This window comes from Glycomyces tarimensis, assembly GCF_054776215.1.
Genome location: NZ_BAAHCB010000016.1, coordinates 1 through 40,957 on the forward strand (window position 1 = coordinate 1; position 40,957 = coordinate 40,957).

A 40,957-nucleotide genomic window follows, 5' to 3' on the forward strand; every position below is an offset into this window, starting at 1 on the left:
TCCCGGTGTCGGCCGACAAGAGCCCGGAGAGGACGAACATGCCGTTCTCGGTCTCCACCAAGTCGAGCCGTTGCAACGACTGCTGCCCGAGCCCGTCCAACAGCTCCTCACCCGAGTCGAGCGCGGCCTGGAGCTCGTCGAGCTGGGCGTGGACATCCTTGACGGTGGCGTGGATGCAGTACTGCGCGATCAAATGCTCCGGCGTCGGGCAGAGCGTGTCGGCGTCGAAGGGGGAGGGGACCGGCTCTCGGTAGGGGGTGCGGGCGTAGACGCGGAGGGCCTTGGTGGCGTCCAGGCGGCGTACGGCTGCGGCGACCCGGTCGATGCGCGCGGCAGCGGAGGTGGCGGTCTCGGCGAGGACGGTGAACTTCCCGGCGGTGCGGGCGATGGCGGCGAGGTCGGCGGCGACGCGGAGGTGGAAGTCGAACGTGGTGACCAGCCACTCCCGGAGGGCCGAGAAGCCGTCGCAGTCGCGGTGGATGTTCCACGCTTTCGCCTCGATGACATCGGCGAGCACTTTGGCGTGGGCCTGGTTGATCATGGCCGCAGCTTCGTCAAGGTTGGTGTGGATCGCCTGCGCCCGCTCGGTCTTGCTGGGCTTCGTGCTCGCTTTGGCCATCTGACACCTCCCTCGGTCATTGAGGTCTCGTACGAACCTGCTGTTTCCGCCGGTTCGTGCTATACCTCTATTCTCCCAGGTCACAGACGCTCTGTCATCACCCATTAGGGTGGGAAAACCCTCACGTTTCCGCCGCCCGGAACCACGAGGAGCGTTGCCTCGCAAGAGAAACCGGACAACACACGGCCGCCCTCGCGGAGGTAAGCCGAACGAACTAGACCACGACGGCACACCCTCACCGACTCCTACCTGGTCGTCGCTGATGCCCTTGGTGCAGAGCAACCGCAATCAACTCTGTTCCCGCCAACCCCACAAATTCCGTTTCCGGGCTCCCCGGGCGCACCGAAACGGAGGTCTAGGGCCGTCCCCCGAGGCCAGTAGGTCAGCAGGTCAGCAGTTCATCAGACCGACGCCGTACCGAGGACGACCTAAGCGAAGGCCGTGCACGGCACGGAGTCAGGCAGATCGTCCTCGTCACCCTCGGCCTGGAACGTCGCGACCGCGTCCTCGCCCGGGTCGAGCGCGCCGTTCCAGTCGTCGTTGCGGTACCGGTCGCCGTCGGTATGGCGCATGCCCCAGCTGTTGTGGACGTCAACGCCGTCGATCGCGATCGTCACCTCCCACCCTGAGAGGACCTCCTCGCCGGTGTTCACCACGACCACCGAGACCTGGACATAGTCTCTCCATTCGTCCTCGAGCCGCAGCGTCGCCGAGCACGACGGCTCCGCCGGCTCGTCCTCCCGGGCCGACTCTTCGGGCGCCTTGCTGCTCGGCGCCGGCTCGTCGGACTCGACCTGCGCCGTCTCCGGCTGGGCCATCGAGGTCTCCATCGAGGGCTCGGCACTGCTCGCGGCGTCCTCCACCGAGCTCGCGGCCTCACTCGACGGCTCCCCGTCGTCGGAGAAGACCACTGTGGGCTCCTCGGCCCACGGCCAATTCGCCGACGACTCGTCGTCGGAGAACATCACCGGACTCAGCAGCCAGATCGCCACGAGCGCCACGACCACCGTCAGGACCGCGAGGATCCGGAACATGTGGCCGTGCAGCCGCCCCTGCGGCGCCTCCGGCTCATCCTGTCGCTCTTCCACGCCACCGCCTTCCGCTGTGGAGCCCCGCAAAGCGTACCGGCAAGCGCAACCCCGCAGGCTACGGCGGGATTAGGCCCGAGTCGCACGGGTATGCCCAGAACGTGAAAGCGACACTGAGACTGGGACAGATCGCCGGAATCCGGGTCGGGCTGCACTGGAGCGTCCTCGGCGTGGTGGTGCTGCTCGTCCTCATCGTGTCGAGCGGCATGGGCGCCGCCTACCCGGGCCACAGCGCGCTCGTCTACATCGGGGCAGGCGTCCTCGCCGCCGCCCTGTTCATGCTCTCCCTGCTGATCCACGAGATCGCGCACGCCATCGTCGCCCGCCGGCACGGCGTCCAGGTCGACGACATCACCCTGTGGCTGCTCGGCGGCGTCGCCCAACTGAAGGGCGATGCGCCCACGCCCGGCGCCGACTTCCGCATCGCCGTCATCGGGCCCCTCGCGAGCCTCCTCACCGCAGCCGCGTTCACCGCGCTCACCTGGCTCTCCGGGATCTTCGGCATCGGCGAACCGTGGACGCCGGTCCTCGGCTACCTCGCCGTCGTCAACGTCATCCTCGCCGTCTTCAACCTCATCCCCGCCGCCCCGCTCGACGGCGGCCGCGTCCTGCGCGCGGCCCTGTGGCACCTGCGCGGCGACCGCACCCAAGCCGCCGTCTGGTCCGCCCGCGTCGGCCGCGCCTTCGGCCTGTTCCTGCTCCTCATCGGCGTCTTCGGCTTCTTCTTCGGCTACGGCGCCGGCCTGTGGTGGGTCCTGCTCGGGCTGTTCATCGTCGTCATCGCCAGCGCCGAGGAACGCCAGGCGCAGCTCGGCGACGCCCTCGAAGGCCTGCGCGTCCGCGACGTCATGACCCAGGACCCCGACACCGCGCCCGGCGAGGCCAATGTCGAGGAGTTCCTCCACCAGACCGCGATGCTCCGCCGCCACTCGGCGTTCCCACTGCTCGACGAGGCCGGCCGGCTCCAGGGCCTCATCACCCTCAACCGCATGAAGGCCGTCGCACCCGAACAGCGCGCCACCACCCGGTTGCGCGACGTCGCCTGCCCGCCCGACGAGATCCCGCTCGCACGCCCCGATGAGCACCTGAACGATCTGCTGCGGCGCATGAGCGAGAGCCCCGACGGTCGCGCCCTGGTCTTCAGCGAGGGCTACCTCGTCGGCATCGTCTCGCCCAGCGACATCAGCCGCGCCGTATCGCTGCGCGGGCTCGGCGTGGACTTCACCGGCCGCGACGCGGAGGCGGGCCCTAGACTGGCCTGATGACCGAGGCTCCGATCGACGACCCGGACCAGGACGCGCCGCGGGTCTCCGGGCCCAAGCGCCACGCCGTCGGGATGCCGGCCGTGGTCAACTCGATCCGGTTCGTCGGCGCCCAGGCCGGCGTCAAACGCGGTCTGCCGCTCCTGCGCACCATCAACCAGACCGGCGGCTTCGACTGCCCCGGCTGCGCCTGGCCCGAGGCCGACCACCGCCACCCGGCCGAGTTCTGCGAGAACGGCGCCAAGGCCGTCGCCGAGGAGGCCACCCGGCTGCGGGTCGGCCCCGAGTTCTTCGCCGAGCACACCATGCCTTCGCTGGCCGACAAGTCCGGGTACTGGCTCGGGCAGCAGGGCCGCATCACCCACCCGATGTACCTGGCCGAAGGCGCCGAGCGCTACGTGCCGGTCGAGTGGGACGAGGCCTTCGCCCTCATCGCCGACGAGCTCGCTGCCTTGGACGACCCGAACGAGGCCGCGTTCTACACCTCCGGCCGCACCAGCAACGAGGCCGCGTTCCTGTACCAGCTGTTCGCCCGCAGATTCGGCACGAACAATCTGCCGGACTGCTCGAACATGTGCCACGAGTCTTCGGGCGCGGCGCTGAACGAGACCATCGGGATCGGCAAGGGCAGCGTGAGCCTCGAAGACGTCTGGGCGGCCGACCTCATCATCGTCGCGGGGCAGAACCCGGGCACGAACCACCCGCGGATGCTCACCGCCCTCGAGAAGGCCAAGCGGGCCGGGGCCCGGATCGTCACCGTCAATCCGCTGCCGGAGGCGGGGATGCGCCGGTTCAAGAACCCGCAGGCCGCGCGCGGCGTGGCCGGGCGCGGCACCGAGCTGACCGACCTGTTCCTCCAGATCCGCGTCGGCGGGGACCTGGCGCTGTTCAGCGTCCTCAACCGGATGCTGCTGCGAGCCGGCGCGATCGACCGGGACTTCGTCGAGGAGTACACGCACGGCTTCGACGCCCTCGCCGCGCACCATGCCGACGGCGACGACGATGAGGCGCTGACCGAAGCGGTGCGCCGCACCGGCCTGTCGCCCGTGGAGATCGAGCGGCTCCTGGCGATGGTGATCGCCTCGGAGCGGACCGTCGTGTGCTGGGCGATGGGCCTGACGCAGCACAAGCACGCCGTGCCGACGATCCGTGAGATCGTCAACCTCCTGCTGCTGCGCGGCATGATCGGCAAGCCGGGCGCCGGGGTGTGCCCGGTGCGCGGGCATTCGAACGTCCAAGGCGACAGGACGATGGGCATCTCAGAGCGGATGCCGGACCGCTTCCTCGACGAGCTGGGGAAGGAGTTCGGATTCGATCCGCCCCGAGACCCCGGACACGACACTGTGGACACGATCCGGGCGATGCGTGACGGCCGCGTCAAGGTCTTCTTCGCGATGGGCGGCAACTTCGTCTCCGCCACGCCCGACACCGAGGCCACCGAGGCGGCGATGCGCCGCTGCCGGCTGACCGTGCACGTCTCCACCAAGCTCAACCGCTCGCACGTCGTCACCGGCGCCCGCGCGCTCATCCTGCCCGCCCTGGGGCGCACCGACCGCGACGTCCAGGCGAGCGGCGAGCAGTTCGTGACCGTCGAGGACTCGATGGGCGTCGTCCACGCCTCCAGCGGCCAGGTGCCGCCCCTGAGCGAGCGGATGCGCTCGGAGGTCGCGATCGTGGCCGGCCTGGCGCGCCGGGTCTTTGGCGCCGACGACGACGTCCCGTGGAAGGACTTCACCGCGGACTACGACCTGGTCCGCGACCGCATCGAGCGCGTCGTGCCCGGCTTCGAGGACTACCGGCTCCGCGCCCGCGAACCGGGCGGCTTCGCGCTGCCCCACGCCCCGCGCGACCGGCGCGCGTTCCCCACCGCCACCGGCAAGGCCAACTTCACCGTCAACGAGGTCACCTCGCCCGAGGCCGGGCCGGGCCGCCTGCTGCTCCAGACCCTTCGCAGCCACGACCAGTTCAACACCACGATCTACGGCCTCGACGACCGCTACCGGGGCATCCACCACGGGCGGCGCGTCGTCCTGGTCAACCCCGAGGACGCCGCCGAGCTCGGCCTGGTCGACGGCGCCTACTGCGATCTCGTCAGCGAGTGGGAGGGCACCGACCGGCGCGCGCCGCACTTCAAGGTCGTCCACTACCCGACCGCGCGCGGTTCGGCGGCCGCCTACTATCCGGAGACGAACGTGCTCGTCCCGCTCGACTCGGTCGCCGAGACCAGCAACACCCCCACGTCGAAGTCCGTCGTGGTGCGTTTCGAACCCGACAGCGGACAATAGAACGATGGGACGTGTCACCACCAGGCAGAAGGTCGTCAGGCTCGCCGCCGGCGACCGCAGCGGCCGTGTCGAGACCCTCGTCGTCGAAGAACCGCTCGAGCTGCGCGTCGGCGGCGAGTCGCTGATGGTCACCATGCGCACCCCCGGCGACGACTTCGACCTCGCCGCGGGCTTCCTCGTCTCCGAAGGCGTGGTCACCAAGGCCCACGAGCTCGCCACGATGCGCTTCTGCGCCGGCACCGACGAGCACGGCGAGCAGACCTACAACCTCCTGGACCTCGCCCTCGCCCCCGGCGTCGCACCGCCGACCCCGGCCGCGCGGCGCGCCACGACGACCACCTCGGCGTGCGGGATCTGCGGCAAGACCTCCTTGGACAACGTGCGCACCAAGTCCGCCTGGGCCGTCGCCGACGACCCGGTCCGGATCAAGGCCGACACCCTCTTCGCGCTGCCCGAGCGGCTCCGCGCCGCCCAGCGCCTGTTCGACAAGACCGGCGGGCTCCACGCCGCCGGTCTGTTTACCGCCGACGGCGAACTCCTCGTCTCCCGCGAGGACGTCGGCCGCCACAACGCCGTCGACAAGGTCATCGGCTGGGCGCTGCGCGAGAACTTCCTCCCTCTCCGAAACACCGTCCTCATGGTCTCCGGCCGAGCCTCCTTCGAGCTCGTCCAGAAAGCGGTGATGGCCGGCATCCCGGTCCTCGCCGCAGTCTCGGCCCCGTCGTCCCTCGCCGTCGACCTCGCCAACGAATCCGGCCTGACGCTCGCCGGCTTCCTGCGAGGCGAGGCGGTGAACCTCTACGCCCGCGCCGACCGCGTCGTTTGACAACTACCAGTCGATGATGCTGAACGAACCTCTTCCCCTTCGGACATTCAGCTCGAAACGATTGCGCTGCAGCTGAAAGACGCCTTCGGCCTCCACCCGAAGGTGGCTGCGGTTCGCGCGCTGCGCCGCCGTGTACTGCCGCTCGTCGAGCAGGACCCATGTGGTGCCGTGTGAACGACCCGAAGGCCCCGACAGCAGCAGGAGTTCCCCTCGGATCTTCGCCAGCCAGGGCTCATCCCGGCCAGCGTGGATCAACTGGACGACCTCTCCTGTCAGCCGAGCGCGGGCACCGTCCTTGACGCGCCTGACCCTGCCCGCGAGCGCCTTGAGGAACGAGCCCGCGCCTTCGGTGAACTCGACCGGTCCGGCCGGGGCGTCGGCCTGGAGACCGTACGCCCAGTCGAAACCGATGTCGAAGGGGCTGGCGCCCTCGTCGAGCGACAGCTTCGCCATCTCGTCGCACAGTTCCGCCGAGACTCCGTGCTCGATCAGCTCGGTGGCCTGCACCTCGACGCCGTCGCTCCGAAAGGCCCGCTGCGCGGCCGCGGTGTGTTTCACGGACTTGTGCAGTTGGAGCAGGACCTGCCGCGCTAGTCCGCCGTCGGCTTCGGGCGGCAGGCCGTCGAGCGGCGCCTGGCGCGGGACGACCGGGAGCGGGACGTGCACGTTGAACACGTAGCTGCCCGCCGAAGGCTGCCCGAGCCGCATCTCCCGGACCAGGTGGACGACTTCGGTCGGAGCGTGCCCCTTGAACTCCGAGTTGGGGCCTTCGACCACCGCGCGTGCCGCGAAGCGGTAGATGTTGGCGATCGAATCCACCGACCGGACCGCGCTGGTCAGTCCGATGAAGCCGCTCGGCAGGTCTCCGGGGACCATCCTGAAGGACTGCGTGTCGGTCCGGAACCGACGCAGTGCCTCGGCCACGTCGTCGACGTCGCGCTGCTCGGCTTTCGCGATGGCCTCGACGGCGTCCTGGTAGCGGAGGTCGAAGTCGCCCATGACCTGTTGCGGCACCGAAGCGACCATCCCGTCTCGATGCAGCCACACGGTGCTGCCGCGCCAGGTCACCGGGCGTCGCTCCCAGCCGGTGCTCTCGAGGTACGCGCTCAGGCCCGCGATCTTGGGATTGTCGGTCATCGCGCGTCCTCCTGCGTCCGGAGGTCGGCGGTCAGGTCGATGTCGAGCAGCCCCCGGAACACGTGCTCGTCCAGCACTTGATTCCGTGGGATCGCCACCCGTGCCCGGCTGTCGGGCTTCCCCGTCGCCTGCGGCTTGCCGTTCATGAGCTGGTAGTACGCGCAGTGCCGCAGCATGACGCCTCGCGGATAGCACAGTTCGGTGAGCGGCTCGGCGACTTGAGGAATGGTGACCACCACCAGGTACTTCGGTGTGGCCGAGTATCGGACCAGCTGGTTGTAGCCCTTCACCGTGAGACCGTCGTAGACGAGCCGGTCGCCCGCTCCGTCATCTTTGCTGAAGGTCTTTACCTGGAGGTCCGCGCTGATATCCCGCTCGAACGGCACGGTCGATACCCCGGCGACGTGCAGGTCGATGCCGTGTCGGTCGGGTTTTCGCGCGGAGACGTCGAGCCTCGCGGCGAGCGCCAGGATGCCCACGTAGGTCTCGCCGAACTCGCCTTCGAACAGATGATCCGCACCGCGTCCGCGATTGCGGTGCACCGTCGGCACCATGGCTCAGTACTCCGTTCCCGAAACCGATGGGGCGGTCCCCGCGGCGATCGCGGTGACCTCCTCGGGTGTCATCGCGCTCGGCGGGTGGTGGCTCAGGCAGTTGGCGGTCCTGATCTTGCGGAACCGCTCGCCTTCGGCCGCCAGATAGAACTCGGCGGTCTTCAGTCGTGCGATGTCGAGCAGCGCGCCGCCGCGCTGCCGGGCCAGCTCCTTCGCGGCGTTGATCTGCGCCGCGGCGGTCAGTCGCCCGTAGAACTGCGTGGCGGTGTTGCCCACGATCTGGTTGTCGATGCCCTTCGGCGCCTGTGTCGCGAACACCATGCCGAGGCCGTACTTGCGAGCCTGGGCCGCCAAGGCGTTGGTTGACTGGCCGCAGGCGGTCCGCAGTCCTCTCGGGACGAAGTTCTGCGCCTCGTCCATGACCAGCACCGCTCCCAGCTCGGGCGACGGATGCCTGGTGATCCAGGTGAACAGCGCCATCTGGAGCTCGTTGATGAAGCCCGTCCGCTGCTGGGTGGTGGTGAGGCCGGCGAGATTGATGACGGAGACCCGGGCCCGCTTCCCGGGCGGGGGCTCAAGGAGCACCCCGGGATCGAGCTCGGTTCCGCCGTCGGACAGCAAGGGGTCGTTGATGATCGCCGCGCGAAGGTTCTCGGACATGACCGCGCCGAGCTCGTGGCCGCGAGCGAGCGTCGTCGCCTCGGGCGGCAGTTCGGAGAGCAGTTCGAGGAGGGCGGGAAGCCCTTTGCGATCCTCTGCGGCGTAGTAGATCAGCGCTTCGCGAAGCACTGCCCGCGACTGCACGTCCTTGGCGCTTTCGCCGCCGACCTTGGCTCTCGGGGCGAGCATTTCCACGGCGGCGTCGATGGTGTGCCTGAAATCGTCCGGGTCGCCGCGTACGGCGCCGAAGTCGGGCAGCGGTGCGAACTTCAGCGGTCGTCCCGCGGTGCGTCCGGGCGTCCAGACCGCCACGTCGGTCTCGGCGAAGTACCGCTCCGCGTCGGCCGCGTCCCGCGTGCTGAAGCCCTCGGGAGGGTGCGGCCACGGCGTCCCGAGCCGCGCCAGGTCGTTGTTCGAGTCGATGACGATGGACGACACGCCGTTGAGCGCGCAGGCCTCGATGAGCCTGCGGAGCATCACGGTCTTGCCCGACCCGGACCCGGCGAACACGGAAAGGTGCTGTCGCAGCTGCTTGAGCTCGACACCCACCGGCCTGCCGGTGGCGAAGTCCTGCCCGAAGACCATCGGCGGCACGTCGCCGGACGGGCCGTCTTCGAGGAGCGGCTCGACGGGGGTGTGATCGGCCGGGCCGGACCGGTCATCGGCGGTGAAGAGCGTGTCGGCCAGGCATGTCGAGCCGATCGGTCGGCGCTCCCGGAGCCAATGCTCGATCCCGCGCGGCCGTTCGGACATCAACTGCTCGATCGCGGCGAAGACGCGCAGGTCCTCCGGGCTCGGCTCGAGCACGACGCCGCCGCGGCGCTTGAACGTCTCGATGGAGTCCTTGGTCTTGGGACCGGTCTGCCATGCGCCGGTTCGCAGGAGGAAGGCGTGACTGCCGGCCAGACCGAGGCCGCAGTTGTCGGTGAACTTGTCGACGCGGGCCTTCACGGCCCGGTGATGGGTCTTGGCGATGGCTCGGAAACTCCACCGACGCTGCTCGGCGCCGCTCTCGTCCTCCGAGTACACACGCAGGTGGACGTCTGGTCGGTTCTCCGGCGGCGCGTTGAACTCCAGCTCGCGTCCTCCCGATTCGATCGCGCTGGCGCTGACGACCGCTTCCAGCAGCGAGGGCATCCGATAGTCCTCGTCGTCTTGAGCGAAGACCTCGCCGACGTCGATCTGGGCCAGCAGCCGCCGGTAGAGCGCCTCGACCTCCGAGGTGTCCTCTCCGAGCGCCAGCGGATCGACGGGTGCCGCGACGTCGTCGAAAGCCTCCAGCTCGGTGACGGCTCCGTTCGCGCGGCAGCGGTCGATATGGTCGCCGACGCGCTTGAGCAGTTCCCGGGGCGAATAGTCGATGGCCTGGTCGAAGCACGATCGCCCGATCGGCCAGGTCGGGTATCGCGGGGTGTGGCCGGCCGTCTCGAATCCGGGCGCGAAGTGTCGCTCGATCAGGGCCATGCCCGCTTCGGGGGTCGGGATGGTGCCGAGTCGGATCTCGTCGCGGAAACGGTCGGCCGCGGTGCCGATGATGTTCGCCTGAAAGTCGGTCCAGGTCTCCGGCAGGCATGCGATGAGTGTGAAGGTGCGGCGGGTGGCCTGGTACAGATCCATGAAGCCCTGCCCGAACTCTTCGAGCAGGCCCAGGTCGCCGTCCGGGCGCCCGGCTCGGCCGTTGTCACCGGTGACGCGCGAGTGCTCGCGAAAGAGCGCGTCGAACTGGTCGACGGCCAACAGGCTCGGGCCGGTGAGGGCGATCAGCCATGTCACGTCCTCGACGATGTGGCGGGGGGTGCGGGTCTCGGTGTGCATCTCCCATTCGGCCCGCTCCCCGGGCTCCATCTCGTCGGAGGACCGTAGATAGGCGTCGCCGACGGACTCCATCGTCATGTCGTCGGCGGCCAGCAGGAACAGACTGCGCAGTGTGGACCGCCGGGTCGGGGTCAGGCCGCGGTCGACGCGCCAGAGCGCGCCGATGAAGCGGTTGAGCGAGCCCCTGGTGGGCTTGCGCTGGTCCAGCAGTTGGTCGAGCGCCTGTTCGTCGACTTCGGCGAGGGAACCGAGGCGCTTGAGCAGCAGGATCAACTGGCTCTCGTCCTGGGTGTGCGGCTGCCTGAGTCCGTTGAGGAGCGTGTGGGAGAGGTTGTTCCAGAAGCCTCTGCCGTCGGTGAACTCCGCCAGGAAGTAGTATCCGCCCCGGTCTTGGACCGCGGGACGAGCCCACGTCACCAGGTGCGTCTTGCCGGTGCCCTTCCTGCCGGTGACGGCCAGGCCGAGTGCGCTCGCATGCGGATTGCGCTCCGCTTCGGCGATCCCGTCGAGGATCGCCCGCGCCGCCCGGCCGTTGATCGCCGGCACGTGCGGCAGCGTCGCGGTGCTCCACGCCGCGCCGGGTGAACTCGTCCAAGAGTCCGGGCGCAGGTAGTCGAGCACTTCGACCTCGTCGGCGCTCACCGGCCCGCTCCCATCGCGATCATGTGGTGGTCCGTCCCGCCCAGGTGCAGTGCCGCTTCGCGGTGATGATCGCGAAGTCCCTTTTGGTTCGTCTCGGGGGCCAGACTGATCTGCCGAAGCCGGTGCATCTCCACCAGCGTCCGGTCGAGGTCCTCCCGCGGTACGCCGGGCAGCGCCTCCCGCAGGCGGTAGAGCTGGACCCAGGCCCCCGGAGCGTCGGTGATCTGGTCATAGGCCGCTCTGGCGGCCGCCTCGATCTCCGCGCCTCCGGCGGGGACGTATTCGCCGCCGAACAGGTCCACCATCTCGACGTGGTGCTTGTCCATGTAGGCGGCGATCTCACTGAGCAGGCCGTACATGACGCGGGTTCCGCGGTCGGCGCGTTCGGGCGCCGATTCGCCGAACTGGGAGCGGACCGCGTTCCAGCCGGCGTCGGTGGCTTCATGGAGGTAGGGCTTGACGTCGGTGCGGCAGGTGATGAGCCCTTTTTCAATGAGGCTGTTGCGCACGTTGCTCTCGATGCGGAAACCGAACAGCTCGTACACGTCGCGGTTGGTCGATTCTCCGCCGATGCGCACGAGCGCGAAGAGCGTGTGGAGTTCGGCGGTGGAGAGCTCGCGTTGGTTCATTTGCGTCTTCCTCGGGGTGAGAGAGCGGGAGAAAGAGGGGATCGCTCGGAGAGTGGGACGGTGACCTCGCCACCAGTCACTACAGGAAGATACCGCACCGGCACGCTTCGTGTGAACCTCCAGGCCACCACCCGAAAGTTGATCATGGACGGTGCCTCGAAATCGGTCGAGAATCCGACATTCTCGAGGGAAGAAGACCGCGATGGCCCCCGGCTCGCACATTCCGGGAATCGCCGCCATGCCTTCGCCGAGGTGCGATCTGGCCAAAGGCGGGATGCGACCCGATGGACTTGTCCCGATTGGCCGCAATTGCCGCCGAAGCCGCCTCTCACAGCCCGGCCGAACACATTCCCGAGAAGCAATGGCGCTCCGACTGCCGGGCACCGCGACACCCATCGGCTACAGGGAGCATTGGTAACCTCGTATCCCGTCATCCAGGCGCACCGCACTGCTCACGTCCGCCCACCACGGAGGCCTCCATGCCCGCACTGCAAACCGCCGACCGCACGGGACTTCCCTCGGTCGGAGACCGGGTCGAGGTGCGGGACTCGCGGTGGATCGTCGCCGATGTCGACGCTTCGGGTGCGGACACCATCGTGGAGCTCAACAGCCTCGCCGACGACGCCTTCGGCGAATCGCTGCGGCTGGTGTGGGAACTGGAGCCCGGCCGACGCCTCCTGCCCGCCTCGGGCCTGCCCGAGGTCACGCAGGGCGGCTTCGACCGGCCCGAGCAGCTCGCGGCCTTCCTCGACGCCATGCGATGGTCGGCGCTCACCAGCGCCGACACCCGCTCGCTCCAGGCACCGTTCCGCTCCGGCGCCGACATCAAGCTCTACCAGCTCGAACCCGTGTGGCGCTCACTGTCGGCCCCGAGGGTCAACCAGCTCCTCGCCGACGACGTGGGCCTGGGCAAGACCGTCGAGGCCGGCCTGGTCGCGAGCGAACTCATCCTGCGCCACCGCGCCAAGCGCGTCATGATCGTCTGCCCCGCCGGGCTCACTACCAAATGGCGCGACGAGATGTTCAACCTCTTCGGGCTCCGCTTCACCATCGTCAACGCCCAGACCTACACCGACCTGCGCCGCGAGCGCGGCAACGGCGCCAACCCCTTCGAGGTCTACCGGCACACCATCGTCAGCCTGCCCTGGCTGCGCGGCCCCAAAGCCGAGCGGCTCCTGTTCGGCGAACTCCTGCGCGGCGCCGACGAGCGCTCGCGCCCCTACTTCGACCTGCTCATCCTCGACGAGGCCCACCACATCGCGCCCGCCGCGCCGAAGCAGCGCTACGCCGTCGACTCCCAGCAGACCAGGACCATGCGGGCGCTGGCCGGGCACTTCACCCACCGGCTGTTCCTGTCGGCCACACCGCACAACGGCTACCCCGAGTCGTTCACCGCCCTGCTGGAGATCCTCGATCCGGCCCGCTTCGCGCGGCGTCGAACCCTCGCCCGCCGCGCAGCAGGAGGTCGTCATCCGGCGCCTCAAGTCCTCGATCATCGGCCCGGACGGCAAGCCTGAGTTCCCCGCCCGCCAGGTCCGCGACCTGCGCTTGGAGTACAGCGACGACGAACTCGAGGTCCACAGGCGATTCAGCGAGTTCACCAACGCCCGTCGCCGCCGCAGGGCGGGGGCCGGCGCGGCCGGGCCGCCGCCGACCTGGTGACGCTGCTGCTCAAGAAGCGGCTCCTGTCGAGCCCGCAGGCCTTCGCCAACACCTACGCCACCTACGCCGGAGCCCCCCCGAGGCCCCCGCCTCCGAGAGCGACGCCGTCCCCGACTTCTACGACGACTTCCTCGACGAGACCGCCGTCCTCGACGACGAGCAGCTCTTCGAATTCGAGGAGGACAGCCGCCGCCGCTCCGCCGGACACGAGGAACGCCTCGACCCCACCGAGCACGCCCTGCTGGCCGAGATCCCAAATGGGCCACCGACCATCTCGCCGTCCCCGACACCAAGGCCGCGAGCCTCCTCGCCTTCCTCAACGCGACGTGCAAGGCCGACGGCAAGTGGCTGAACGACCGCGTCGTGGTCTTCACCGAGTACCGCGACACCCTCCACTGGCTCCACGACCTCCTCGGCTCCCAGGGCTTCGGCGGCGACCGCGTCGCGCTCCTCCACGGCGGCATGGACATCGAAGACCGCGAGCAGATCCGCCTGGCCTTCCAGGCCGACCCCGCCGACCACCGGCTGCGCGTCCTGCTCGCCACCGACGCCGCCGGCGAGGGCATCGACCTCCAGAACCACTGCCACCGCCTGGTCAACTACGACATCCCGTTCAACCCCAACAAGCTCGAACAGCGCGCCGGCCGCATTGACCGCTACGGCCAGCGCCACAGCCCCGAGGTCTACAACTTCGTGCCCGCCGAGACTGCCCGACGTCAAGGCCGCCGCCAACGTCTCCGAACAGGTAGAACGCCTCGGCGAGACCTACGAGAACAGCATCGCCGAGCTCCACCTGTACCCCGAACGGATCCGCCGCGTCGTCGACACCGCCCTCGACCTGGCCCACCAGATGCCGCTCAAAGCCCGCCCGACCGCGCAAGGCGACCTGCCGACCGAGTTCGACGTCCCGGTCATGACCGGCGAATGGGTGCGCGCTACCGACGGCCTGCTCACCCCGTTCGTGCCGCAAGGCGAAGCGCCGTACCAGCGCCCGGTCACCTTCGACCCGCTCGTGGCCCAAGGCCGCGACGACGTGGTCCTCGCCCACCTCTCGCACCCGCTGGTCGACATGTCCGCCCGCCTCCTGCGGGCCGCCGACTCCGACCGCGTCGACCTCCACCGCGTCACCGCCGTCGTCGGCCCCGACGACCTGGAGGACACCTTCGTCGCCGCCTACGCCAAGTACACGCTCACCGGCGGCGACTCGACCCAGCTCCACCAAGAGATCATGGCCGTCGGCGGCTGGCTCGACTCCCGCATCGGCCGCTTCCGGCGCCTGGAGAACCTCACCCGCACCGCCGAGATCCTCGACGACGCACTCGACCGAGGCAAGGAGGCCGGGCCGGGCGCGAGACTCCGACTCGCCGAGCACTGGACGTCCGGGAAGACGGACTCGCTGATGCTGATCCGATCGGCGTTGTACTGGGGGCCGTGGACATGCTGCCCCTGCTGATCGAAGTTCGAGCCCCCCGCCCGGTCGCGGCCGGAGCCTCCGTGGTCACGGTCGTGCTGGTCACCCATTGAGGAACATCCCGACGGCACTGGCGACGTTGTTCACGATCTTCGCGACCGAGTCGCTCACCGTCACCAGCCCGGCGAGGCGGCCGCGTGCGGCGCCGGCATCGCCGGCTTCCAGCGCTGCGCGGGCCGCGGTCAACTCCGCGGCCACCCGTCCACGGGTGTCGGCGGGTATCTCCAGCTCCCGCACCGCATCCAAGGCTCGGTCGAACTCCCTTGCCACCGTCCGGGCGTCGATCGGGCTGCGCTCCCCGTGGGTGACGTTGACGGTGTCGCCCATGTACTGGTTGCCGTACACCGTCTGCTTGTCCTGATTGAACGTGGCCATCCCACCATAATGCCCTAATTCGGCCGACCGCGGTGTGCCGCTTTCGCCTGAGGACCGGCCAAGCTCGGCGGCGTCTGCGACGTTCCACCTTGGATGAAACGGCAGTCGATTCGACGGACTCGAGTGAACGATGCAACCGGTCCCACCGCCTGCGCGTGTCGATTGTTGACGGGTTTGCAGCCCGCACCCCGAACAGCAATTGAACAAGGAGATTCATGACCCCCCGTAACCCCCGGCGCGGCACCGTCGCCCGCACGGCGGTCGCCCTCGCGACCGCCGCGTTCGGTGTCGGACTCATCGCGAGCCCCGTCCAGGCGGAAGAGGCGCCGTATCCGATCGGTGGAGCCGCGTTCCCCTCGGACACATACGAATTTCATGTCGGCTGGTCTGAGGAGACTCAGCGTCAGAAGGCGCACTTCTACATCGACCTCGGCGACTCCGACAACGAAGTCGAGAGCGAGGATCTCCACGTGGTCTTCGGTCTCGCCGACGACCTCGGCGGCCTGAGCTTCGAGACCGAGCAGCCCGGCTGCATCGCCGAGGCCGCGACCATCACTTGCGACATCCCTGACGCCGCGACCTGGGACGAACGGCTCACCGTGTCGTTCGACGTACTTGTGCCCCCGAGCGTCAGTGCCTACGCCGACACCGACTACACGCTCTCGGTCAAGCCCGGGGAGTACGACGCGACCGAGATCGTCGGCACCTGGCAGTTCGTGCCGATCGACGACGAGCCCGAGTCCAGCTACAGCACCACCGTCAACAGCTTCGAGGACGTCGAGCCCGGCGCGTCCGTCACGCCCGAGATCGCCTTCTACAACTCCGGCGAGACCACCTTCCAGGACGTGTATTTGAGCTTCGAGTCCGAGCAGCAGCACCTGATCACGGCCGCCGATTACAGGAACTGCGCCGTCACCGACTGGGGCCACTACCTCTGCCTCTTCGAGAATCTCGATCCCCAGCCCGGGGTCGTCCACGAGCTCTCGGCCGACACCCCGCTGACGGTCACCCTCGACGAGAACGCCCCCGGACCGCACACCTACCGCAATTGGTTCAACGTCGAGCCCGTCGACGCCTGGATGCAGCGCAACATCGACGAGCTCGACTTCCCCGACTCGGGTGAGGAATTGCGGTTCGAGCAGACCGACCGGGAGACGTTCGAGCACTCGCCCGGCATGGAGATCCGCTCGGCCGCCAACCCGTACGACGTTGCGATCGACGACCGCAACCTCGAGGCCGGGATCGGCAGCACGATGCTCGACGTCGAGATCCGCAACGACGGGCCGGCCGACGCGATCTCCCGTCCCCACCCGGGCAGCGGCGAGGGCAGCTTCCTCGTCACATTCCAGCTGCCTACGGGTGTCGAAATCGACGGCGCCGACGAATACGGCCACATCGATATGGGTGACAACATCTACTGCACCGATGCCGCCGTGAACGAGTGGCTCAGCGGGGCCGACCCGGCGATGTTCAAGGTCGATCGGATCGACGTCCAGTGCAGTGGTCTGGAAGGTCTTCCGGTCGGCGGAAGCTACACCATGGAGCTGCCGGTCGAGGTCACCGACGCGACCCCCGCGGCGGACGGACTCGTGGTGATCCAGGAGTCCACCGAGATCTGGACGACAGACGAGGAGGGCGGGTACTGGGACGTCTCCAAGGAGACCTATCCGGTGCTGGACGCCGACCTCGACAACAATGTCGCCGTCCTCGGCCTCAACTCGGACGACCTCGCAGGTGGCGGCGAGTCGCCGAAGCTGCCGACGACCGGCGTCTCCCTGACGCTGGTCTTCAGCACCGCCGCGGTCGTGCTCGCCGCGGGCGTGGTGCTATTCATACTGCTGCGCCGCCGCAAGGCCGCCGCCGAGTGGTAGACGGACGCGTCGAATGATGGGACCGGGGTTCGGCCTGCCGGCCGACCCCCGGTCTCGGTTCGAGCTCGGCACACCGCGGGATCGGACGCGCGCCACCACATCGCGGGCACGAGTCACGTCAGGGCGACGGCGACCGGACGACCGCGAGTTGGGACCGGTCCCTCGGCGGCAACGGTCCCTGCGTCGCTCATCGCACGACGAGACTCGAGTGGAGCTGATCGGCCAGTGCGGTCATCGGTTCGACGTAGGGCTCGGCATCGGGGGCGAGGTCCGTTCCGAACCCCTGCCGAGTCAAGGCGACCAGCGCGACGACGTTGCTCTCGGTGAACCGGCCCACCAACGCGATCGCATCCCCTTCGGGATCCCAGCTCAGACGATCGTCGCTGATCTGCGTGAAATGCTGCATCTGCGCGGACTCCCAAGCCGACCTCACCGGAATGTCGACGGGATCCGGCACCGAATCGAGATTGTCCTCGCCCGAATCGGTGGGGTAGGCCCAGAAGAAGCCGAAATCATTGTCCGGGTCCTGCTCCGAAGCGGTGCCGACCGGTTCTCTGAACATTTCAAGCGAGATGGTCATCAGAGTCTCGTCGGTGCCGTCGTTGAAGGTGACATTGCAATGCGTGCGTCCCGAGAGCGTGAACGTCTCGTCTTCGTCCGCGTAGTCGGGACCGGTGGACTCCACAGCGCCGACCAGCGCTTCGAGCGCCGTCAGATCGATGACCGCACAGGGATCGGTGGGCATCTCGTAGTACAGCGACTCCGATTCGGGCTCTGGCGAGGGTATCGGCTCCACATCGGGATCGTCAGCAGTGCAGGAGCTCGAGGCGAGCGCGAGCAGGAGCACCATCGACACGTTGGTCGCCGTGAGGCGGCGATTCATCGTCGCTCGCATCAATCCTTCTCTCCGGGGATGAGCATCTGCGGGTCCGAGCGATACCAGCCCTCCCACGTTCCGAAATCGAGGCCGAGTCTGCCTTCCGCGTCGTCGCGTGCTGCCCGCAAGGTCTCCGTCACGGAAGTCGCGGTGGCGAGCAGCTCGGATCTGAGAATCGAGCCGTGCTGTGGTGCGAGTGCCATCTCGTACTCGTATTCGAGCGACTCGAAGAAGCCGTTCACCCAGTTGCTCACCAAGGCGTCATCGCCCCCGACCATCTCGAAGGCGCCGTCGATGAAGCTGATCACCGAGCCGGAGTGCGGTATCTCGTTGAAAGCGGTCCGGGTCACGACCTTGATGCCAGGGTCCATTCCGGTCTTGAGGTACTCGATCTTGGCGTGCACCTTGTCGAGTGCCTCGCCGAGTTGGACTTGCGCGGTGAGTTTCGCGGCGCATTCCGCTGCGGCGCCGGCCATGAGGTTGGCAAGGATCTGACGGTGGACACCGGCGGCCGGGCGCAGGCGGTCCCCGTATTTCTCCATGCCGGCGTCGGCGTCGCTGCCCTGCCAGTCTTCGAACATCGCGCGAATTCGTTTGAACCCGGCCTGGTCGTGGGTGACGATCAGCGCGTCTATGGACTCGGCCGTGGTCGCCAGTTGACGCAGCAGGACGTCCGCACTGGCGAGTGAGCCGTCATCGAGGGATGCTTTGAAGGCGGTCCGGATTTCTGTGATCGCCGATTCGGCGTCAGTGCGCGCTTCGCCGTCGATCGCCTGCTGGTCCCCGTCGCCGGCGTCCTGTGGCACTCGGAACGGGAGAACGCTCGACGGCTTGTGGGGGTACTGGAGGTCCTGTGTGCTGGTGTTGCCGAGTATCGAGTTGTTGTTGGAGTTGGACCTTCGTTGCGCCTCATCCTCGGACAGGCTGATGATGAACGCGTAGTCGGGCCATGCCGCGAGCGCCTTCTCGCGCTGGTACATCTCCACGAATGCCGGGTGCAGATCGTCGATCTTCGACATGATGTCGCCGTAGGTGTTCGGCAATGAACCGAAGTCGATGCCCTCGTAGTACTTCGAGCCGGTATAGGAAGCGGCGTTGTCGGCCGCTTCCTTGACGTCGTCCCAGAATCCCATTTCGCCTCCTCTCGTCAGACCGGCTGGTCGCCATCGGCGAGCTGGTCGGCATAGGGATTCTCGTCCTTGTGCTCCGGGTCGGGGGCTTGCGTCGGCGCGTCTTCAAAGTTGGCCGAGGGAGTCGAGGAGTAGCCGTTCTGTTCGATGGCCGCCTCTTGTTCGCCGAAGGTCTGGACGAGCTCGCCTTCGAGTACCTCCAGGTCGGTGGCGATCTGGACGAGGGTCGGTCCGAGCGCCCGAATGTTCTGGCCCGTCTCGTGGACGACGTCGTAGAACAGGTTGAACATGTCGTTCCACACGTCGGCGAGCCCGTGGTCGCCGAAAGCGCTGCCTCTGCTGCGTCCAGCAGTGGCGGCCTTCGACCCGATGTCGTCGTAGAAGTTCGCGATGTCGGGGCAGACTGTTCGCCCGATTTCGCCGACGATCTCGTAGTCGACTTCGATCCTGTCGCTCATGGGGCCTCCAGGCGTGATGGGGTGAGTTGCGCGCCACTGGGGGAGGTGGCTCGACCGGTACCCGAGGGTAGCGAACTTCTCGCAATCCGCAGGGTACACAGACCCCGCATATCTCGAATCGCGGGAACAATCGGTGCTTTATGCCGCGAGCGGAACCGATCTGACCAGTTCGGACAGCTCTGCTCTCGTCCGTCCCCGTCCCCGTCCCCGTCCCCGTCCGCAGCATCCGCTCAACGACCGACTCCCGCTCAGCTCCTCCACGAGCCCCAGCCGTTCGAGCCAGCCGACTCCTTCCAGGTCCGCGACGGCCTGATCGAATACATCAGGCGCGACCTGCTCGGCCCCTGGGAAGGCGACACCGAGGTCATGCGATCCTCGCCGCGCGACCGCTACCTCGTCGGCCAGCTCGGCCCCAAGACCCTGCGCGGGCCCGCCGCCGAACCCGAGGACCCCGACGCGAACCCCGACACCCTCGACGACGGCGAGAGCATGGTCGTCGGCACCGAGGATGCCGAACTCCCCGACAAGAACCCGCCGGTCGACGCCGGCCGCCTGTGGGCCTCCAGCATGGGCCTGTCCTTCAAACTGGCGCCCGAGACCGAATCGGTTCATATCACCGCCGAATGGGGCCACTACGAGAAAGTCACACTGCCCGACGACGACGGCAAGGAACGGCGGCAGTGGCAGCGCAGCCCCGTCGTCTATGAACGGGAGATCCGCCTCGCGCACGGCACCGAGCGCCTCCCGCTGACCGGCTCGTCCCCGGACGAGGCCTGCGTGCTCCTGCACGTCGAGACCCGCCGCCGCGACGACTGCACCGTGGTCGACGTCAGCCTTGTCAACGGCCAGCGCGAACCCCGCTTCAACGCCAGCCGCGCCTGACCGTCCGCGCCCTCAACGGCGCCGCCCCGATCTTTCTGCCGTTCGACGATCCGCTCCACGACGAGCTCTCCGACGCCGCCACCGAGGACGCCGAGGACATGCGCCTGCGGCTGCTGTACCGCAACAAGCTCGAACACGTCAAGGGTCGCAACGTCGCTGTGAAAGCAGAGATCGCCGAGGGCCGCCGCGCCTATCTGCTGCGCACCGAATGGGTGCCGGTCACCGACGTCCCCGGCACCTCTGCGCCCAGCCCAAAGGAGTCACCGCACCTCGCCGGCCTGGAACTGTCCATGGCGGCGCTCGCCGAGGCCGACACGGCCCGACTCCGAGCGGGCCTCGCGCCCTTGGCCGACGGCTACGCCGCCTGGCTCGACGAGCAGGCGCCGCGCGTCGAGGGCCTCCCGCCCCAGATGCGCGAGCACGCCACGGAGTCACTGAAGCAGGCGCGCAAGATGGCCGGGCGGATCGCCGAGGGCGTGCGCCTGCTGACCGACGAGAGTGCCGAACACCACGCCGACGCCCTGCGGGCCTTCAGGTTCGCCCAATCGGCGATGGCCGCCCAGCGCCTCCACACCCAGATCGCCTCCCACCGGGCCGCCACCGGAGCCGACTTCCCGGCCGCGAAAGTCGTAGTCGAGGCGCGAGGCCCCGCAGCGGCCTCCTGGCGGCCGTTCCAGCTCGCGTTCCTGCTGCTGAACCTCGCGAGCCTAGCCGATCCCGGCCACGACGAGCGCGCCGCCACGCGCTACGGCCTGGTCGACCTCCTGTTCTTCCCGACCGGTGGCGGCAAGACCGAGGCCTACCTCGGCCTGGCCGCGTTCACGCTCGCCATGCGCCGGTTCCAAGGCGTCACCGGCACAGGGGAGGAGGCCCGGGACGCGGCCGCCGGCGTCGCGGTCTTCATGCGCTACACCCTCCGGCTGCTCACCTCCCAGCAGTTCCAGCGCGCCTCCACGCTCGTCTGCGCCGCCGAGCTGCTGCGCCGCGACGCGCCCGAGGCGTTCGGCGACGAGCCGTTCCGGATCGGCCTGTGGGTCGGCATGAAGGTCACCCCGAACTCCTTCGCCGAGGCCGAAGACGACATCGCCGAGGTCCGCGACACCGGCGACAAGGCACGCTCGGCGGCCTTGTCAGCCTCGCCGAGCCCCGGCATCTGACCCGCATCGTCCGACGAGCGCTCACCGACGCCGCACACTGCTCCGGTGACCCGGTGTGCGCCGATCACCTCCCCGCCGAACCGTCCGACTCGCTGCACGGCGCCGCTTGCCACTCGTGCCTGTTCGTCTCTGAGACCACCTGTGAGCGCGGGAACCGCTTTCTCGACCCCGCTTCGTCGTCGACCTCGGCGATGGTCTGTCCTTCTTCGACACATGGAAATGAACGCGCAGCACGCCGTCCGCGATCGGGCCGAAGCGCTGCTCGGGCACATCGGTTCGACGGCGCTCGCCGCCCAGATCGGCGATATCGTCGCGGGCACCTCCCCGGCGATCATCGCCGAACGCATCGGCAGGCCCGAGGCCGCCGACGCGATCGCGAATCTCGCCGCCGCGGCCCAAGCATGGGGTCCCGACAAGGCCGCCGCCTACGTCGACGGCCTCTGCGCCGGCTTCGCCCGAAGGTCACAGGCCGCCGAGATCGTCTGGACCGGCCCGTCCGTCCACGGAGTGCCCGTCCGCTCCACGCTCAGGGCGCTCCTCGGCGTCATCGCAGCCAGCCGGCGCGAACTGTGGCTGTCGACGTACTCCGCCAAGCCGCACCGGGACCTCCTCGCGGGCCTCTCCTCGGCACTCGACCGCGGTGTGGCCGTCTCCCTGGCGATCGAAACGCTCGCCGGAGCCGGCTCGGCCATCGCCGGGTCCGAACCCGCCCACGCGTTCGCGAGTCTGAACGGCGTCAAGCGCTACACCTGGACGCCAGCGGCCCGGCCCGAAGACGCCAAGCTCCATGCCAAACTCGCTCTGGCCGACGCCGACACCCTCCTCGTCACCAGCGCGAATTTCACCGGCTCCGGCCTCGAACACAACCTCGAGGCCGGCGTGCTCGTCAAGGGCGGAGCCGCTCCCCAACGCACCGCCGAACACCTGAAAGCCCTTGTCAGCGCAGGTGTCCTCGAACGGATCTGACGGGGCCCGCTCCGTGTCCCTCAAAGGAGGGACACGGAGCGCCCCTTCGGTGCGACACACGGTAAGATCAGCGCCCCTCCTCCGAACGCCGATACGGACCACGCCCGCCCCTCGATGACGACCGGGAGCCGCCATGGCCGAACGTCAGAACGCGATGTTGACGATCCAGAGCAACGCCACCCGACATCTCGACAAGCTCGACCGAGTGGTCCGCGACCGCTTCGCGGACTTCCAGTCCAAGTTCTGCGCCAACATGAACCAACCCGGTTTGCGACTCAAGCAGCTCAAGGGGAATCGCGGCCTGTGGTCCGCCCGCATCACCGACGACTACCGGGCCATCATGTGCAAGATCGGCCACGCCCACTTCGCGCTCATCGCCGTCGAAGCGAGAGGATCGGCCTACGACCGGCTCGACGACCGCTACGAACCGGTCGTCAACCGCGTCACCGGCGCCTTCGAAGTGCTCGACCACGACGACCTCCGCGACGCCGTCAGCGCCTCCGCGCCCGAGCAGGTCCGGCCTAGAACCGAGACCAAACCGAAGGCCCCCGCGACGGTCGGGCTGTTCGAGCCCTATACCGACGCCGAACTGCTCGACCTCGGCGTCGCCGAACCGCTCATGCCGTCCATCCGACAGATCACGAGCGAATCGCAGCTGACAGCCTTCTGCGCCGTCGCGCCACACCACACCGCTGAAGTCCTCAGGGCGCTCGACGCCGGCTTCAGCCTCGACGAGGTCGAAGACCTCATCACCGCCCCCGTCAAGGCGACCGGTCCGGTCGACACCACCGACCTCGAGACCGCCGTCAGCCGCGAAGCCAGCATGGTCACCAGCTCAGACCGAGCCGTCGCCGCCATGCTCGACGACGGCTTCGATGCCTGGCGCGTCTGGCCCCACCCGACGCAGAAGCGCATCATCGACCGCACTTACAAAGGACCGGCGCGCGTCAGCGGCGGCCCCGGCACCGGCAAGACCGTCGTCGCACTCCACCGCGCCGCCCGCCTCGCCCGCAAAGCCGACTCGGACGGCCGCGTCCTGCTCACCACCTTCACCAAGAACCTCGCCGCCGACCTCAGGAACAAACTGGGCCTGCTGCTGGACGAGGACGCCATGAACCGCGTCGACGTCGAACACCTCGACAGCGTCGTCTATCGCCTCGCCGTCGAAGACGGCCGTCGGCTCGGACGCCCGCTCGACGACCGTGAAATGCGCGGATGGTGGAACGAGCTGTGCCGGCAGGTCGGCGAGACCGAACTCGACGGTGAATTCCTCCTCGGCGAATGGACCGACGTCATCTGCGCGCAGCTCCTCACCAGCCGATCCGAGTACTTCCAGGCCCGCCGCATCAGGCGTCCCCGCAGACTCAACCGACTCCAACGTGCCCGCGTGTGGGACCTCGTCGAACGGTTCAACCAGCGGCTCGCCGACGAGGACGCCTGGTGCTGGCCCCAACTGCGCGCCGCCACCGCGCTCGCCGAGGAACACCGCTTCAAAGGCCGCTACCGCTACCGGCACATCGTCATCGACGAGGCCCAAGACCTCACCGCCGCGCACTGGCGGCTCCTGCGCGCCCTCGCACCCGAGGACGCCGACGACCTCTTCATCGCCGGCGACACCTTCCAACGCATCTACGGACAACCCGTCACGCTCGGCCGGCTCGGCGTCGACATCAGAGGCCGCTCCAAGCGGCTGACCCTGAACTACCGCACCACCAAGGAGATCCTCACCACCGCCCTCGCCATCGAAGCCGACGCGAAGGCCGACGACCTCGACGGCGACCTCGACAGCCTCGCCGGATATCGCTCGGTCATGAGCGGCGCGAAACCGCAGTTCAGGCCACAGCCGACGCCGGACGACGAGCTCGTCGAGATCGCCGCCCAAGTGAAGGCGTGGACCGCCGAACACCCGCCCAGCGGCGTCGCCGTGACCGTCCCGACCAAGGCCATGATCGACAAGGTCATCGCCGTCCTCCGCGCCGAAGGCATCACCGCGCGTGCCCTCTCGCCCGAGCGCAGCCCCGGAGCCGACGCCGTCCACGTCGGCACCATGCATCGCCTCAAAGGACTCGAATACCGGTTCATGATGATCTGCGGCATCGGTGCCGAGCACTTCCCGTACAGCCACGTGCGCAAGCTCGCCGACACCGACCCCCAGCGCTACGAGCTCGAGACCGACAAGGCCAGGAACCTGCTCTTCGTCGCCGCTACCCGCGCACGCGACGAGGTCGTCTTCACCTGGTCCGGCGAACCCACACCGCTGCTTCACCTCGACCGGTGACCAAGGAAGGAATCCACCCCGTGCGACTCGAATCCACCACCTGGCAACTCTCCCATTTGGTGCCCCAGATTTCGACCGGAGCCGTCAAACTGCCCGAGGTGCAACGCGGTTACGTGTGGAAACCGACCCAGGTCGCGACGTTCATCGACTCGCTGTACCGCGGCTACCCGATCGGCTCGCTCCTGTTCTGGCGCGCCGACATCGCTCCGCTGACGCGTGAAGCCGACATCGACGCCGCCCCCGCCGAGAACAGCGCACCGCTGTACCTGCTCGACGGCCAGCAGCGCCTCACGTCCCTGCACCGGGTCTTCAACGACCACCGGTCCGCCCAGATCGTGTTCAACGTGGAGACCGAGCGGTTCCAGAACCAGAGCGCCTCGACCGTCGCCGACGCCCGATGGCTCAAGGTCCACGACATCGTCGCCGGCAAGCTCGACGCTTTCGAACTCACTATGAGCCTCGCCGAGCGGCTTACCGAACTCGGCCAGAGCGTCATCCACGAGCGCCTGTCGCGACTCGCGAAGATCAAGGAGCGGACGGTGCACCTGGAGATCCTCGGCGACTTCGAATACGAAGAGGTCTCCGAGATCTTCATCCGCATCAACAGCGGCAGACCCCTCAAGCGCATGGACCTCGCGCTGGCGACACTCTCGGCCCGACGGCCCGGAACGCTCTCCCAACTCGAGGAGGAGGCCGCGTACTGGACCGAACGCGGCTGGGCCGACCTGGACCTGCCGTTCCTGGCACGCGCCCTCACCGCCGCCGTCCTCGGACGCGGCCTCACTCCGGCGTCCAACAAGCAGCTGCTCTCGAAGACCGACGAGGAACTCGACGCCGGATGGGAGACCGTGCGGCGCGGCCTGCGGCACCTGGTGCCGCTGCTGAAGGAGAACCTCGGCGTCACCCACAGCAGCCTCCTCAAATCGCTGGTCGTACTGCTGCCGCTCGTGGTGCTGCTCGGCGAGCGCTCCGATGAGCCGATGGAGGCCGAGGCCGCCAACAGCGTCTTGTACTGGTTCCTCGCCGCCACACTGCGGAACCGCTACAGCGGCTCCACCGACACGAAACTCGGCCAGGACATCCCCGACGCGCGCCGACCCGACGGCATCAACCGGCTCCTCGACCGCCTCGAACTGCCGCGCGGACGACTCGTGGTCACGCCGAAGGACCTCGAAGACCGCACGACCGGCAGTCCGTACTTCATGCTGAGCTTCCTCGCCGCCAAGTCCCAAGGCGCCCACGACTGGTGGTCGGGGGCGGCCGTCTCAGTCGCGGCCGAGGGCGGGCACAAGCTCGAATACCACCACGTGTTCCCGCAGGCCCTGCTGCGGCGCAGCGACAGCGGATACAGCAGGACCGAGATCAACGACCTGGCCAATCTCGTCTTCATCGCCGGGCGAGCCAACCGCAGCATCAGCGCGAAGCGCCCGGTCGACTACCTTCCGGCCCTCAAGCTGCCCGAGAGCGAGCTACTTGCGCACTCGATCCCGGCCGACCGGTCGCTGTGGGAAGTCACCGAGTACCGAGCCTTCCTGGCCCGCCGCCGCGAAATGCTCGCCGACGCCATGAACGCGATCCTCGACCGGCTACGGCCGCAACGGCTCCTCCAAGCCGGCCAGACGACCGACCCGATGGAGGGCCTCGTCGTGGACTTCACATACGTGGTCCCCGAAGGCGGCGACGACCAACTGCACGTCGAGGTGCTCGCCGACGGCCGGAAGTGGGAGGGCGTCTGCGATCTGCCCGAGCTGTACTCGGCGCTGCAGGACGCCTCGCTCGGACTCAACTCCGAGCTGCACATCGCGGGTGCGCCCGTGTCGGTCTCGGCCGGGGACGAGCAGATCGTCATTCCGATGGGCCCCGTTCGAGTGTCGGGCACCCTCGGCGAATGGGAGAAGACCTTGGCGCGCATCGAGGACGAGATCGAGTACCGAGACCAGCCCATGGTCGTCGCCGAAGGCGAGGCGTGTTCCGGGCCGCTGCTGGAGGTCCCCGTCAACGCCGTCATCTGACACCGGCCCAAAGGCGGGCAAGTCGCCGCCTGAGCGGGCCTCGATACAGTTGAGTCACTCAGCGTTGAGGAGGCGAATCGGAGCGTCATGTATGCGGTGTTCGATGTGGAGACAACCGGTCTGTACAGCAAGGACCGAATCGTCGAGATCGCCGTGGCGCACGTCGACGAAGACGGCAAGGTCACCGACCGCTGGGCCACGCTCGTCAATCCCCGGCGCGATCTCGGCCCGCAGGAGCTGCACGGCATCAGAGCCGCCGACGTCCGCAAGGCGCCGACGTTCGACCAGATCGCCGGCGAAGTCCTCGCGCGCCTCGCCGGAAGGATTCCGGTCGCGCACAACATCGCCTTCGACAGCCGGATGCTCGCCGGTGAATACGGCCGGCTCGGCGTCGCGATCCCGAACCTCACCGAATGCGGCCTGTGCACCATGCAATGGGCGTCGCACTTTCTCCCTGGTGTGCGGCGCTCCCTCGCGGACTGCTGCGAGGAGGCCGGCATCGGCAACGACCGGCCGCACGAGGCGCTCTCCGACGTCCTGGCGACGGCCCGACTGCTGACGTTCTACCTCGGCAGCACGAGCGTGGTCCCTCCATGGGCCGAGCTGAGCGAGGTCGCTCGGCAGCTGTGCTGGCCGAAGCTGCCCACCGTGGTCTGCGAGACGGTGCAGCGCGGCGCCGGTGCCGCCGGAGGTGCGGACTTCCTCGGACGCCTCGTCGACCACTTGCCGCGCGTGCCCGACCCGCCACAGGCGGACGTCTATCTGTCCATGCTCGACCGCGCGCTCATCGACCGGCACGTCTCGGCCGCGGAGGCCGACGAGCTCGTGGCGCTGGCCGCAGAGCTGGGGATCACGCGAGGGACGGCGCTCAAGCTGCACCGCGGCTACCTCGAGGCATTGGCCGCGGCCGCTGTGGAGGACGGCGTCGTCAGCGATGCCGAGCGGGACGACCTCAAGCTCGTGGCGGCGCTCTTGTCGTTGCCGGGCGACGAGGTCGATCGGGCGCTCCAGTCGGCCACGACCACTGAGGCGCCACCCCAGCGCGGCATTCGGCACGAACTGAAGCAAGGAGACCTGGTGGTCCTCACCGGCTCGTTCGCGGAGTCCAAACAGTACTGGGCCGATCGGCTGGAGTCGGCCGGTCTGCGCGTGGCGCCCAATGTCACGAAGCAGACCGCGCTCGTGGTGGCCGCGGACGCCGATTCCATGTCCGGCAAGGCGACCAAGGCCCGCCGATACGGCATCCCCGTGATCGGTGCCGAGGCGGTCGAACTGGTTCTCTCGCGATTGCGGTGAGGCTTCCAGTTCCGAGGCAATGCCACTGCGGCGGTTGTGTATAGACGTGAATCGATATATTCTGTGCGGACCCTCATGACATTGTCCTCGATTGCTCGGCTTTCGCGGCACAGGTCGACGGGCGTCCGGTGTTTGGGAGCGCTGCTATGACCGCTGCCGCGTGCCAGACAAGGAATACCCCATGTCTTCGTCGATCAGACTCAGCGCGGTGGCCCTGGCGACCGCGCTGTGCGTCATCGCCGCCGCACTTCTCGCCCTCACTCTGCCGAGGCAGGCCGAGGCGCAGACCAGCCCGGTGCCGACCGCGCAGCTCACCCAGGTCACCGACTTCGGCGCCAACCCCGGCAACCTCGAGATGTACCTGTACGTGCCGGACAACGTGCTAGCCGAAGCGCCGCTCCTGGTGGGCGTCCACTGGTGCACCGGCTCGGGCCCGGACTTCTACAACGGCACCGAATACGCCAGACTGGCCGAGCAGCACGGCTTCATCGTGCTCTACCCCTCGGTCACCCGCAGCAGCAAGTGCTTCGACGTCGCCTCGCCCCAGGCGCTGACGCGCGACGGCGGCAGCGACCCGGTGAGCATCAAGTCCATGATCGACTGGGTCGAGTCGAACTACACGATCGACGAGGACCGCGTCTTCGCGACGGGCGTCTCGTCGGGCGCGATGATGACCAACGTCCTCCTCGGCCTCTACCCCGACGTCTTCGAGGCCGGCTCGGCCTTCGCCGGAGTCCCCTTCGGGTGCTTCGCGACGACCAACGGTTCGGAGTGGAACTCCGAGTGCGCGGGCGGCCAGATCGTCCGCACCCCGCAGCAGTGGGGCGACCTGGTGCGGGGCGCCTACCCCGGTTACAGCGGGGAGCGCCCGCGCATGCAGACCTGGCACGGCACTGAGGACGACACCCTGCGCTACCCCAACTTCGACGAGCAGATCAAGCAGTGGACGAACGTCCACGGCGTCTCCCGGACGCCGTCGTTCAACGACCGGCCGCAGTCGAACTGGAACCGGACCCGATACGGCGGCACCGGCTCCCAGGCGCCGGTCGAGGCGATCAGCGTCGAAGGCGTCGGCCACAACGTGATCACCGCCCAGATGGCGCCGTACGTCATGGACTTCTTCGGCCTCGACGACCCCGTCGAGGAGCCGACCGATCCCATCACCGACGAGCCGAGCGAGCCCGCCGAAGGCGGATGCGAGGCCACCGTCGAGGTCGCGGGCGACTGGGGCTCGGGCTGGCAGGGCAGCGTTTCGGTGACTGCCGGATCCGAAAGCATCGACGGCTGGACTCTGACGTGGACATGGCCGGGCGGCCAGCGCATCACCAGCTCCTGGAACGCCGACCTCACCGCGAACGGCTCCTCGGTGACCGTCTCCGACGTGGGATGGAACGGCAACGTCGCCGCCGGGCAGGCCCGGAGCGCCTCGGGCTTCATCGCCACCGGCCCGAGCGCCTCACCGGAGGTGACCTGCACGCCCGCGTAGCGGCCGTCCGAGCCGGCCCGGAGACGCCTGAGGCCTCCGGGCCGGCTCCGCGTTCTGGCGCTTGCATAGGTGAAGAACCGGGCTCAGCGCACCGGCCGGAGTCGCCCTCTTGGCGGCCGGAACCGGAGCCGTGGCGGGGGAGCCGCCGGCATCGAACAGTCCACGACCTCCCGTGAGCCCCGGCGCGCGCCGGGGCTCACTGCGGTCTCCAAGAGTTTCGGAAAACGCCAGAGTCTTCCATCGGTGCCGCCCTATACGGCATAATATCCACACTTGTAAATGTCCGAAAACGCTTTCGGGCGTTTTCGGTCGCACTGAGGAAGGGGACTTCCCATGGAAGACCGACAAGTCCGCGGACGACACCGGCGGCTCGGGGCCGTCGCACTCGCCTGCGGCGCGCTCACCGCCGGCATGCTGGCAGTCGTGGCGGCGAACCCGGCGCACGCCGCCGCCTGCGAGGCCGTCGAATACGACATCGTCAGCGAATGGGGCAACGGCCACCAGGCCGACGTCGCCATCACGGCAGGCTCCAGCGCCATCGACGGCTGGACCATCGAGTTCGACCTGCCGGCCGGCTCCACCGTCCAGAGCGCCTGGAACGTCGACTGGAGCCAGTCCGGCCCGACGTTCACCGGCTCCGACGTCGGCTGGAACGCGGCCGTCGCGGCCGGCGAGACCCGCGGGGCGTTCGGCCTGATCGTCACCGGCTCCGCCGGTGAACCCGCCGCCTTCAGACTCAACGGCCGGGAATGCGGCGGCGACGTCACCGGCCCCACCGAGCCGCCCACCACCGACGCACCCACCACCGACCTGCCCCAGCAGCAGAAGCAGTCCCGCGTCCCGCGCCTGCTCACCGATGCCGGCGCCGAGACCGGCAACTTCGTCGAGTCCGAGAACTTCACCGTCCGCTGGGGCGACGCCGTCGACGTGGTCGACTGGGGCCGGCAGCGCGGCTACGACAACTACCCCCAGTGGGTCGCGAACCACATGGAGGAGATCTGGGACTTCTACGTCGACGAGGTCGGCTGGGTCGATCCCGCCCAGCACGACCCCGGTGGGGACTACCGGATCAACCTCTATCTGTGCGGCTCCTGGTCCGGGGACTTCCTCCCGAGGGCCAACTGGGCCGGCGCGGACGACATAGGGCTGGGCCACATGTGCATGCCCTACGACAAGACCTGGGACGACTGGGTCGAGTCGCACGAGTTCAACCACGTCCTGCAGGTCTACGCCAGCGACATGAACGCCGCCAACGGCAACGGCGGCGGCTGGGGCCACGGCAACCCGGTGGCCGGGCCCGTGTGGGAGGCGCACGCCAACTACATGGCCCGCATGAAGCGACCGGATGTCGTCCGCGGCTCCGGCTACTACCTCGACCGCCAGCACTTCCGCTGGCTCGCCCAGGAGACCTACTACGGCGACTGGATGCTGTTCAACACCATCCGCGACACCTACGGCCCGGAGGTCATCGACCGGTTCTGGTACGAGGCGCGGCAGAACGAGCACCCGATCGACACGATCAAACGCGTCCTCGGCCTGGACCACGAAGGGTTCGCCGAGCTCATCGGCGACTACGCGTCCCGGCAGGTCGTGTACGACTTCACCGACGGCCAGGCGATCCGCGGCGACCTGTGGGGGAGCGGCTCCTACCGGCCGCTGCACACCGATCCGCTGCAGAGCCAGGGCGGCGACCAGTACCGGGTCGCGAACGGCGACGCCCCGCACCAGTACGGGCACAACATCTTCCGGCTCGACCCGAGCGGGGGAGCAGTGAGCGTCCAGCTCCAGGGCCTGTCGAACCTCTCCGGCGCGGACTGGCGCTTCCAGCTCGTCGCCGTCGGCTCCGACTTCTCGGTCCGCTACGGCGGGCAGTTCTCGCCCGGCGAGACCGCGAGCCTCAGCCTCCAGAGCGGTGAGACGCACCTGATGCTCGTCGTCGCGGCGACCCCGTCGGAGCACCGGAACTATCCGATGTGGGAAGTCGGGGTCGGCGACCCGTTCCCGTACCAGCTCACCATCACCGGCGCTACGCCGAGTTAGCGCATACGCGTGAGGGGCGGGCCCGGCCGGGCCCGCCCCTCACGATCGCAGGCCCTACGGCGTGAAGATGTCCGGCCAAGGGGCGGCCGACATGTCGCTGCCGATGTAGAAGCTCGGGTGCGGCGGCTGGTTGTAAGCGGTGTTCTGCCACGCGATCGCCACACGGTACTGCGGGTCGTGCATCAGCGTCGCGATGCGCAGGTCCGTTTCGTGCGGCGTGGCGTAGATCCGCAGCGCCGAGGAGTCGCTGGTCCGCCAGATCACCTCTTCGCGCCAGTCGCCGAACAGGTCCGCCGAGAGCGCCGGGTTCGCCTTGGTGCCGTTGTTCGACGACACGCCCGAGCCGGTCAGCAGGCGCTGGCCGGGGGAGTGGTTGTCGATGTGGGTGTCGTCCAGCAGCTCCCGCTCGCCGTCGCCGTCCCACCATGCCAGGAAGTTCGCCGAGCTCGGCTTGGAGCCGATGTTGGACCCCGAGGCGTTCAGCAGGCCGCTGACATTCGAGGACCAATACTCCGCGCCCGGGTTGCCGGCATCGACGTTCGCGGCCACGCCGCGGCCGTTGTCGCCGCTCGGGCTCGTCTGGAACAGGACCGTCCCGTTCGCGGCGACGAGGCTGGAGGACGGCTGGCTGCCGCTCTCGTGCACCATGAACACCTCCTGGCCGCTGCGGCTCGGCACGAAGTCGCTCACGTGCAGCGCGTCCCCGTGGCCGAACCTGGTGTTCCACAGCGCCCGGCCGTCCGAGCCGATCGCCATCGCCCCGTAGACGACGTCCTGGCGGCCGTCGCCGTTGAGGTCGGCGATCGAGAGACTGTGCGCGCCTTGGCCCGCGTACTGCGAACCGGCCTGGTCCGAGTCGAAGATCCAGCGCGTGGACAGGTTCTGGCCGTCGAAGTCGACCGCCCAGATCACCGAGCGCGTGTAGTAGCCGCGGGCGAAGATCATCGACGGGCTCGCGCCGTCCAGGTACGCGGTGCCGGCGAGGAACCGGTCGACGCGGTTGCCGTAGTTGTCGCCCCAGTTCGAGACGTTGCCGCGCGGCGGCTGGTAGTCCACGGTGTCGATCGCCGCACCGGTGCGCCCGTCGAAGATCGTCAGGTACTCCGGGCCGGCCAGCACGTAGCCGTCGCCGTTGCGGTGGTCGGCGCTCGCGTTGCCGATGACGCCGCCCCGGCCGTCAACGGTGGCGTCGGCGGTCTTCATGGCGATCTCGGCGTCGCCGTCACCGTCGTAGTCGTACACCTGGAACTGCGTGTAGTGCGCGCCGGAGCGGATATTGCGCCCCAGGTCGATCCGCCACAGACGCGTGCCGTCGAGCCGGTAGGCGTCGATGATCGTGTTGCCGGTGACCCCGGACTGCGAGTTGTCCTTGGCGTTCGACGGGTACCACTTGACGATGTACTCGTAGTCGCCGTCACCGTCCAGGTCGCCGACGCTGGCGTCGTTGGCCTCGTAGGTGAAGCCGCTGCCCGAAGGCCGCTGGATCGGGATGTCGAAGTAGCCGGAGGAGTTGAACCGGACCTCTGCGCCCGCTTCAGAGCCCTCGCTCCCGCCGGTCACGGCGCTGACGCTGTACTGCGCGCCGGACGAGCCGCCGCTGTCGAGGTAGTTCGTCGCGCCGGTGATCGGCGAGGAGTGCAGCTTGGTGCCGTCGCGGTAGACGTTGAAGGCCGTGTTCTCGTCGTCGGTGCCGAGCAGCCGCCAGCTGACGAGGTTGCCGCCGCCCGAGGGCACGACCGTCACGCCGCGCGTGAGCGCCTCGGCCTGGTGGTTCCCGTCGCCGCCTTGACCGGGCTCCCCGGTCGGATCGTCGGTGGGCTCCTCGGAGGTCGGTTCGTCGGTGGTCGGCTCGCCGGTGGGGTCCACCGCGCCGTCGCAGGCGACGCCGTTGAGCGTGAACGCGGTCGGTGCCGGATTCGAGGACGACCACGAGCCGTTGAAGCCGAAGCCGACGGTGCCGCCGCCGGCGATGGTGCCGTTGTACGAGAGGTTCTCGGCGGTCACGGACGAGCCGGACTGCGCGACGTCGGCGTTCCAGGCGCTGGTGATCTGCTGGCCGGCGCCGTAGTCCCACTCGAGGGTCCAGGAGCTGACAGGGTCGCCCAGGTTCGTCACCTCGACCCCGGCGGTGAAGCCGCCGGGCCATTGATTCGCCACCGTGTAGGTGACCGAGCATCCGGTGGCGGCGTTGGCGCCGACGGCCCACACCGCCGGCACCGTCACTGCCAGGGCGGCCGCGGACACGGCCGCCAGGGTCTTCCATCGTCTCGTCGGGGGGTTTCGCATGTTGACTCCGCGCGTTTCGCATTGTGGACGGTGCGGGGCACCGCTCCCACCGGGTGGTGGGAAACAGCGGCGTCGGCGTGGAGATGCCGGGTTTCCACGGAAGCGCCGCCATCGATACATCTAATTGAATCGATTTAATGGAACAGCATATACGCCGCGGCTCGGGAACGCAACGCACGGGTCAGTCTCGGGGCGGGGCGGTCGACTCGCGGACGACCAGGCTCGTCGCCAGCTGGACGTGGTGGGAGTCGGGGCGCTTGCCGTCGGCCAGGCCGAGGACCGTGCGCGCGGCGACGCGGCCCATCTGGCGCAGCGGCTGGCGGACGGTGGTGAGCGCCGGTTCGGTCCACATGACGCCGTAGACGTCGTCGAAGCCGACGATGCTCAAGTCGCCCGGGATCGCCATTCCGCGGTGCTGGGCGACGCGCAGGGCGCCCAAGGCGATGACGTCGCTGCCGGCGAAGATCGCCGTCGGCGGCTCGGCCATGTCCAGCAGGAACTCCGCGGCCTTCGATCCGGTCTCGGGCGCGAAGGCGCCGTGGCTCGTCAGCAGCGGATCGGGCGTCAGGCCGGCCGTCTCCAGCGCCTCGCGGTAGCCGTGCAGGCGCTCGCGGCCGGGGACGGAGTGCTCGGGTCCGCCCGCGAAGGCGATGCGCCGGTGCCCCAGCTTCAGCAGGTGCCGGGTCGCCTGCACGCCGCCGGCCCAGTTGGTGGCGCCGACGCTGGTGACGCGGTCGTCGAGGGGGTTGAGCGGGTCGATGACCACCAGCGGCAGCCCGAGGCTCTCGCACAGGGCGATCTCCTCGCCGGTCAGCTGGGTGGTCACCACGATGAGGCCGGAGTGGCCGCGTGAGGCGATCTCCTTGATCTTGTCGACGCCCAGCGACGCCTCGGGGACCACGCCGCCGGTGCCCAGGGCGCTGGTGACGACGTCGACGCCCAGCTCGGTGCCGGCGCTGAGGACGCCGTCGAGCACGTACAGGGAGTACATGTTGATGATCATGTCGAAGACGACGTGGATCGAGTTGCGCGCGACCGGCTCCCTCGGGCCGGTGCTGGGCATGTAGCCGAGTTCGGCGATCGCCTGCTGCACTTGCCGCCTCGTCTCCTCGGAGACGCCGGGCCTGCCGTTGAGCACTTTGGAGGCGGTGGCCTTGGAGACGCCCGCGCGCTCGGCGACGGCGGCGAGCGTCGCACGGGGGTTGGCCGGTCTGGTCATCGCTTGCACCTTGTCTTCATGTGTGCCGTCATTCTATCCGGTCCGCGAAAAAGTTTCCAAGCCCGAGGTCCCGGTCTGTCGATTTTCTTGGTTCTGGGGGTGGTCCTTTATACTTCTGTGACTTGACGCACCGATGTACAGGGCGTACGTTCGAAACATTCAGAAACAGTGTCGAAACTGTTTCTCATAAACTGAGTATTCGGGCTCCGGCCCGGAGGAAGGACTCCAGCAATGAAGCTTGGAACTCGCCGCCGCACCCTTCTGGCATTCGGCGCCTCGGCACCCGTCATCGCCGCCGCAAGCGCGTGCAACGGCAACGAGCCCAGTGGCCCGGGCGGTGACGGCGCGACCGCTTGGGGACTCACCGGCGGGGCCGAAACCGCCATGCGCGCCTCGTTCGAATCCTGGAACGAAGCCAACCCGGACAATCAGATCTCCTCCGAGTACTTCGCGAACGACGCCTACAAGGAGAAGATCCGCACCGCGATCGGCTCCGGCAACGCGCCGACGCTCATCTTCGGCTGGGCCGGCGCCACACTGAACGAGTACGTCGAGAACGACTACGTCATCGACCTCACCGACGACACCTCGGCTCTCATCGACCGCGTGCTGCCGTCCGTGGCCGCCACCGGCATGATCGACGACAGGGTCTACGCCGTCCCGAACAACCAGTCTCAGCCGATCATCATGTACTACAACAACGAGGTGCTCCAGTCGGCCGGCACCGAGCAGCCGACCACCTGGGACGAGCTCCTGTCCTCCATCGAAGCGCTCAAGAGCGAAGGCGTCACGCCGATCGCCCTGGCCGGGCAGAGCGTCTGGCCCGAACTGATGTGGATCGAGTACCTCGCCGACCGCGTCGGCGGCGCCGAGTGCTTCAACCGCGTCCTCGCCGGCGAGGCCGGTGCCTGGTCGCACCCGGACATGGTCCGCGCCGCCGATATGATCACCCAGCTCGTCGACGTCGGCGCCTTCGGCGACAACTTCGCCTCCGTCGTCGCCGACGCCGGAGCCGACCAGGCCCTCGTCTACACGGGCGCGGCCGGCATGATCCTCCAGGGCAGCTGGATCTACCCCGACGTCGTCAACAACGCTCCCGACCTCGTCGAGAGCGGCGGCTTCGGATTCTCGAACTTCCCGAGCGTCGAAGACGGCATCGGCGACCCGAACAACATCGTCGGCAACCCGGCCAACTTCTGGTCCGTCTCCGCGCACGACTCCGACGAGGCCCAGGAGACCGCCACCTCCTACCTCTCCGAGGCGATCTACGACGACGAGCACATCGAAGAGCTGCTCTCGATCGGGGCCGTCCCGCCCGTGGTCGGCATCGAGGACCGCATCGCCGAGGCCGACAACGCCGAGTTCCTCACGCTCAACTACGAAATGGTCCGCGACGCGCCCAACTTCCAGCTGTCGTGGGACCAGGCGCTCCCCGCCGACCAGGCGCAGGAGCTGCTGAACAACCTCTCCCAGCTGTTCCTCGGCGACCTGACCGCAGAAGAGTTCGCCTCGGCGATGGACGCCACGCTGTGACGAGCACGAGCCACGCGATCCGGAAGGGCGCGCGCCGCCGCGGCGCGCGCTCGGCCGGGCCCTCCAAATGGATGGCCGTCCCGGCCCTGGTCTTCTTCGGCGTCTTCGCGGTCATCCCGCTGTTCGGCGTCTTCGCGCTGTCCTTCGTCAACTGGGACAGCCTCGGCCCCATCACCTGGGCCGGCCTCAGCAACTGGGAGGCGGCCGCCAACGACCCGGTCTCGCGCAACGCACTGTGGCTGACCTTCAAGCTCACCTTCCTGTGCGTCGTGTTCCAGGCCCCGGTGAGCCTCCTGCTCGGCGTCTTCCTCGCCGGCCGCCAGCGCTACCGGGCCGTGCTGGCCACACTGTTCTTCCTGCCGCTGCTGTTCAGCTCCGCGGCCGTGGCCATCACCTTCACCGCCCTGCTCGACCCGAACTTCGGGGCCGGCCGGGCGCTCAACCTCGAGCTGCTCACCCAGAACTGGCTCGGCGACCCTGATCTCGCCCTGTACGTGGTCGTGTTCGTGATCGGGTGGTGCTTCATTCCGTTCCACACGCTCATCTACCAGGCCGGCACCCGTCAGATCCCCAAGGAGCTGTACGAGGCGTCCCGCATCGACGGGGCCGGGCCGGTCGCCCAGTTCTTCCGGATCACCCTGCCGATGCTGAAGTACACGATCGTCACCTCGACCACGATCATGACCGTCGGGTCCCTGACCTACTTCGACCTCATCTTCGTGCTCACCGGCGGCGGCCCAGGCAACGCCACCCGCGTCCTGCCGCTCGACATGTACCTCACCGGTTTCCGCTCCTACGAGATGGGCCAGGCCAGCGTCCTCGCGGTCGTCCTCGTCGTCGTCGGGCTCGCCGTCGCACTCGGCCTGAACCGGATCACCGGCGCCAGCCGGATGGACAGCGCCTCGGAGGGATCGTAATGTCCAAGCCCACCTCGACCCGTCCCAACGTCCTCGGTGCGCTCAGCGCCTGGCTGTGGCTCGCGATCATCATCCTGCCGATCTACTACATCTTCGTCACGAGCCTGCGCCCGCAGGCCGACTACTTCTCCGAGAACCCGCTGTCGTGGCCCTCGAACGCGACGCTCGACGCCTACGTCCGCGTGCTCGAGAACGACTTCCTGCTGTTCTTCGTCAACAGCGTCATCGTCACCGTCGCCACCGTGAGCATCACCCTCGCCGTGTCGATCATGGCGGCCTACGTGGTCGTGCGCAGCAAGAACGCGTTCGGCAGGCAGCTCTTCCGCGTCGCCCTGCTGGGCATCGCCATCCCGATCCAGGCCGCGATCATCCCGGTCTTCTACCTGATCGTCCAGCTCGGGCTCTACGACACGCTGCTCGCGCTCATCCTGCCGTCGATCGCGTTCGCCATCCCGCTGACGCTGCTGATCCTGACGAACTTCCTGCGCGAGATCCCCGAGTCGCTGTTCGAGTCCATGCGCATGGACGGCGCCACCGAATGGAAGATCCTGCTGCGCCTGGTCGTGCCGCTCTCGCGGCCCGCGCTGGCGACCGTCGGGGTCTACCAGACGCTCCAGGTCTGGAACAGCTTCCTGTTCCCGCTGGTGCTCACCCAGAGCGCCTCGACCCGCGTCATCCCGCTGTCGCTGTGGAGCTTCCAGGGCCAGTTCGGCATCGACGTCCCGGCCGTGCTCGCCGCCGTCGTCCTGTCGGTCCTGCCGATGCTCGCCGCGTACATCGTCGCCCGCCGACAACTGGTGTCCGGCCTGACCGCCGGATTCGGAAAATAACGAAAGAGAGAGTTCCACCATGGCAAAGTCCACCGACTGGCGCGATCCGGCGGCCACCCCCGCCGAGCGGGTGGAGGCGCTGCTCGCGACCATGACCCTCGAGGAGAAGCTCGGCCAGCTCGGCAGCTTCTGGCCGCCGCACATCGATGAGGGCGACGGCGGCGAGCCCACCGAGAGCGGCGGCGCCGACGGCGGCGTCGCGCCGATGGAGGACGCCATGCGCGGCGCGGTCGAGGACTTCGACAAGGCGGTCGCGAACGGGCTCGGCCACATCACCCGCGCCTTCGGCACCGGGCCGGTCACCGCCGCCGAAGGGGCCGAGAAGCTCGAGCGGATGCAGCGGCGCATCGTCGAGCTGAGCCGACTCGGCATCCCCGCCATCGCCCACGAGGAGTGCCTGACCGGCTTCACCACCTACGGCGCGACGGTCTACCCGACGTCGCTGGCCTGGGCCGCGGCCTTCGACCCCGAGCTCACCGAGCGCATGGCCGCGCGCATCGGCGCCGACATGCGCGCCGTCGGCGTCCACCAGGGACTCTCACCGGTCATGGACGTCGTCCGCGACTACCGGTGGGGCCGCGTCGAAGAGACCATGGGAGAGGACCCCTACCTCGTCGGCACCACCGGCACCGCGTACGTGCGCGGCCTCGAATCGGCCGGCGTCATCGCCACCCTGAAGCACTTCGCCGGTTACTCCGCCTCCCGGGCCGCCCGCAACCACGCGCCCGTCTCCATGGGCCCCAGAGAGTTCGCCGACATCATCCTCCCGCCGTTCGAGATGGCCGTGCGCCTGGGCGGCACCCGCTCGGTCATGAACTCCTACGCCGACGTCGACGGCGTGCCCGCCGCGGCCAACCGCGAACTGCTCACCGGGACCCTCCGGGAGCAATGGGGCTTCACCGGCACCGTCGTCTCCGACTACTGGGCCATCGCCTTCCTCGACATGATGCACCGCGTCACCGCCGACCGCACCGACTCCGGCGCCGTGGCGCTCGAGGCCGGCATCGACGTCGAACTGCCCGGCGCCGACGCCTACACCCGCCTGGTCGACAAGGTCGCCTCCGGCGAACTCGACGAAGCGGTCGTCGACACCGCCGTGCGCCGCGTACTGCACCAGAAGGCCGAACTCGGACTGCTCGACGCCGAGCCCGAACTGCCGGCCCCGAACCCGCAGGTCGACCTCGACAGCGAAGGCAACCGGGCGCTGGCCGCCGAGATCGCCGAGAAGTCGGTCGTGCTGCTCGACAACGACGGCATCCTGCCCCTGCCCGCCGGGAAGAGCGACATCGCCCTCATCGGCCCGACCGGCGACAACCCGTGGACGTTCATGGGCTGCTACTCCTTCCCCAACCACGTGCTGTCCCAGAAGGAAGAGGAGGGCACCGGCGTCGAAGTGCGCTCCCTGCTGGAGACCCTCCGCGCCGAACTGCCCGAGGCGACCATCGACCACACCCCGGGCGCCCCGATCCGCGACCTCGACCGCAGCGGCATCGCCGCCGCAGCGGCCGCGGCCGAAGCCGCCGACGTGGCCGTCCTGGCCGTCGGCGACCTCGCCCGGCTGTTCGGGCGCGGCACCTCCGGTGAGGGCTGCGACGCGCTCGACCTGGGGCTCCCGGGCGCTCAGGCCGATCTCGTCGAGGCCGTGCTCGCCACCGGCACCCCGACGGTCCTCGTCGTGGTCTCGGGCCGCCCCTACGCCCTCGGCGACTTCGCCGGGCGCTGCTCCGCCGTCGTGCAGGCGTTCCTGCCCGGCGAGGAGGGCGGCGCGGCCATCGCGGGCGTCCTGTCCGGACGGATCAACCCCAGCGGCCACCTGCCGGTCGGTGTCCCCGCCATCGGAGGCGGTCAGCCGGGCACCTACATCGCCCCGCCGCTCGGGCACCACAGCGAAGGCGTGTCCAATATCGACCCGACACCGCTCTACCCGTTCGGGCACGGCAAGTCGTACACGAGCTTCGAATACGGCGACCTGCGCCTGAGCGACCACACCATCGCGAACGACGGCGAGGTGCTGGTGTCGGTCTGCGTGACCAACACCGGCGAGCGCGCCGGCGGCGACGTCGTCCAGCTCTACCTGTCCGACGAGGTCGCACAGGTGACCCGGCCGGTGCGCGAACTGGTCGGCTACGCCCGCCTCGACCTCGACGCCGGCGAGACCAAGCGCGTCACCTTCCGCCTCCACGCCGACCGCACCTCGTTCACCGGGCGCGCCGGCAGGCGCATCGTCGAGCCGGGCGCCTTCACCGTCGCGGTCGGGCACTCGAGCCTCGACCTGCCGCTCGCCGAACAGTTCCGGATCACCGGCAAGGTTCGCACGATCGACGGTGAGCGCGTCATGACCACCGGCGTCGACATCACCGACAACTGAAGCAGCAAAGGACAGACACCATGAGCGACAAGTACACGCCCGTCCCCGAGGACAAGTTCTCGTTCGGGATCTGGACGGTCGGTTGGGCGGCCCAAGACGTGTTCGGTCCCGCGACGCGGGCGCCGATGGCGGCCGACCGGGCCGTGCGCAAGCTCGCCGAGATCGGCGCGTACGGCGTGAACTTCCACGACAACGACGTGTTCGACTTCGACGACGCCGAGAAGGACGCCAAGATCGGCGCCTTCCGCAAGGCCCTGGACGACACCGGCCTGAAGGTCACGACGGCGACGACGAACCTGTTCGGCCACCCGATCTTCAAGGACGGC

General features: G+C 68.7%; 30 protein-coding genes and 3 pseudogenes. 21 read left to right on the top strand and 12 right to left on the bottom strand.

All coding sequences use genetic code 11. The features are described 5' to 3' along the window. Positions 1-619: hypothetical protein (locus ACYVK3_RS12985; RefSeq protein ID WP_460497752.1), on the bottom strand; the 619-nt coding region annotated here is incomplete at its 3' end. A gap of 428 nt (positions 620-1,047) precedes the next feature. Continuing rightward, positions 1,048-1,707, bottom strand: coding sequence for a cellulose binding domain-containing protein (locus tag ACYVK3_RS12990; protein WP_460497753.1), 660 nt, complete (start codon positions 1,705-1,707; stop codon positions 1,048-1,050). A 101-nt stretch (positions 1,708-1,808) separates the two neighbouring features. On the opposite strand from ACYVK3_RS12990, the gene ACYVK3_RS12995 reads away from it, so the two are divergent. The 3 genes from ACYVK3_RS12995 to fdhD are packed head-to-tail and all read left to right on the top strand — an operon-like array spanning position 1,809 to position 6,080. Continuing rightward, positions 1,809-2,969, top strand: coding sequence for a site-2 protease family protein (locus ACYVK3_RS12995; RefSeq protein ID WP_460497754.1), 1,161 nt, complete (start codon positions 1,809-1,811; stop codon positions 2,967-2,969). Beyond that, positions 2,969-5,254 carry an FdhF/YdeP family oxidoreductase gene (locus ACYVK3_RS13000; protein ID WP_460497755.1) on the top strand — a complete coding sequence of 762 codons (2,286 nt, stop codon included), beginning with the start codon at positions 2,969-2,971 and terminating at the stop codon, positions 5,252-5,254. The genes ACYVK3_RS12995 and ACYVK3_RS13000 overlap by 1 nt, the downstream gene beginning before the upstream one ends. 4 nt (positions 5,255-5,258) lie before the next feature. After that, entirely contained in the window at positions 5,259-6,080 is an 822-nt protein-coding gene (gene fdhD / locus ACYVK3_RS13005; protein WP_460497756.1) for a formate dehydrogenase accessory sulfurtransferase FdhD, read from the top strand. Positions 6,081-6,083: 3 nt separating this feature from the next. Here the strand turns inward: fdhD and ACYVK3_RS13010 are convergent, their stop codons facing one another. From ACYVK3_RS13010 to ACYVK3_RS13025, 4 genes are read right to left on the bottom strand one after another with little or no spacing between them, the layout of a single operon-like run. Next, the gene (locus ACYVK3_RS13010) at positions 6,084-7,217 is read right to left on the bottom strand and encodes a hypothetical protein (protein ID WP_460497757.1); all 1,134 of its coding nucleotides are present in this window, start codon (positions 7,215-7,217) and stop codon (positions 6,084-6,086) included. Beyond that, a complete protein-coding gene (locus tag ACYVK3_RS13015) occupies positions 7,214-7,759 on the bottom strand; it encodes a DUF4365 domain-containing protein (protein ID WP_460497758.1) in 546 nt (181 codons plus the stop codon). The genes ACYVK3_RS13010 and ACYVK3_RS13015 overlap by 4 nt, the downstream gene beginning before the upstream one ends. A gap of 15 nt (positions 7,760-7,774) precedes the next feature. Beyond that, the gene (locus ACYVK3_RS13020; protein ID WP_460497759.1) at positions 7,775-10,888 is read right to left on the bottom strand and encodes a helicase HerA domain-containing protein; all 3,114 of its coding nucleotides are present in this window, start codon (positions 10,886-10,888) and stop codon (positions 7,775-7,777) included. Further along, a complete protein-coding gene (locus ACYVK3_RS13025; protein WP_460497760.1) occupies positions 10,885-11,517 on the bottom strand; it encodes a hypothetical protein in 633 nt (210 codons plus the stop codon). The genes ACYVK3_RS13020 and ACYVK3_RS13025 overlap by 4 nt, the downstream gene beginning before the upstream one ends. Before the next feature lie 479 nt (positions 11,518-11,996). Between ACYVK3_RS13025 and ACYVK3_RS13030 the strand changes: the two genes are divergently transcribed. The 3 genes and pseudogenes from ACYVK3_RS13030 to ACYVK3_RS13040 all read left to right on the top strand — a co-directional run bounded on the left by ACYVK3_RS13030 (position 11,997) and on the right by ACYVK3_RS13040 (position 14,632). Beyond that, complete coding sequence (locus ACYVK3_RS13030) at positions 11,997-13,034, top strand: SNF2-related protein (protein WP_460497761.1); 1,038 nt, start codon at positions 11,997-11,999, stop codon at positions 13,032-13,034. Between the two features lie 508 nt (positions 13,035-13,542). Next, positions 13,543-13,782: pseudogene (locus ACYVK3_RS13035) on the top strand (helicase-related protein); the annotation flags it as partial. Between the two features lie 46 nt (positions 13,783-13,828). After that, the gene (locus ACYVK3_RS13040; protein ID WP_460497762.1) at positions 13,829-14,632 is read left to right on the top strand and encodes a hypothetical protein; all 804 of its coding nucleotides are present in this window, start codon (positions 13,829-13,831) and stop codon (positions 14,630-14,632) included. Positions 14,633-14,692: 60 nt separating this feature from the next. Here the strand turns inward: ACYVK3_RS13040 and ACYVK3_RS13045 are convergent, their stop codons facing one another. Then, positions 14,693-15,025 (bottom strand): hypothetical protein, encoded by a 333-nt coding sequence (locus tag ACYVK3_RS13045; RefSeq protein WP_460497763.1) that lies wholly within the window; start codon positions 15,023-15,025, stop codon positions 14,693-14,695. A gap of 215 nt (positions 15,026-15,240) precedes the next feature. Here ACYVK3_RS13045 and ACYVK3_RS13050 point away from each other — a divergent pair, with 215 nt between their 5' ends. After that, complete coding sequence (locus ACYVK3_RS13050; protein WP_460497764.1) at positions 15,241-16,896, top strand: LPXTG cell wall anchor domain-containing protein; 1,656 nt, start codon at positions 15,241-15,243, stop codon at positions 16,894-16,896. A 187-nt stretch (positions 16,897-17,083) separates the two neighbouring features. Here ACYVK3_RS13050 and ACYVK3_RS13055 read toward each other — a convergent pair whose 3' ends face one another. Genes ACYVK3_RS13055 through ACYVK3_RS13065 form a run of 3 tightly spaced genes read right to left on the bottom strand, consistent with a single transcriptional unit; the run spans position 17,084 to position 19,361 of the window. Further along, positions 17,084-17,779, bottom strand: a complete 696-nt coding sequence (locus tag ACYVK3_RS13055; protein ID WP_460497765.1) for a hypothetical protein — start codon at positions 17,777-17,779, stop codon at positions 17,084-17,086. 11 nt (positions 17,780-17,790) lie between these two features. Further along, the gene (locus tag ACYVK3_RS13060) at positions 17,791-18,906 is read right to left on the bottom strand and encodes a hypothetical protein (protein WP_460497766.1); all 1,116 of its coding nucleotides are present in this window, start codon (positions 18,904-18,906) and stop codon (positions 17,791-17,793) included. A 14-nt stretch (positions 18,907-18,920) separates the two neighbouring features. Continuing rightward, positions 18,921-19,361, bottom strand: a complete 441-nt coding sequence (locus ACYVK3_RS13065; protein WP_460497767.1) for a hypothetical protein — start codon at positions 19,359-19,361, stop codon at positions 18,921-18,923. A 366-nt stretch (positions 19,362-19,727) separates the two neighbouring features. On the opposite strand from ACYVK3_RS13065, the gene ACYVK3_RS13070 reads away from it, so the two are divergent. From ACYVK3_RS13070 to ACYVK3_RS13110, 9 genes and pseudogenes are all read left to right on the top strand, one after another. Continuing rightward, positions 19,728-20,243, top strand: a complete 516-nt coding sequence (locus tag ACYVK3_RS13070; RefSeq protein ID WP_460497768.1) for a hypothetical protein — start codon at positions 19,728-19,730, stop codon at positions 20,241-20,243. Positions 20,244-20,341: 98 nt separating this feature from the next. Then, positions 20,342-21,400, top strand: coding sequence for a hypothetical protein (locus tag ACYVK3_RS13075; RefSeq protein WP_460497769.1), 1,059 nt, complete (start codon positions 20,342-20,344; stop codon positions 21,398-21,400). After that, positions 21,352-21,623 (top strand): annotated as a pseudogene (locus ACYVK3_RS13080) (DUF1998 domain-containing protein); the annotation flags it as partial. The gene ACYVK3_RS13075 and the pseudogene ACYVK3_RS13080, both read left to right, overlap by 49 nt. Next, complete coding sequence (gene drmC, locus ACYVK3_RS13085) at positions 21,620-22,366, top strand: DISARM system phospholipase D-like protein DrmC (RefSeq protein WP_460497770.1); 747 nt, start codon at positions 21,620-21,622, stop codon at positions 22,364-22,366. The pseudogene ACYVK3_RS13080 and the gene drmC, both read left to right, overlap by 4 nt. 133 nt (positions 22,367-22,499) lie before the next feature. Further along, the gene (locus ACYVK3_RS13090; RefSeq protein ID WP_460497771.1) at positions 22,500-24,644 is read left to right on the top strand and encodes a UvrD-helicase domain-containing protein; all 2,145 of its coding nucleotides are present in this window, start codon (positions 22,500-22,502) and stop codon (positions 24,642-24,644) included. Beyond that, complete coding sequence (locus ACYVK3_RS13095; protein ID WP_460497772.1) at positions 24,641-26,656, top strand: GmrSD restriction endonuclease domain-containing protein; 2,016 nt, start codon at positions 24,641-24,643, stop codon at positions 26,654-26,656. The genes ACYVK3_RS13090 and ACYVK3_RS13095 overlap by 4 nt, the downstream gene beginning before the upstream one ends. 105 nt (positions 26,657-26,761) lie before the next feature. Beyond that, the gene (locus tag ACYVK3_RS13100) at positions 26,762-27,952 is read left to right on the top strand and encodes an exonuclease domain-containing protein (RefSeq protein WP_460497773.1); all 1,191 of its coding nucleotides are present in this window, start codon (positions 26,762-26,764) and stop codon (positions 27,950-27,952) included. A gap of 181 nt (positions 27,953-28,133) precedes the next feature. After that, positions 28,134-29,438, top strand: a complete 1,305-nt coding sequence (locus ACYVK3_RS13105) for a CE1 family esterase (protein ID WP_460497774.1) — start codon at positions 28,134-28,136, stop codon at positions 29,436-29,438. A gap of 333 nt (positions 29,439-29,771) precedes the next feature. Beyond that, on the top strand, positions 29,772-31,478 hold the full coding sequence (locus ACYVK3_RS13110; RefSeq protein WP_460497775.1) for a DUF6055 domain-containing protein: 1,707 nt from the start codon (positions 29,772-29,774) through the stop codon (positions 31,476-31,478). 54 nt (positions 31,479-31,532) lie between these two features. Here ACYVK3_RS13110 and ACYVK3_RS13115 read toward each other — a convergent pair whose 3' ends face one another. Continuing rightward, positions 31,533-33,764, bottom strand: a complete 2,232-nt coding sequence (locus tag ACYVK3_RS13115) for a rhamnogalacturonan lyase family protein (RefSeq protein ID WP_460497776.1) — start codon at positions 33,762-33,764, stop codon at positions 31,533-31,535. Positions 33,765-33,945: 181 nt separating this feature from the next. Next, positions 33,946-34,983, bottom strand: a complete 1,038-nt coding sequence (locus tag ACYVK3_RS13120; RefSeq protein ID WP_460497777.1) for a LacI family DNA-binding transcriptional regulator — start codon at positions 34,981-34,983, stop codon at positions 33,946-33,948. Between the two features lie 231 nt (positions 34,984-35,214). On the opposite strand from ACYVK3_RS13120, the gene ACYVK3_RS13125 reads away from it, so the two are divergent. The 5 genes and pseudogenes from ACYVK3_RS13125 to ACYVK3_RS13145 all read left to right on the top strand — a co-directional run. Beyond that, a complete protein-coding gene (locus ACYVK3_RS13125; protein WP_460497778.1) occupies positions 35,215-36,516 on the top strand; it encodes a type 2 periplasmic-binding domain-containing protein in 1,302 nt (433 codons plus the stop codon). 71 nt (positions 36,517-36,587) lie between these two features. Next, on the top strand, positions 36,588-37,433 hold the full coding sequence (locus ACYVK3_RS13130; protein ID WP_460497781.1) for a carbohydrate ABC transporter permease: 846 nt from the start codon (positions 36,588-36,590) through the stop codon (positions 37,431-37,433). After that, a complete protein-coding gene (locus ACYVK3_RS13135; protein ID WP_460497779.1) occupies positions 37,433-38,263 on the top strand; it encodes a carbohydrate ABC transporter permease in 831 nt (276 codons plus the stop codon). Before ACYVK3_RS13130 ends, ACYVK3_RS13135 begins: the two co-directional genes overlap by 1 nt. A 19-nt stretch (positions 38,264-38,282) precedes the next feature. Further along, on the top strand, positions 38,283-40,631 hold the full coding sequence (locus tag ACYVK3_RS13140; protein WP_460497780.1) for a beta-glucosidase family protein: 2,349 nt from the start codon (positions 38,283-38,285) through the stop codon (positions 40,629-40,631). A 20-nt stretch (positions 40,632-40,651) separates the two neighbouring features. Then, positions 40,652-40,957, top strand: a pseudogene (locus ACYVK3_RS13145) (xylose isomerase); the annotation flags it as partial.

Bases quoted from the DNA above. Each gene is read 5' to 3' on its own strand.
- ACYVK3_RS13000 (WP_460497755.1), top strand. From the start codon at position 2,969: ATGACCGAGGCTCCGATCGACGACCCGGACCAGGACGCGCCGCGGGTC.
- fdhD (WP_460497756.1), top strand. From the start codon at position 5,259: ATGGGACGTGTCACCACCAGGCAGAAGGTCGTCAGGCTCGCCGCCGGC.
- ACYVK3_RS13010 (WP_460497757.1), bottom strand. From the start codon at position 7,217: ATGACCGACAATCCCAAGATCGCGGGCCTGAGCGCGTACCTCGAGAGC.
- ACYVK3_RS13025 (WP_460497760.1), bottom strand. From the start codon at position 11,517: ATGAACCAACGCGAGCTCTCCACCGCCGAACTCCACACGCTCTTCGCG.
- ACYVK3_RS13030 (WP_460497761.1), top strand. From the start codon at position 11,997: ATGCCCGCACTGCAAACCGCCGACCGCACGGGACTTCCCTCGGTCGGA.
- ACYVK3_RS13045 (WP_460497763.1), bottom strand. From the start codon at position 15,025: ATGGCCACGTTCAATCAGGACAAGCAGACGGTGTACGGCAACCAGTAC.
- ACYVK3_RS13050 (WP_460497764.1), top strand. From the start codon at position 15,241: ATGACCCCCCGTAACCCCCGGCGCGGCACCGTCGCCCGCACGGCGGTC.
- ACYVK3_RS13055 (WP_460497765.1), bottom strand. From the start codon at position 17,779: ATGAATCGCCGCCTCACGGCGACCAACGTGTCGATGGTGCTCCTGCTC.
- ACYVK3_RS13060 (WP_460497766.1), bottom strand. From the start codon at position 18,906: ATGGGATTCTGGGACGACGTCAAGGAAGCGGCCGACAACGCCGCTTCC.
- ACYVK3_RS13065 (WP_460497767.1), bottom strand. From the start codon at position 19,361: ATGAGCGACAGGATCGAAGTCGACTACGAGATCGTCGGCGAAATCGGG.
- ACYVK3_RS13070 (WP_460497768.1), top strand. From the start codon at position 19,728: ATGCGATCCTCGCCGCGCGACCGCTACCTCGTCGGCCAGCTCGGCCCC.
- ACYVK3_RS13075 (WP_460497769.1), top strand. From the start codon at position 20,342: ATGCGCCTGCGGCTGCTGTACCGCAACAAGCTCGAACACGTCAAGGGT.
- drmC (WP_460497770.1), top strand. From the start codon at position 21,620: ATGAACGCGCAGCACGCCGTCCGCGATCGGGCCGAAGCGCTGCTCGGG.
- ACYVK3_RS13090 (WP_460497771.1), top strand. From the start codon at position 22,500: ATGGCCGAACGTCAGAACGCGATGTTGACGATCCAGAGCAACGCCACC.
- ACYVK3_RS13105 (WP_460497774.1), top strand. From the start codon at position 28,134: ATGTCTTCGTCGATCAGACTCAGCGCGGTGGCCCTGGCGACCGCGCTG.
- ACYVK3_RS13110 (WP_460497775.1), top strand. From the start codon at position 29,772: ATGGAAGACCGACAAGTCCGCGGACGACACCGGCGGCTCGGGGCCGTC.
- ACYVK3_RS13115 (WP_460497776.1), bottom strand. From the start codon at position 33,764: ATGCGAAACCCCCCGACGAGACGATGGAAGACCCTGGCGGCCGTGTCC.
- ACYVK3_RS13120 (WP_460497777.1), bottom strand. From the start codon at position 34,983: ATGACCAGACCGGCCAACCCCCGTGCGACGCTCGCCGCCGTCGCCGAG.
- ACYVK3_RS13125 (WP_460497778.1), top strand. From the start codon at position 35,215: ATGAAGCTTGGAACTCGCCGCCGCACCCTTCTGGCATTCGGCGCCTCG.
- ACYVK3_RS13130 (WP_460497781.1), top strand. From the start codon at position 36,588: ATGGCCGTCCCGGCCCTGGTCTTCTTCGGCGTCTTCGCGGTCATCCCG.
- ACYVK3_RS13135 (WP_460497779.1), top strand. From the start codon at position 37,433: ATGTCCAAGCCCACCTCGACCCGTCCCAACGTCCTCGGTGCGCTCAGC.
- ACYVK3_RS13140 (WP_460497780.1), top strand. From the start codon at position 38,283: ATGGCAAAGTCCACCGACTGGCGCGATCCGGCGGCCACCCCCGCCGAG.